The organism is Streptomyces sp. CNT360 (assembly GCF_000424785.1).
Genome location: NZ_AUKO01000001.1, coordinates 344,935 through 400,425, shown reverse-complemented (window position 1 = coordinate 400,425; position 55,491 = coordinate 344,935). Strand labels below are relative to the sequence as shown.

The following is a 55,491-nucleotide window of genomic DNA, read 5'->3' as shown; positions in this document are numbered from 1 at the left end:
GGTTCAACTGTCTTCCGCTCTCTGAGTTGTTCTTTTTCACCTGAATGGTGAATGTGCCGTGACTGGAGAACCGGACGCCCGGCGCTCCCGGACCTACGACAACAGGGGCAGGCCGCCCAGCAGGTTCTGGTCGGTGGTCAGCTCGCCGTTCCGTGCGGTGCCTTTCACGGTGTCCATCAAAGCGTCCACCTGCGGCCCCGCGACGTGCACCGGGGGCTCCGAAAACAGTTCGCCACTGGCGAGCGCGTCGTCGAGGGCACCATTGAGACTGAAATTCGGTCCGGCGGCGGGCTGGCTCGCGAATGCGGGTGTGCCGACGCCCAGGGCCATCACCGAGCCCGCAAGGGCGGCTGCGGTCTTCTTGTACTTCATATGGCGCTTCTTCCTCCGGAAGGTGACAGAGTTTCCAGGCCTCCCTGACAACGACCCACTCCGGGGCCGGAAACGAGACCGCCCCGCTCCCTGCCGGCCGTGCAACGACCACGCAAACGCGGAACGGTCTGGGACCGTTCCGCGTTTGCGCGTTTCCGTTGACGAACGGAGCGAAGGCAAGGACTCGCGCGACTGGCGTCACGCGCATGCCTTCGCCGCGGAGACGGACGTGTCGCGGGTGCCGCTACGGCTTGTCGGCCGAGATCACACCAGCCGGAGCGGTGTCGATCGAGCCGCCGTGGCTGCTGAGAGGCGTCGGCCGGGAGGCCGCGTCAGCCCAGGCGCCGGGTCGCACGGCGGTAGAGCACCGTGCCGCCCAGTACCGCGCCGAGGCCGAGCGCCGCCGCACCCCAGGTGCGCTCCGCACCTGTTTCCGCCAGGGCGGGAGTTGCCGGCTCGGGGGCCTCGGCTGCCTTCTCGGCAACCGGGGCCGACTCGACCCGCGTCGGCGCCTCGGGCTCGGCGGCCGGCTTCTCCACCGGGGCGGCGGGCTTGTGCGGCGTGTGGCCCTGCGGCACCTCGGGCGCCTTGTGCTCCGGAGGCTCCTCCTCGGTCCGCTGCGGAGGCTTGTGCGGCTCCTCCCGCGGCGGGCGGTGCTGCGGAGGGGTGTGGTGGGTGGGCTCGTTGGTGCACCCGTTGCCGAACGTGGGGTTCAGCACGCCGACGACGTCCACCGTGTTGCCGCAGACGTTGGCCGGGATGTGCACCGGAGCCTGCACGGCGTTGCCGGACAGCACGCCGGGGGAGCCGGTGGCGCCACCACCGGCTCCCGCGTCGGCCTGCGCGTACCCGGCCACACCGGCGAGCACCCCTGTCGTGGCGGCCGCGGTCAGGAGGCTCTTGCTCAAGACCTTTCGCATGGTCTCTTCCTGCTCTCAGTCTGTTGCGGAAGGTGGACGGGGCGGACGCGCGAGTCCTCACCCGTCCCCTGTCCGTCCATCAGGAAACCGGACGGCTCCGGCGCGTGGGCTCCTCACCCGACGCACCGGAGCCGGTCCGAAATGGTTCCCGCGCACGAGGCGGGGAGCGTCAGTCGCTGACGCAGGTGTTGCCGAACGCCGGGTTGAGCAGACCGATGACGTCGATCGTGTTGCCGCAGACCTGGACCGGGACGTGCACCGGGACCTGGATGACGTTGCCCGAGATGACACCGGGGGAGTTGGCGGCCCCACCCTGGGCGCCCGAGTCGGCGAGGGCCGGAGCGGCGGCCGTGCCCAGGGCCATCAGCGTGCCTGCGGCGACGGTCGCGACCTTCGTGTACTTCACGTGGGAGTCCTTTCTCAAGCGGGTTTCCCTGGACCACGGATTTCGTATGTCCACGAGTGCTGGCTGATCGCCCGCAATCCGCTGTCGCCATTCGTAACGAGGCCACGATCCGTACGACACGAGTTATGCCGAAATCACCGGTGTCTCCCTCGGATGGCCCAATGTCCGGGTCGTCTTGTTCACTCACGGGAGGGAACCGGGGCCTTTTCGGGAACCATCTGCGAGGTGGTGTATCCGCCAGGCAACGCGCCTGTGCCGCGCGCCGGTTGGTGCCTGTCGGCGCAGCCGGTCCGGACGTGTGCCGGAGAGCCACGGTCTGTCGTGCGAGGAAACGACGAGAGCCCGGGGCACATGTGTGCCCCGGGCCCTGTTCTTCGTTGTCCGCATTACCTGCGGTGTCCGCGGTGTCAGCGGTGTCCGCGTTCCGCTCGGGTCGCGGTGGAAACCCGCCTCAGCGGTTTCCGGCGCCGTTCCCGGAGACGAGGGGAAGGTCGTTCAGAACGTGCGAGAGCGGCTCGTCACCCTTGGCCTGGGTGGAGTTCTCGACACACTGCTGGTTCTGCGGGTTCGACAGGACGTTGACGTCCTGGACGGCGACGTTCACCAGACCCACGAGCGAACCGGCGTTGCCCTTCAGCGGCAGACCGATGCAGGGCTTGTTCAACGAGCCCTGGATCAGTGCGAACTGGGGGCTCCAGTTCCCGTAGGTCGCGGAGTTGCCGTAGCTCTGGGCCGCGCCGTTGCCGTTCACGGTCGTGGTGCCGTGGTCGTCGCTGATGGCCGAGGCCTGGGGGGCCGCCACCCCGACGATGGCGGTCGCGGCGGCGGCGGTGGCCAGCGCGTTCTTGATCATTGATAGTCCTCCTGATGTGGAGCTCGACGCGGAGCGCACTGGACAACTGGGCCGCACGGTGTTGGTTGCGCACGTTCACCCGGACGACGATCGGCGGCCTCGAAACGTCGGTTCATCGTTCCGGGTGCACGCCTTCCCTCGTGCGGGTGAGCGAGGCGGCCTCTTCCCCGCCGGCCCCGCCCGTTCGGGCCATCCGGCCCTGCCGCCCGGCTCGCTGAGCGGTATCCCTGAAGACGGGACGCGGAGCCGGGAGCGCTGCGGCGCGCGGTCCCGGAAGGGAGCACGGCGTGACCGGGACCGTTGTGGTGGGAGTCGACGGCTCTCCGTCGAGCCTTGATGCCGTGGATGTCGCCGCCCGGGAGGCGAGGCTTCGCGGCAGCGCGCTGCACGTCGTCCACGCCTTCGTCTGGCCGACGACGAAGGTGCCGCTCGGCCCGTCGGTCATGGGCCCGCCCGAGGGCGGGCTGCGCAACCTCGCCCATCAGACCGCCGAACAGGCCGCCGCGCGCGCCAGGACCGCCGAGCCGACCGTGGAGGTCACCCACGCGGTGATCACCGGCGACCCGCTCTCCGTCCTCACCACGGAGTCGCACGGCGCCGCCCTGGTCGTGGTCGGCACCCGTGGACTGGGCGGCTTCACCGGGCTGCTCGTCGGCTCGGTCGCCGTCTACCTGGCCGCCCACGCCGAGTGCCCCGTCCTGGTCACCCGGGGACGGAAGAGACCCACCGGCCCGGTGCTGCTGGGCGTGGACGGATCGGAGGTCGGGGATCCGGCCGTCGGCTGGGCCTTCGAAGAGGCGTCGCTGCGCGGTGCCGAACTCGTCGCGATGCACAACTGGAACAACTGGACAGGACCCGTCGCGGCGGGGCCCGGGGCCCCGGTGCCCACCTACTACGACGTCGACGTGTTCCGCTCCGAGGAGGACCGGATCCTCTCGACAGCTCTCGCCGGCTGGCGCGAACAGTATCCCGACGTCAAGGTGACCCCGCGGCTCGTACAGGAGTACACCCGGCAAGCGCTCCTCTCGGCGAGCGAGGACGCCCAGCTCCTGGTCGTCGGCGCCCGCGGCCGGGGCGGCTTCACGGGCCTGCTGCTCGGGTCGGTCAGCCAGGCGGTCCTCCACCACGCGGAGTGCCCCGTGGCTGTCGTACGGGCACACCTCGACCACCGGCACCGGCACGCTCACGGAAGTCGGCAGGAAAGGGACTACGGGAACGCGCACGAAGGGCGTGGTGTGCACCGGCCCGGACGCGGCCACGGGGTCGGACGCGGCCGTGGCCACCGGGACGAGGAGAGTGAGTGAGGAAGAGGTGAATGTTTGCGCCTGACCTTCTCCAGCGGTCCCGCCACCGAGGCCGGAACACTTCCGGCCGCCTGGCGTCGTGCCCCAGCTGGTCCGGGAACGTGCCTGTGGGCGACCATGCCCTCATGGACACCGCGAAACTGGAACTGGCCGTGAAGCGTTACCGCGAGGCGGAAGAGGCCTACAACGCGGCAGGCCTCGACGTCCAGGCGGAAGTGGTCGCCCTGCTCCGCGACGCCGAGGATCCGAGCGCGTGCACCACCATCGCCGACGTCACCGGCTGGACCCCCGGTTACGTCCAGCAGCTCCAGGCCGTGGCGGACGCCGAGGACGACCCGCCCGCGGTGTGACCGCCGGCGACGGACGGCACCGCCCGCAGCGGCACCGACGCGCAGCGCCGCCCGGCCCGTCGGACCGACCGCTTTCTCGCCCTCGGCCGGCCCGGGGCCACCGGCGTACCCGCTCGACAGCGGCCCCGAGACGCACGGCGGTCCCAGCGGGGCAGGCTCAGCGGCGGGAGTGTTCCTCGCCGCGGAATGCCCGCAGGACATCGGCGAGTGCTTGAAGGATGGCCGGTCGGTCCCCTGGCCGGGTGCCGGCCAGGGAGAGAACCGTCATGACGATGAAGGCCACCAGGCCGGTGACCAGAGTGGCGGCGATGGGCCAGAAAGCAAGGGCTGGGTACATCAGTCAGCGCTCCCATACCTCGGCGGCTGAAAACGACCCCCGCACCGACCGAGACAGCCGGCTGGAACTGCAGCTCCCTTGCGTGTGATCAGGGGCCTTTACACGACTATGACGCACAGTGCGTCGCGGACACGGCACCTCCGGGGCGACGGTTTCTGCGCCGCCGGGGGTTTCCTCGTCCGCCGGACCCGCGCCCGCCTCGGCGCGGTACCGCAGGCCAGGCGGCCATGCGGGATGCCGGGCGCGAGGCGGTTTTCCCACTCCCGCGCGCGATGTCCGCAACGAGCGTTCTCCTGCCCGCAGATGACCGTGTGTCCGGCGTCCTGTTCTGCGGGGTGCCGAGAAGACGGGTCCGCTTTCGAACTCTCTGCCCGGTTCCGCACGCCCGTACGGCAGGGCTGCTCCAGTCCCGCCATGCCTGTGACCGGTACTTACTCCGAGAAGGTGAGCGGTGCGCGGGTCGTGAGAGGGGGCCGGGTCCTGCCAACTGTCCTACCGAGGCGAAACGGCGGCGGTCGGGGTGCGGCCTCTAGTACTGTCCCCGCTGGGTCTACCACCCTGCGGCGCCGCCGAGTTGGCCCGATTTCCCGGGTCAGGACGTCGGCATGCGTCAAGCTCTCGGCCCGAAAAGGAATTTGATGTTCCGTACGATGTTACGATCATCGAACTCATCCTCGACACTGACGGGGCGTCAGGCGAGCCCCGAGGGGCCGGGGTGCGAGCCGTCGGCTACGCGGTGGGCGTTGTCCCAGGCCGACGACGCGTCACCCGGGCAAACCGCCTGTCCAGTCGTTTGAAGAGAGTCATATGACCCAATACCTACAGGACCCGGCCGTCTGGGGTCTGATTGCCGGGGCGCCGATCGCGGCGGCCACGATCTACCGCCAGCGCAGAGTGACCGCACGGCTTCGCGGCGAGAACCGCGATCTGAGGACTCACTGTGCCGGCCTGGAGGCCGGTCACACCGCCGCCGTCGCCGAGGCACAGAACAAGGCGGAAGAGGCCACCAAGACCGCGCTGAAGACCGCCATGCGGACCCTGCAGTCCCTGGCCAACGAGCAGCAGGTGGTCGTCTCCCGGCTGCAGGAGAAGTACGGCGACTCCCAGATCCTCCGCGACCTTTTGGAGATCGACCACACCAACACGCAGTTCGGACGGCGTGCCCAGGCGATCGCCGTGCTGTGCGACGGGTGGCTGGGCCGTCAGCGTGCGGACGCCTCGCTCTACGACGTGGTCCGCAGCGCCAAGGGCCGCATCCGGCACTACACCCGGATCGAGATCCGTTCGCAGAGCAACCTCGCGATCGTCAGCCGCGCCGTGGAGCCGGTGGCGCTCGCCGTCGCCGAGCTGCTGGACAACGCGACGAGCTACTCGGCGCCGGAGACCCAGGTCGAGATCAACATCAGGTCCGTGCCCAAGGGTGTCTGCATCCTCGTCGACGACGCCGGTGTCGGCATGTCGGAAGAGGAACGGGATCGGGCTGCCCGGCTGCTGGCGCCACGGCGTCCGACAGGTGTGACCGGCCTCGGCAACCCGCCCCAGTTCGGTTTCGCGGTGATCGGTGTCCTGGCGGCACGGTACGGATTCAGTGTCTCGGTCGACACCGACTCCCCCTACGGAGGGGTGCGCGCAGTGGTCCTTCTGCCCGACGAGATCCTCACGACCGGTGTTCCGGAGAGCGAGCGATCGGTTGCGGAATTCCCCGAGCCCGCCCGGCACCCGCAGGAGCAGTGGTCGGGACACCCGGCGCCGGTGCCCTACCCGCAGGACGCGCCCGCGGCCTTCCCGCAGGACGTGCCCGCGCCGCCCGTCCAGGCCCCGCAGCCGCTTCCGGTGGCGCAGTCCGCCTACGGGCCCGAGCCGCAGCCCGAACCTCGGCCTCAATACCAGCCACAGCCACCACAGCCCCAACCTCAGCCGCAGCCGGCGAGGGGGACGACGGCCAGCGGACTTCCGAAGCGTCGGCGCAACAGCCCCATGTCTGTCGTGCCGTCTGCCGAGCCACCCGTCGCCCCGGCGCGTTCCAGCGAGGAAACGGCCTCCATCCTGGGTGCTTTCCAGCGAGGCACCCGGTCGGGCCGCGCGGCGCAATCGGATCAGGAAGGACACGTGAATCGGGAAGGAGATGGACCGCGGTGAACAATGATCTGTCGTGGATGCTCGACAGTGCCCTTGAGGTGCCCGGTGCGCGTCACGCCATTCTTGTCTCGGCCGACGGCCTGCTCATGGCCCGTTCCAACGAAGTGGAGCGGGACCAGGCGGAAACCGTCGCCGCGGCGATGAGCGGTATGCAGTCGCTGAGCCGCACGGTCTCCGGATTCTGCGACCCGCATCCCGACATGCGGTGGCGTCAGACCCTGATCGAGTTCGACGGCGGATGGGTTTTCCTGATCGCCGCCGGGGAGGGAGCTTATCTGGCGCTGTCGGCCACGGCAGACGTCGATATGGCCGACATCTCCTTCCGTATGCAGCAACTCGTCGGTCAGCTCGGGAAGGTGCTCACCACGCCGCCCCGGGAGAACGCGGACAGCCGCGTATGACCTCCCCCGACGAACATGACCCGGTGAACAACGGATTAGTGCGTCCGTATGTGATCACCAACGGACGTGAGCCTCCCCGGGACGACCGCTTCTCCATGATCACGCTGGTGACGGTCTCCGACGAGGAGCCGCCGCGGCTGCTGGAGCCGGAGATGCGCGCGCTGTGGGACCTGTGCTCGGGCGGATTCCTCTCCGTCGCCGAGGTCGCGGGGCACCTGCAGCTGCCCGTCGGAATCGTGCGGGTCCTCCTCACGGACCTGGCGGAGCAGGGACGGCTCCTCACCCGGGCTGCTCCGGCGCCCGCGGAACTGGTCGACAAGAAAATCCTCGAGGAGGTGTTGTATGGGCTCCAAGCTCGCTTCGGGTAGCAGTACCTACGTATCCGAAGGCGTGCAGAAGGCGGCGAAGATCCTCGTCGTCGGACACTTCGCCGTGGGCAAGACGACGCTTATCGGAACGCTGTCCGAGATCGCCCCGCTGCGCACCGAGGAAACGATGACGCAGGCCGGGTCGCGCATAGACGACCTGAAAGGCGTGCGGGGGAAGACCACGACCACCGTGGCGATGGACTTCGGGCGGCTCACCCTGAGTGAGACGTTGGTCCTCTACCTGTTCGGAACACCGGGGCAGCAGCGCTTCATCCAGGTCTGGGAGGACATGGCGCGAGGGGCGCTCGGGGCGCTGATCCTCATCGACCCCGAGCGTCTCGAAGAGACGTTCCCCGTGATCGACCTCGTCGAGCAGTACGGCCTGGACTACGCCATCGCGGTCAACCAGTTCGACGACCACCAGAAGTATCCGGCAGAGGAATTGAAGGAAGCCCTGGACCTGGTTCCCCATACGCCCGTCGTCGCCTGCGACGCCCGCGACCGGACATCATCTGCGCACGCCCTGATCACCTTGGTCCGCTATCTGTTGAACCGGCACACCTAGGAAATTCCCCATGAACTCCCAGCCAGAGCTCCACGGTCCCTCGTCGGGCTGCCCGGTGTCCCACCAGGGCGGCGGCAACGGCAGAGTGCCGCTGCACGGGGAGGCCTTCGCCGCCGACCCCGGAAGCTTCTACGCGTACCTGCGCCAGTTCGGCCCGGCCGGACCGGTGGAGCTGGCACCAGGCGTGGACGCCAGTCTCGTGACCGAGTACGCCGCGGCCCTCCAGGTGTTGCAGAACCCCGAGCTCTACGCGAAGGACTCGCGCCGCTGGCGCGCCTTCAACGAGGGGCGGGTTCCGCCGGACAGCCCGGCGCTGCCGATGCTCGCCTACCGGCCCAACTGCCTCTTCTCCGACGGCGCGGAGCACATGCGGCTGCGCCAGGCCGTCACCGACAGCCTGGCGCAGTTGGACCTGTACCGGCTGGGCCGGCACGTGGAGCGTGTCGCGGGCTATCTCATCGGCCGGTTCAGCGCCCGGGGCCAGGTGGACCTGCTCAACGAGTACGCCAAGGTGCTGCCCCTGCTGGTGTTCAACGAGCTGTTCGGCTGCCCGAGCGAGATCGGTGACCGGCTGGTCTCCGGCATGTCCGGGATCTTCGACGGCGTGGATGCGGAACGGGCCAACGCCGAACTCACCGGAGCCCTGATCGACCTGATCGCCCTCAAGCGGGCACAGCCCGGCGAGGACATCACCACCTGGCTCATGCAGCACTCGTCCCGGCTGTCCGACGAGGAGCTCGTGCACCAGCTCGTCACCCTCATGGGCGCCGGCACCGAGCCGCAGCAGAACGTCATAGCCGGGGCCCTGCGGCTGCTGCTGGCCGAGGACCAGAACTCCGGAGGCCACGGGGGCGGCATGCTGGTCGAGGACGCCATCGACGACGTGCTGTGGAACGACCCCCCGCTGGCCAACTACGCCGCTCACTACCCCGTACGTGACGTTGATCTCAACGGCGTCCGGCTCCCCGCCGGCGACCCGGTGCTCATCAGCTTCGCCGCGGCGAACACCGACCCCGCGCTCTCCTCGTCCCGGCAGTTGCTGAGCAAACGGGCCCACCTCGCCTGGGGGGCCGGGCCGCACGCCTGTCCCGCCAAGGAGCCGGCCCGGCTCATCGCGGTCATGGCAGTGGAGACGCTGCTGAATCATCTGCCCGACATCGAGCTCTCGGTTCCCGCCGAGAGCCTGCCGTGGCGGCCGGGCCCCTTCCACCGGGCGCTGCAGTCGCTTCCCGCGCAGTTCACTCCGACCCGTCCCGAGCGCCCCGAGGCGGCCTCCCCCTACGGCTCACAGATCCCCGCGCAGGAGGCCGCAGGCTCTCAACAGCCCGCCTCCCGGTCGGAGAAGTCGGGCTGGTGGAGTTCCTTCTTGTCCTGGTGGCGCGCCTGATGTCGGGAATTTCGGCGTCCGCATGCTCATCGAACGTCTGGGGTATGACGTCGGCATAGTCCGTGCGTCTCGCTAAGGAGCGGTTCGTGGAGTCTGCCGTCGCCGACATATCCGTCGACCGCCGGGCCGTGGTTTCTCTGCTCGCCCGGCTCAGGTCTTCCGGTGGGCAAGCGAATCCCCTCCCTTTGTACGCCGAACTCCGTGAGATGGGCGAGGTGGTACCTGCCCCCTGGGGCGGGTACCTGCTCACCAGTTACAGGGTCTGCGAACAGGTCCTGCGCGACAGGACCTGGCCCGTCCCCGACGCGGCATGGCGCAGGAGGCAGGGCGACTCCGCCCGCTGGAACGCGCCCGCCTCATGGGAGATGAGCAAGACGCTGGCCGGGCTCAACCCCCCGGAGCACTCCTGGCAGCGGCATTCGTTGGGCAACGTCTTCGGCCGGAGCACCATCGAGGCGCTCAGGCCCGAGGTGGCCAGGCTCGTCGAGCGGCTCCTCGACCGGCTCGTCGAGGCGCTCCGGGACGGGGAGGCCGACCTCGTGCCGCTCGTCAGCGAGGAGCTGCCGGTCGCCACCCTGGGACACTGGCTCGGTATCCCCTCGCAGGACCACCCGCATCTGCGCGAACTGACACACAGTCAGGTGTTCGCGCAGGAGCTGCTGCCCTCCAAGAGCCAGCTGGAGGCCTCCTGGAGCGGCATGCTCGGACTGCGCGAGTACTTCACCGAGTTCATCCGCCGCCGCCGTCGGCACCCCGGCGACGACCCGGTGTCGGCCTGGATACGGACCTGGGACGAGAGGGAACCGGACCGGGAGACCGCCGACGAGGCCCTCTACAACCTGACGATGTTCCTCACCATCGCCGCCTTGGAGACGGCCTCCACACTGCTGTCCGTCATGGTCGTGCTGCTCGCCCGGAACCCCGATCAGTGGCACTGGCTGAAGGCGCACCCCGAGCACGTGCCGGACGCCGTCGAGGAAGTCCTGCGCTACGACCCCGCGATACATGTCAACACCCGCATCGCGGCGGAGCCCACGGTGCTGGGCGGTGTCCCCCTGGAACAGGACGCCATGGTGCACGTGATGATCGGCGCGGCCAACCACGACCCCCGGCGCCACCCCGACCCCGACGCCTTCGACGTGCGCCGGAAGGCCGGTCACCTGAGCTTCGGGGGCGGCCCGCACTACTGCATGGGCGCCGCACTGGCGCGCCTGGAGGCGACCACGCTGCTCACCGGGCTGCTCCGCCGGCTCCCGTCCCTGGAGATCAGCTCTCCTCCCGTGTTCGCGCCGCGGGTAGCCTTCCGTCGGCTCACGGAGCTGAAACTGACCGCGCGATGACAGGGCGAACGGAGAGCACGTGTTCGGAGAGTTGAAGCATCTCAGGGTCGAGCAGCGGGGACCTGTGCTCTCGGTGGAGTTCGACAGCCCCGAGACGGGGAACGTCGTCACCGAGCCGCTGCTCGACGATCTGCTGAGCGTGCTCACGGCGCTGCCCGATCTCTCCGAGATCCGGGTCGTGGTCCTCTCCGGGGCCGGACCCGACTTCTGCCTCGGCGGCGACCGGCGCGAGTTCGCCGCGATGATCGCGCAGGACCGCACCGGCGCCGGCATCCGCACCTCGGGGGACAAGGCCCGCCGGGTCTGCGAGGCGCTGTCCACCGCGCACGCCGTCACGATCGCCCGGGTGCAGGGCCAAGCCGTCGGAGCCGGGATGGCCCTCGCGCTCCACTGCGACCTGCGCGTCGGCTCCGAGGACTCCCGCTTCCGACTGCCCGAGCTCGCCCTGGGCCTGCCGACCGCATGGGGCGGCGCGCTTCCCCGGCTGCTGAGCGAGGCCGGAGCCGCCCGAATCCGCGAACTCATCCTCACGGGCCGCGCGTTCGGCGCCGAGGAGGCACAGCGGCTCTGCGTCCTGCACCGGGTGGTTCCCGAGACGGAACTGGACACCGCCGTCCAGGAGTGGGCACGCCCCGTCGTCCGCCGCTCCCCGGACGCCCTCCGGGTCACCAAAGCACTGCTCAACTCCTACACCGCGGGCTCCCGCATGGCAGACCCCGCGCTGCTGGACGCCGAACTCATGGCCTACGTGGTCGCCTCCCGCACCTGACGGCCACCCGCCGGCTGCCGGGCCTGCCCATGGAGGGAGCCCGGCAATCGGCCCCTCCTGCTGTGCCGGTGGACACCGCTACGGTGTGCAGGGTCCCTCCGCTTGAGACCCCGCCCCGACCGGGGGAGAAGGGCGGGGCCACCTCGCGAAAGGGGCCACCGGGATCATCGCCCCGCCGCTGGGGCCCCACGGCCTCGCCCCGGCACCCGGCAGCGACCGGCTGCACCACGACAACGACAAACGCCCCGCACCAGCATCCAAGCTGGTCACGAGGCGTTTCAGCACTTCAGTCGAAGTACCCCCGGCAGGATTCGAACCTGCGCACACGGCTCCGGAGGCCGTTGCTCTATCCCCTGAGCTACGGGGGCGTGTCGTTGTTGCGGCGACAGGTAGAACACTACCAGGTCACCGGGGGTGGGGTGGAAACCGGTTCAGTGGGGAGGGCGGGGCGGTGGAAATGGGCAAAAGCCGGACGCGGGGCGTGGGGCGCACCTACGCTTCGGGGTGTGCCAGGTATGTCCGGCCGGGTGCTCGTTGTCGACGACAGCAGTGTCATCCGGCAGTTGATCAGGGTCAACCTCGAGCTGGAGGGCTTCGAGGTGGTGACCGCCGTCGACGGTGCCGAGTGCCTGGATGTGGTGCACGGTGTGCGGCCTGATGTCGTGACGCTCGATGCCGTGATGCCACGTCTGGACGGGGTGCGGACGGCGGAGCGGCTGCGTGCCGATCCGCGGACGCGGCACCTGCCCCTCGCGCTGGTCAGTGCGTGCACCGAGTGGGAGAGCGAGGGCGTGGTCGGCGGTGAGGACGGTGTGGACGCCTTCCTCGCGAAGCCTTTCGAGCCCGCAGACCTGGTGCGGCTGGTGCGCCGTCTGATGCACGGCAGACCGGAGGCCGGAGGGGCGGGGGACGAGGGCGGTACGTTCGGCCCCGTCTCCGAGGTCGTCGAGCCCTGACGGCCGACGCCCCCCGGGCCGTGACGTTCCGTGCGCCCGGCGCGGTTCGTACGCGGGTGAGCGCGCAGCGTGGCGGAGGGGCCGCATGACCTGGTCGGAGCCGTACCCGGCGCGGTGGCCCTGCCGTGCCGCCGCCGTGGTGGTGCGGTCCCGTCCCAGGTGACGAAACCGGCTCGCGCGTACCCACCCCGCCTCCCATACGCTTGCTCTGTGACCCCCGCCCAGCTCTCGCGCACCATCCGGCAGGTGCTCTGCCGTGCGCTCCCCGACGATCACGGCAGCGCCCGGGACGTGCGGGGTCTGCAGGAGGTGCGTGTCGTGGTGGAGTCGCCGCCGCGGCGGGGCGGAGGGGACTACGCGACCGGGGCGGCCTTCCAGGCCGCGGCCCGCAGCGGGCGTACCCCGCGTGAGGTCGCGGAGCTGGTGTGCCGCGAGCTGTCCCGGCCCGCGCTCCCTGTACCGCCCCCGAACCTCGGGCATCCCTCTCATTCCGCCGACTACCTCGGGCACCCCTCCCATGCCGCCGACGCCACAGAGTTCTCCGGCTCCTGCGGCCCCGCTTGCCCCGCGGAGGGTGCTCGCGGTGGTTCCATCGCCGAGGCCCGCGTCGTGGGCGACGGGTTCGTCAATGTGACGCTGACCGGGGCCGGGCGGGCCGCGCTGGTGCGCTCCCTGGTGGCGGGGCGGCCGGGTGGGGTACCCGGCCCGGCCGCGGAGCTCGGCCTCGACGCGGAGCCCACGGACACCCCGGGCCGTGACATCCCGCGGTGGGCGGAGCTCACCGGGGAGAGCCCGGCGTCGCTGGCGGTCCGTACGGAGCGTGCGAGTTCGCTCTTCCGCGTGCAGTACGCGCATGCCCGCTGCTGCGCGTGGCTGCGGAACGGGCGCCGGCTGGGGATCCGGCCGGCCGCTCGGGAGATCGGGGCCGAGCCCCTCGCCCCCGCGGGGAGGACGCTGCTGGCGTTGCTGGCGGACTGTGCCCGTATCACGGCGCCGGGTCCGCTCGCCCGGCACCTCGACGCCGTCGCGGGCGCTTTCGGGGTGTTCGAGAGTGCGTGCGTGCCGCTGCCGCGTGGTGAGGAGAAACCCGGGGCCGCCCACCGCGGCCGGCTGGCCCTCGCCGAGGCCACCGGGGCGGTGCTGGCAGGCGGCCTGTCCCGGCTCGGCGTGACCGCACCCGCACATCTTTGAGACTTGCGACCAAGGGACACAGGGACTCCAGATCATGAGCCGCTCCGCACACCCCGCAGGACCACGACACGGCGACGTCCTCCCCGAGGGCCACTTCACCGCGCCGCCCGCCGATCTCAACGCGCTGGACCCGCGCGTGTGGGCGCAGACGGTCCGACGTGGCGACGAGGGAGCCGTCTCGGTGGGCGGGCTGGACGTCCGCGCCCTCGCGGAGGAGTTCGGTACCCCGGCCTATGTGCTGGACGAGACCGATTTCCGGGCCCGTTGCCGGGCGTGGCGGGACGCCTTCGGGGCCGACGCCGACGTCTTCTACGCCGGGAAGGCCTTTCTCTCCCGCGCGGTGGTGCGCTGGCTGTACGAGGAGGGGCTGAACCTCGACGTGTGCTCGGGGGGCGAGCTGGCGACCGCGCTGGCCGCCGGGATGCCGCCCGAGCGCATCGCGCTGCACGGAAACAACAAGTCGACTGAGGAGATCACCCGGGCCGTGGAGGCCGGGGTGGGGCGGATCGTGCTGGACTCGTTCCAGGAGATCGCCCGCGTCGCGCACATCGCCCGGGAGCTGGGCCGTCGGCAGCCGGTGCAGATCCGGGTGACGGTGGGTGTCGAGGCGCACACCCATGAGTTCATCGCGACCGCTCACGAGGACCAGAAGTTCGGCCTGGCACTGGCTGGGGGCACCTCCCGGCCGGAGGCCGGGGGAGGGCAGGCGGCCGAGGCGGTGCGCCGGGTGCTGATGCTGGAGAGCCTGGAGCTGACCGGTATCCACTCGCACATCGGCTCGCAGATCTTCGACATGGCTGGCTTCGAGGTCTCGGCCCGCCGCGTGGTGGGTCTGCTGGCCGAGGTGCGGGACGAGCACGGTGTCGAGCTGCCGGAGATCGACCTGGGCGGCGGTCTGGGGATCGCGTACACCTCCGACGACGACCCGCGGGAGCCGCACGAGATCGCCAAGTCGCTGGGGGACATCGTCACCCGCGAGTGCGAGGCGGCGGGGCTGGCGGTGCCGCGGCTGTCGGTGGAGCCGGGGCGGGCGATCGTGGGACCGACGGCCTTCACGCTGTACGAGGTCGGCACGCTCAAGGAGTTGGAGGGGCTGCGTACGTACGTGAGCGTGGACGGCGGCATGTCGGACAACATCCGCACCGCGCTGTACGACGCCGAGTACAGCGTGGCGCTGGTCTCCCGCGCCTCCACGGCGGAGCCGATGCTCAGCCGGGTGGTCGGCAAGCACTGCGAGAGCGGCGACATCGTGGTGCGGGATGCCTTCCTCCCCGCCGACCTGGCCCCCGGCGACCTGTTGGCGGTCCCCGCGACCGGCGCGTACTGCCGGTCGATGGCGAGCAACTACAACCATGCGCTGCGCCCGCCGGTGATCGCCGTACGGGACGGGGAGGCGCGCACCATCGTGCGGCGTGAGACGGAGGAAGATCTCCTGCGACTCGATGTCGGCTAGCGAGATATACGTCCCACATACTGGACCCGGCGTGGAATCTCCGTTCCGGTAAGTGAGACTTGAACGGCGAAGCTGGGCCCGGAACAGACGGAAGACAGACGGAAAAAGAGGTCGAATGATGCGTACGCGTCCGCTGAAGGTGGCGCTGCTGGGCTGTGGGGTCGTCGGCTCAGAGGTGGCACGCATCATGACGACGCACGCCGACGATCTCGCCCAGCGCATCGGCGCCCCGCTGGAGCTGGCCGGCGTCGCCGTCCGCCGTCCCGACCGCGTCCGCGCGGGCATCGACCCCGAGCTGGTCACCACCGACGCCGCGGCCCTCGCCGCCCGCGAGGACATCGACGTCGCCGTGGAGGTCATCGGCGGCATCGAACCCGCGCGGACCCTGATCACCACCGCGTTCGAGCACGGCGCCGGCGTCGTGACGGCGAACAAGGCGCTGCTGGCCGAGGACGGCGCCACCCTCCACGAGTCCGCCGAGAAGCACGGCGTCGACCTGTACTACGAGGCGGCCGTGGCCGCCGCCATCCCGCTGGTGCGGCCGCTGCGCGAGTCCCTGGCCGGCGACAAGGTCAACCGCGTCCTCGGCATCGTCAACGGCACCACGAACTTCATCCTCGACCGCATGGAGTCCACCGGCGCCGGGTACAGCGAGGCCCTCGACGAGGCCACCGCGCTCGGCTACGCGGAGGCCGATCCCACCGCAGACGTCGAGGGCTTCGACGCGGCGGCCAAGGCGGCCATCCTCGCGGGCATCGCCTTCCACACCCGCGTACGCCTCGACGACGTGCACCGCGAGGGGCTGTCCGACGTGACGGCCGCCGACATCGCCTCCGCGCAGCGCATGGGCTGCACCGTCAAACTGCTGGCCATCTGCGAGCGCGCCGCGGACGGCCGCTCCGTGACCGCGCGGGTGCACCCCGCGATGATCCCGCTCAGCCACCCGCTGGCCTCGGTACGCGAGGCCTACAACGCGGTCTTCGTGGAGTCCGAGGCGGCCGGGCAGCTGATGTTCTACGGCCCCGGCGCGGGAGGTTCGCCCACCGCCTCGGCCGTCCTCGGCGACCTGGTCGCCGCCTGTCGCAACAGGCTCAGCGGCGGCAAGGGGCCCGGGGAGTCGGCGTACGCGCAGCTGCCGGTTTCCCCCATGGGCGAGGTGGTCACCCGGTATCACATCAGCCTGGACGTGGCGGACAAGTCCGGTGTCCTGGCGCAGGTCGCAACGGTCTTCGCCGAGCACGGCGTCTCCATCGACACCGTGCGTCAGAAGGGCAAGGAAGGCCCGCACGACGGGGCCTGGCTGGTCGTCGTCACCCACCGTGCCCCGGACGCCGCGCTCAGCGCGACGGTCGAGGCGCTCCGCGGCCTCGACACGGTGCGCGGGGTGGCCAGCATCATGCGGGTCGAGGGCGAATGAGCACCCGCGGTACCGCCCAGGCGGTCGTACGCGGCGCGAACGGCCCGGCGCGGTGGGCAGCGGGCCCCGGCGCCGGACAATGGTCGACAAGGGAGCCAAGGAACAGTGACCGTCATGGAGCCTGAGATGTCTCGGATCCCCCAGGAGGCGCCCGCGTCCGCGCCGGCAGCCCGCGGTGGCGCGGGGCGGCCGCAGTGGCGCGGCATCATCGAGGAGTACCGGGAGCGCCTCCCGGTCGCCCCCGACACCACTCCTGTCACCCTCCGTGAGGGTGGCACGCCGCTGGTGCCCGCCCGCGTGCTCTCCGACCTGACCGGCTGCGACGTGCACCTGAAGGTGGAGGGCGCCAACCCCACCGGCTCCTTCAAGGACCGCGGGATGACGATGGCCATCACCCGCGCCAAGGAAGAGGGCTCCCAGGCCGTCATCTGCGCCTCCACCGGCAACACCTCCGCCTCGGCCGCCGCCTACGCCGTACGGGCCGGCATGGTCTGCGCCGTCCTCGTGCCGCAGGGCAAGATCGCTCTGGGCAAGATGGGGCAGGCACTGGTGCACGGCGCGAAGATCCTCCAGGTGGACGGCAACTTCGACGACTGCCTGGAACTGGCCCGCGGCCTGTCGGACAAGTACCCGGTGTCACTGGTCAATTCCGTCAACCCGGTACGGATCGAGGGGCAGAAGACCGCGGCGTTCGAGGTCGTCGACATGCTCGGTGACGCCCCCGACATCCACGTGCTCCCGGTGGGCAACGCGGGCAACATCACCGCCTACTGGAAGGGCTACCGGGAGTACCGCGAGGACGGGCCCGCCACCCGGGCGCCCCGCATGTGGGGCTACCAGGCCTCCGGGGCGGCCCCCCTGGTGCGGGGCGAGGCCGTCAAGGAGCCCAGCACCATCGCCACCGCCATCCGGATCGGCAACCCGGCGTCCTGGACGCTCGCCGAGCAGGCCCGCGACGAGTCGGACGGCTTCATCGACATGGTGACCGACCGTCAGATCCTCCGTGCCTACCGGCTGTTGGCCGCGCAGGAGGGCGTCTTCGTGGAGCCCGCCTCCGCGGCGTCGGTCGCCGGACTGATCCAGGCCACCGAGCAGGGCAAGGTCGAGGCGGGGCAGCGCATCGTCTGCACCGTCACCGGCAACGGCCTCAAGGACCCGGACTGGGCGGTGGCCGGCGCGCCCCAGCCCCTCGTGGTACCCGTCGACGCGGACGCCGCCGCCGAGCGGCTCGGACTCACCTGAGCCCGCGCTCCACGCCACCCCCTCGCGGGGCGGCGTGGAGTCCGAGGCGTGTTCCGTCTCCGCCCGGGTGGCTTTCCGTCCCGGGGCCGCCTCCCACCCGACCTGGTACGGGCGACACCCGTCCGGCCTCGCTCGGGCTGTCGTCCGACGCGGGACGGTCCGGTACGTGTCCGTCCTCCTCGGGGCCCCGCTCCCGGCCCCTCGTCCGGGGAGCGGTGTCCGGCCACGGCGCAGTGGCACGGACGGCTTCGGTCACCGCCCCAGGGCGGGCTCCGGGCACCGCGCCGGGGCGGCCGGGGCCCGGTCCGGCGTCGGGTCGGGGGCGAAGGCCCCAGGCCCTGGGGGCAGGCCCGCGCACGTGGGCCGGGAGGACCCGTCGGCCCCTCCCGGGCCGTGGGGCGTGCACACAGGCCTCGCGCTCCCCGCGGGCGTACCGCGCAGAAGCACGGGCAGGCTCACGACACGCATCGTGCGCCTCCCGTGCGCCCTATGTCGTCAGTGAACCCACCTTCGATAGGCTGAGATTCACCCCGCCCCCCGTAACGTCCTCGCCGAGGGTTCGTGCGCAGTGGTGGCCGGTCCGGCACGGCCGCGGCCAGGGGTGCTCCGCAAACCGAACCAAGGAGTGTCATCGGAAGATGGCCGGTCCCGCGTTCCGCGCCGCCGCCGTCCGGGTGCGCGTCCCCGCCACCAGCGCCAACCTCGGCCCGGGTTTCGACGCCCTGGGCCTCGCCCTGGGACTCTACGACGACGTGGTCGTCCGTGTCGCCGACTCCGGCCTGCACATCGACATCGCCGGTGAGGGCGCCGAAGGCCTGCCCCGCGACGAGAGCCACCTCCTCGTGAGCTCGCTGCGCACCGCCTTCGACCTGCTGGGCGGGCAGCCGCGCGGGCTGGAGATCGTGTGCGCCAACCGCATCCCGCACGGCCGCGGCCTGGGCTCCTCCTCCGCCGCCATCTGCGCGGGCGTGATGGCCGCCCGCGCGGTCACCACCGGCGGCGAGACCCGGCTGGACGACACGGCACTGCTGGAGCTGGCCACCGAGATCGAGGGCCATCCCGACAACGTGGCCGCCTGTCTGCTCGGCGGTTTCACGCTGGCCTGGACGGACGGCGGGTCGGCCCGCGCGGTGCGGATGGAGCCCGCCGCATCCCTCGTCCCGGTGGTCTTCGTCCCCGCGAAACCCCTGCTCACCCACACTGCCCGGGGCCTGCTGCCGCGCTCGGTGCCGCATGTGGACGCGGCCTTCAACGCCGGACGCGCCGCGCTGCTCGTCGAGGCGATGACGCGCCGTCCCGAGCTGCTGCTGGCGGCCACCGAGGACCGGCTGCACCAGGAGTACCGCGCCCCGGCGATGACCGAGAGTGCCGATCTGGTCGGTCGGCTGCGCTCCCAGGGCGTACCCGCCGTCATCTCGGGCGCCGGACCGACGGTGCTCGCGCTGGCGGCCGACGACGGGGAGGCCGACAAGGTCTCCAGGCTCGCGGGAGAGGGCTGGACGGCGAACCGGCTGGCCCTGGACACGGCGGGCGCCGCGGTGCTGCCGCTGACCGCAGGCACCGGGGAACCCGGCATGCCGGGCGCGGGCAGCGGTCCCCTCACCGGGGGCGGTGACGCGGCCCGGACCTTCGGGGGCGTGCCGGGAGGCGCGGGCAGCGAGCCCCGGTGACAGCGGGTTGTGGATCTTCGAGAGGGGGAATGTTTGTTGGATCCGGTAGTGTTAACCTCAAGTCTGCACTCGCAGTCTCGTGGACCTCGCACAGGAAAGTGTGATGGTTCCAAGAGTGCGGTGCTTGCGTGTTCCCCTGGCAGTTCCAGCAGGGGCCACCTCTTCTCCCAGGAGCCCCCCACACCGCTCGGACTGCCGCCGAGCAGGGGCGAACACGCTCCGGAGCCGACGTGAAGGACATCCATGTCGAGGCTTCACGCCGAACCCACGTACTGATCTCCCCGCCGTACATCCAGGCGGGGCCACCGCCCCGGCCGCGTCCCCCAGCACAGGACACCAGCCGGACAGCACAACCGGTCGCCGAGCCAGACTGGCCGACGTCCGCTCCAGGGAAGGACCCTTCGTGAGCGACACCACCGATCTGATGGGCGTGAACGCCGATACCGCAGCCGACGGTGCCGCGGCGCCCGCTGCTACGGACGCTTCCGCCGCGCCTGCGGCCTCCGGTGCCGCACCCAGGCGTCGGCGCTCCGGCACGGGGCTCGAGGGCATGGTGCTGGCCGAACTCCAGCAGGTCGCCTCCAGCCTCGGCATCAGGGGCACCGCCCGGATGCGCAAGAGCCAGTTGATCGAGGTCATCAAGGAGCGCCAGGCAGGCGGCAGTTCACCGGCCGCCTCCGCCGACAACAAGGAGAGCAAGGGCGCCAAGGCCGCCGACGGCAAGGACACCAGGTCCGCCAAGGCCGACGGGGACGCCGGCGCCGCCAAGGAGACCAAGTCCGCCGACGGCGCCGAGGGTGCCGCGGCGAAGCCGAAGCGCCGCGCCACTTCGCGGGCCCGTACGGGTGAGTCGGAGGCCGCGCAGCAGGAGTCGCAGGGCTCCCAGCAGCAGATCGACATCCCCGGGCAGACCGAGGGCGACGCCAAGGCGGCCCAGGAGGGCGGCCGGGTGCGCCGCACCAAGGCCGAGTCCGCCGCCGACACGGCGGAGGGCGGCCGCACCGAGGGCCGTTCGGACGCCAGGTCCGGCGGTGAGGGCGGCAAGCAGGACGGCAAGGGCGAGCGGTCCGACAAGGACGGCAGGGACGCCAGGAGCGACCGGTCCGACAAGGACGGCAAGGGCGGCCCCTCCGGTGAGGGCAAGCAGCAGCAGGACCGTCCCTCCAAGCGGGAGCGCCAGCGTGACCGCGACCGGGACCGCAACCGCGGCAAGAACGACGGCGGTGGCCAGCAGAACCAGCAGGGTGGCGGCGGCCGTCGGGACGACGGCTTCGACGACGACGGCGGCGGTCGCCGCGGTCGCCGGGGCCGGTACCGCGACCGGCGGGGCCGGCGCGGCGGCCGCGAGGACTTCGAGCCGCAGATCGCCGAGGACGACGTCCTGATCCCCGTTGCCGGCATCCTCGACATCCTCGACAACTACGCGTTCGTGCGCACCTCCGGCTACCTGCCGGGCCCCAACGACGTGTACGTCTCGCTCGCGCAGGTCCGCAAGAACGGCCTGCGCAAGGGCGACCATGTCACCGGTGCGGTGCGTCAGCCGCGGGAGGGGGAGCGGCGCGAGAAGTTCAACGCGCTGGTCCGCCTCGACTCCGTCAACGGGATGTCGCCGGAGGACGGCAAGGGCCGCTCGGAGTTCAACAAGCTCACTCCGCTCTACCCGCAGGAGCGGCTGCGTCTGGAGACGGAGCCGAACCAGCTCACCCCGCGGATCATCGACCTGGTCTCCCCGGTCGGCAAGGGGCAGCGTGGTCTGATCGTGGCCCCGCCGAAGGCGGGCAAGACCATGGTGCTCCAGTCGATCGCGAACTCGATCACGCGGAACAACCCCGAGTGCCACCTGATGGTCGTCCTCGTGGACGAGCGTCCCGAAGAGGTCACCGACATGCAGCGGTCGGTCAAGGGCGAGGTCATCTCCTCCACCTTCGACCGTCCGGCCGAGGACCACACCACCATCGCCGAGCTCGCCATCGAGCGGGCGAAGCGGCTGGTGGAGCTGGGGCACGACGTGGTGATCCTGCTGGACAACATCACCCGCCTCGCCCGCGCCTACAACCTCGCCGCGCCCGCTTCGGGCCGCATCCTCTCCGGTGGTGTGGACTCCACGGCGCTGTACCCGCCGAAGAAGTTCTTCGGCGCGGCACGCAACATCGAGGACGGCGGCTCCCTGACGATCCTCGCCGCGGCGCTGGTGGAGACCGGCTCCCGGATGGAGGAGGTCATCTTCGAGGAGTTCAAGGGCACCGGCAACCTGGAGCTCAAGCTCGACCGGAAGCTCGCCGAGAAGCGGATCTTCCCCGCGGTGGACGTGGACCAGTCCAGCACCCGCAAGGAAGAGATCCTCATGGCGAACGACGAGCTCCAGATCGTCTGGAAGCTGCGGCGCGTGCTGCACGCCCTGGACCAGCAGCAGGCCATCGAGCTGCTGCTGGACAAGATGAAGCAGACGAAGTCCAACGCCGAGTTCCTGCTCCAGATCCAGAAGACGACCCCGACCCCCAACGGCCAGGACTGACGCCCTGCCGGAGGCCGCCCGCCCAGGGACTCGCGGCGGGCGTCGCCCGAACGGATCACGGCGAGGGCCGTTCCACCACGCTCGGTGGGACGGCCCTCGCCGTCTGTTTTCGCTGCTGAGCGCCCGCCCCGGGTGCGCTGAGAGGCTGCTCACAACCGCACCCGGCCCACAGGCCACCCCGGCTCGCCGGGCGGGGGCACGTCGTCGCAGGTAAAACGGGACCAGTGCCGAGGTGCGACCCCGCTCGTGCGTCGTTGTCCCGCCGCGTGCGTCCGACGCGCGTGGTGACGCATTGTGCAACCCTTCCGGCGAGACCCGGCGTCCACACAGGACAACACGCCACGAGCAGGACTGAGGGAAGTGACAATGGCGGGCGACAGCTACCAGGGCGACGAGGCGGCAGCAGGCCGCCCCCGGGGCATACGTGCCACCGGCCGTCGCCGCAGGCCGCGCAGCGGGCGCAGGCGCGCCCTGCGGGCCACCGCGTGGACGGTGGCGGGCGCGGTCGTGCTCGGCGGCGCCGGCCTCGGCTTCGTCTATTTCAAGCTGGACGGCAACATCTCCGGCGTCGACATCAATGCCGCGCTGGGCACCGACCGGCCGCAGGACGTGCCTAACGGCTCGATGGACATCCTCGTCCTCGGTTCGGACACGCGTGCGGGCGACAATGCGAAGTACGGCCAGGACCAGGGCGGAGCCCGCTCGGACACGGCGATGGTGCTGCACATCAACGAGCAGCACGACAAGGCCTCCGTCGTCTCGATACCCCGTGACACGCTGGTGCAGCGTCCGGCGTGCAAGGGCGACGCCTCGGAGGGCAACAAGGACGTCCCGGCGCAGCGTGCCATGTTCAACAGCGCCTACGAGGTCGGCGGCCCCGCATGCGCGGTCAAGACCGTCGAGTCCCTCTCCGGTGTGCGCATGGACCACTACATGGAGGTCGACTTCGCGGGCTTCAAGAAGCTCATCGACACCCTGGGTGGGGTCAAGATGACCACCAGCAAGCCGATCAACGACAAGGACAGCCACCTGAACCTGGCGGCCGGCACCCATCAGCTCAGCGGCGAGCAGTCGCTCGGCCTGGTGCGTACCCGGCACGGCGTCGGGGACGGCAGCGATCTGGGCCGCATCCAGCTCCAGCAGGCGTTCGTGAAGGCCCTCATCGACCAGGTCAACAGCATCGGGGTCTTCAGCAGCCCCAAGAAGCTCTACGACCTGGCCGACACGGCCACCTCCTCCATCACCGCCGACTCCGAGCTCGACTCGGTGGGCAGGTTGTCCGGCATGGGCAAGATGCTCAAGGGCGTCAAGTCCGACGACATCCAGATGACGACGCTGCCGGTCACCTACGACCCGAACGACCCCAACAGGGTGGTCCAGATCGACTCCAAGACGGACCAGGTGTGGCAGGCCCTCAGGCAGGACAAGCCGATCCCGAAGTCCGCCACCAAGGGCTCCGCCGGCGACCGGACCGACATAGGCGGTGTGGTCGGCGGCAAGAAGGCGGCCGAGGCCGCCGGGCAGAAGCCGGCCGGGCGGTGAGCAGCCGCCGCGGGCACCGCCGGCGGGGCGGCCGTGGCTGCCGGGGTGTCGCGGGTCCGGGGAACAAACGGCTTGGCCCCCCGGTTTTGGGGGGTGCGGTCCCCAGTGGCAAACTGGACCGTCGGCCCCGGTTCACGGGGGACAACCCGTCCTTCGACCCGGCGCCCTCCCGAACCTAGGAGTGACCTTGAAGCGCGACATCCACCCCGAGTACAACGAGACCCAGGTGAGCTGCACCTGCGGCAACTCGTTCACCACGCGTAGCACCGTGTCGGAGCGCGTCATCCGCGCCGACATCTGCTCGGCGTGCCACCCGTTCTACACCGGCAAGCAGAAGATCCTCGACACCGGTGGCCGCGTGGCCCGCTTCGAGGCCCGCTTCGGCAAGAACGCCGGCGCCGCCAAGAAGTAGCGACACCGCAGCGCCGGTCCGTGCCGCCCTCGCCGGGCAGCGCGGCCCGGCGCTCTTTTGGTGCTTCCGGCGGGGCGCTGCGCACAGCCCGCGCGCTCCGTACCGGCCCTGCCGGTGCCCGGTCCGCCGTCGCAGGCGGTCCGCCGCTGCCGGGGCGGCACCGGTCCGTTCAGCCGAGCGGTCCGTTCAGCAAGCGGTCTGTCAGTCAGCGGTCTGTCAGTAAGGATGGCCACGATGTTCGAGGCGGTCGAGGAACTCGTCGGCGAGCACGCCGACCTGGAGCGGCGGCTCGCCGATCCGGCGATCCACGCCGACCAGGCGGGCGCGCGCCGCCTCAACAAGCGCTACGCCGAACTCACCCCGATCGTCGCCGCCTACGGCGAGTGGAAGCGCACCGGGGACGACATCGGCACCGCACGGGAACTGGCGGCCGAGGACTCGGAGTTCGCCGCCGAGGTCAAGGAACTGGAGCGCCGCCGCGAGGAGCTGACCGAGAGGCTGCGGCTGCTGCTCGTCCCGCGCGACCCCAGCGACGACAAGGACGTCATCCTGGAGATCAAGGCAGGTGAGGGCGGCGACGAGTCCGCGCTGTTCGCCGGGGACCTGCTGCGGATGTATCTGCGGTACGCCGAGCGCCACGGCTGGAAGACCGAACTGATCGACTCCACGGCCTCCGACCTGGGCGGCTACAAGGACGTACGGGTCGCGGTGAAGGCCAGGAGCTCCGCCGAACCCGGGCAGGGCGTCTGGGCGCGGCTGAAGTACGAGGGCGGGGTGCACCGCGTGCAGCGGGTGCCCGCCACCGAGTCCCAGGGCCGTATCCACACCTCCGCCGCCGGCGTTCTCGTACTGCCGGAAGCCGAGGAGGTCGATGTGGAGATCAACCCGAACGACCTGCGGATCGACGTCTACCGCTCGTCCGGGCCCGGCGGGCAGTCGGTCAACACCACCGACTCCGCCGTGCGCATCACCCACGAGCCCACCGGCATCGTCGTCTCCTGCCAGAACGAGAAGAGCCAGTTGCAGAACAAGGAGCAGGCGCTGCGCATCCTGCGCGCCCGGCTGCTGGCCGCGGCCCAGGAGGAGGCGGAGAAGGAGGCCTCGGACGCCCGCCGCAGCCAGGTGCGCACCGTGGACCGCTCCGAGCGGGTCCGCACCTACAACTTCCCCGAGAACCGCATCTCCGACCACCGGGTCGGCTTCAAGTCCTACAACCTCGACCAGGTGCTCGACGGGGAGCTCGACGCCGTCATCCAGGCCTGCGTGGACGCGGACTCGGCAGCCAAGCTGGCCGCCGCACAGTGACGCCGCCCGGTGACGGCCGAGGACACCCCGTGACACGCAAGACGCCGACAACGACGCTGGGCCCGGGAGGGGGAACGGAGTGAACGTGCTGCTCGCCGAGGTGGCGCAGGCCACCCAGCGGCTGGCCGACGCGGGCGTGGACTCCCCACGCTTCGACGCCGAGGAGCTCGCGGCCTTCGTGCACGGCGTGGGCCGCGGTGAGCTGCACCGCGTCGCCGACGCCGACTTCGACGCACGCTACTGGGAGGCCATCGCCCGTCGCGAGGCCAGGGAACCGCTCCAGCACATCACCGGGCGGGCCTTCTTCCGCTACCTGGAGCTGCATGTCGGTGCGGGGGTCTTCGTGCCGCGTCCCGAGACGGAGTCGGTCGTCGGCTGGGCGATAGACGCCGTGCGCGCCATGGACGTCGTCGAGCCGCTGATCGTCGATCTGTGCAGCGGCTCCGGCGCCATCGCGCTGGCCCTCGCCCAGGAGGTGCCCCGCTCCCGCGTGCACGCCGTCGAGCTCGACGAGGGCGCACTGGAGTGGGCCCGCAAGAACGTCGAGGGCTCCCGGGTGGAGCTCCACCACGGGGACGCCCGCACCGCGCTGCCCGAACTGGACGGCCAGGTGGACCTCGTCATCTCCAATCCGCCCTACATCCCGCTCACCGAGTGGGAGTACGTGGCACCGGAGGCCCGCGACCACGACCCGCAGCTCGCCCTCTTCTCCGGGGAGGACGGGCTGGACGTCATCCGCGGACTGGAGCGCGCCGCGCACCGGCTGCTGCGCCCCGGCGGCGTCGTGGTCGTCGAGCACGCCGACACCCAGGGCGGCCAGGTGCCCTGGATCTTCACCGAGGACCGCGGCTGGGCGGACGCCGCGGACCACCCCGACCTCAACAACCGGCCTCGTTTTGCCACTGCACGCAGGGAGGTGCCGTGATGGCACGGCGTTACGACTGCTCCGACGCGACCGACCGCGCGACCGGACTGCGCGAGGCGGCCTCGGCCGTACGGCGCGGAGAACTCGTGGTGCTGCCCACGGACACCGTCTACGGCATCGGCGCGGACGCCTTCAGCGCCGACGCCGTCGGTGATCTGCTGGAGGCCAAGGGCCGCGGCCGCGGGATGCCCTCACCGGTGCTGGTGGGCTCCCCGAACACGCTGCACGGCCTGGTCACCGACTTCTCCGAACAGGCCTGGGAGCTGGTGGACGCCTACTGGCCGGGTGCGTTGACCCTGGTGGCCAAGCACCAGCCGTCGCTGACCTGGGACCTGGGGGAGACCCACGGCACCGTCGCGGTACGGATGCCGCTGCACCCGGTGGCCATCGAGCTGCTGAGCGACTTCGGCCCGATGGCCGTCTCCTCGGCGAACCTGACGGGCCACGCGGCACCCGCCACCTGCGACGCAGCTCAGGAGATGCTCGGCGAGTCCGTCGCCGTCTACCTCGACGGCGGGCCCACCCAGGACAACGTGCCCTCCTCCATCGTCGACGTCTCCGGCCCCGTGCCCCTCCTGCTGCGCGCCGGCGCCCTCGACGCCGACGAGCTGCGCAAGGTCGTACCTGACCTGGAGGTGGCCGGGTAGTGACGGCCCCACCCGGGCGTGGTGCGGTCGAGACCGGCGGCATAAACGGCTCCGCCTCCGCCGGCGCGTTCCGCATCCTCCACGTCTCCACAGGCAACGTGTGCCGCTCGCCGATCACCGAGCGGCTCACCCGGCACGCCTTGGCCGAGCGGCTCGGTGCGAGCCGCACCGGCGGGCTCGTGGTCGAGAGTGCCGGTACCTGGGGGCACGAGGGCGCGCCCATGGAGGAGAACGCCGTGGCCGTGCTGCTGGAGCACGGGGCGGACGCCGAGGGGTTCACCGGCCGCGAACTCCTGGACGAGCACGTGATCCGCGCCGACCTGGTGCTGACCGCCACCCGTGACCACCGCGCCCAGGTCGTCTCGATGGGCCACTCGGCCGGGCTGCGCACCTTCACGCTCAAGGAGTTCACCCGTCTGGTGCGGGCCATAGACCCCGCGACCCTGCCGGCCGCCCGCAGCAGCCAGGAGGTCGTCGAGCGCGCGCACGCACTGGTGCAGGCGGCCGCCGCGCTGCGCGGCTGGCTGCTGGCGCCCAGCCCCGAGGCGGACGAGATCCACGACCCCTACGGTGCGCCGATCCCGTACTTCCGCAGTGTCGGCGACGAGATCAGCCAGGCACTGGACCCGGTCGTCACGGCGTTGACGGGGGTGCCCGCTGCGGCCGGGGCCGCCGGGCGGGGCCCCGGCGGCCCACTGTGCCGGTGACAGGGGCAGGAACCGGCCGTGCGCAACGGCGGCCGCGGTGACGGCTGCGGACTGTTCGAGCCCGTCACCATGTGTCATAGGCTGTGGGTCTGAGCAGTTCAGCTCGGCGACGGTGGCCTATGGTGTGGGCCCGAACAACCCGCGAGAACTCTGGGGAGTCCGTGCGTGAGTACCTGCTGACGCTGTGCGTCACGGCTGCGGTCACCTACCTGCTGACCGGTCCGGTGCGGAAGTTCGCCATCGCGGCGGGCGCGATGCCACCGGTGCGCGCCCGTGACGTGCACCGGGAGCCGACGCCGCGGCTCGGCGGCATCGCCATGTTCGGCGGACTGTGCGCGGGCCTGCTCGTCGCCTCGCAACTGACCAACATCGGTGCGCTGTTCACCCTCTCCGACGAACCCAGGGCGCTGCTGTCGGGCGCCGGGCTGATCTGGCTGATCGGCGTGCTGGACGACAAGTGGGGCGTCGACGCGCTGGTCAAGCTCGGCGGACAGATGATCGCTGCCGGCGTGATGGTGCTCCAGGGGCTGACGATCCTGTGGCTGCCGGTCCCCGGCGTCGGCAACGTGGCCCTCACCCCGCTGCAGGGGACGCTGCTGACGGTCGCCCTGGTCGTCATCACCATCAACGCGGTCAACTTCGTCGACGGCCTCGACGGCCTCGCCTCGGGCATGGTCTGCATCGCCTCGCTGGCGTTCTTCATGTACGCGTACCGCATCTGGTACGGCTACGGCATCGAGGCGGCCGCCCCCGCGACGCTCTTCGCAGCGGTCCTGATGGGCATGTGCCTGGGCTTCCTGCCGCACAACATGCACCCGGCGCGGATCTTCATGGGGGACTCCGGCTCGATGCTGATCGGGCTCGTCCTGGCGGCCGGTGCCGTCTCGATCACCGGTCAGGTCGACCCGGACCTGATGGTCGAGCACACCGGGTCGGTGAAGAACGCGGTGCACACGATGGTGCCGCTGTACATGCCGCTGCTGCTGCCGTTGAGCATCATCGCCATCCCCGTCGCCGACCTGGTGATGGCCATCGTGCGGCGCACCTGGAACGGGCGCTCGCCGTTCGCCGCCGACCGCGGGCACCTGCACCACCGCCTGCTGGAGATCGGGCACTCGCACAGCCGCGCCGTCCTGATCATGTACTTCTGGGCCGCGCTGATCGCCTTCGGCGCCGTGGCCTTCTCGGTGCGCTCCTCCAGCCTGGCGATCGTGCTGGCCATCGTGCTGCTCAGCGCGGTCGGCCTGAGCGTGCTGCTGCTGCCGCGCTACACCCCCAGGGTGCCCGGCTGGGCCCAGCGGGTGCTGCCGCCGCGCTACCGGCGGTTCGACGTCGCGGAGCCGGGCGTCGGCGAGGTGGATCCCACACCGCCGGGCCCGGGGGAGGTCCCCGAGCCGCCGGAGGAGGAGACCGAGGAGGGGCAGCGGACACCCGCGCTGGCCGGCCTGGACGGGGCCACGGCCATCGGGGAGCGCCGGCAGTTCACCCGGCCGAAGAAGATCAACACTCGGGACTGAACCGCTCTGTTGGCCCGTCCCGAACCGCTCAAGCGGCCAATACCAGACATAGCGCGCGGCGTCAGTGTGCTGCCTCTCACGTCACCCCCGCGTGTGACCGGCAGCACACGAAGTAGGTAAAGACCTCATCAAATAGTTTGTGATACCGTTCACGAAACCCGGTGGCAGCCGAAGTGCCCCGCTGACGCGGGCCACTTCTGCGGGAGGTCCGACCTCCGTACCGGGCTACTCTCGTCACCTTGACGATTCACGTTCCCCCGAGTTTCCCCCGGAGCACACCACATGCAGTCGAACGACGCACGCATGCTGCTGCATTGCGCCGTACCGACCGCCGTGGCCGGTGTCGTGGCCGCAGCGGTCAGCGGCGTGTTCGCAGGAGGTAAGGGAGCCGTCGGCGGCGCATCCGGAGCACTCGTCGTGATCCTCTTCATGGGTCTCGGCCTTTACGTCCTCCAGCGGACAGCGCGCTCTCTCCCGCACCTTTTTCAGGCGATGGGCCTCCTGCTGTATACGACGCAGATTCTGCTGCTGTTCGTGGTGCTGGTGGTCTTCCGGGATACGACCCTTTTCGACACCAAGGCCTTCGCGTTCACTCTGCTCGGTGCCACCGTCGTCTGGGTGGCCGCCCAGGGCAGGGCGCACATGAAGGCGAAGATCCTGTATGTCGAGCCCTCCTCCGGCGGTGGCGAGAAGGCCAGTGCCACATAGGGGCGGGATAAGTGCTCGTTCGAGCAACTGCTATCGTCCGTTGCCAACTGCGGCGCAGCAGACGGGGGCGGCAGAGCTCCGCTCCGTTTCGGCCCCAAGGCGACGAAACGGACACTCTCCCGCCCTGATCAGCCGCCGCCCCCGATTCGTAGGACCAAGACCAGTGCCGTTCCGTGGCAGCACGCCGCGCCGACACAACGAGGTAGCCGTTTTCATGCGCCATGCAGAAGGAGCCCACGGTGAGTGCTGACCAGATGCTCGCCTTCGATACCGACTGCCACCTTTTCAGTGGCTGCGGCTTCGAGGCTCCCGGGCTCCACTCGTTCGCCTTCGAGCCGATGTTCAGCATCGGCGGATTCGACTTCACCAAGCCGATCCTGCTCGCCCTGGTGGGCACGCTCGCCATCGTGTGGTTCTTCTGGGCCGCCTTCAACAAGCCCAAGCTGGTGCCGGGCAAGCTCCAGATGGCCGGAGAGGCCGGGTACGACTTCATCCGCCGCGGCGTGGTCTACGAGACCATCGGCAAGAAGGAAGGCGAGAAGTACGTCCCCCTGGTGGTGGCGCTGTTCTTCTTCGTGTGGGTGATGAACCTCTGGTCCGTCATCCCGCTCGCCCAGTTCCCCGTCACGTCGATCTTCTCGATCCCGCTCGGGCTGGCACTGCTGGTCTACGTCCTGTGGGTCGGCCTCACCTTCAAGCGGCAGGGCTGGACCGGCGCCTGGAAGAACTTCACCGGCTACGACAAGTCGCTCGGCCCGGTGCTGCCGCTGGTCATGGTCATCGAGTTCTTCTCGAACCTGCTGGTGCGCCCCTTCACGCACGCGGTCCGGCTCTTCGCCAACATGTTCGCCGGTCACATGCTGGTGGCGCTCTTCACCATCGCGACCTGGTACATGCTCAACGGCATCGGCATCGCCTACTCGGTCGTCTCCTTCGTCATGACGGTCGTCATGATCGCCTTCGAGCTGTTCATCCAGGTGATCCAGGCGTACGTGTTCGTCCTGCTGACCTGCTCCTACATCCAGGGCGCGCTCGTCAAGGAACACTGAGCCGGCCCGCTCCCCGCACAACCCCAAGCTGTCCGGCGGCCAACCCCCGCCGGTCCGTACAGAGAAGGAAGTAACGGCATGTCCGCTGCTCTCGAAATGGTCAACCTCGCCGCCGAGAAGGGCCTCTCCGGCAACCTCGGTTCCGTCGGCTACGGCCTTGCCGCCATCGGCCCCGGCATCGGCGTCGGCATCGTCTTCGGCAACGGCACCCAGGCCCTGGCCCGTCAGCCCGAGGCCGCCGGTCTGATCCGTCAGAACCAGATCCTCGGCTTCGCCTTCTGTGAGGCGCTGGCCCTCATCGGCATCGTCATGGGCTTCATCTTCCGCTCCTGACGGCCGAGCGAACGACCTTTTATTCCGACGGAAGGCACTGACGTGAACGCCCTGGTACACGTGGCGGAGACCGAGGTTCCGCAGAACCCGCTCGTTCCGCCGATTCCAGAGTTCGTCATCGGCCTGATCGCATTCGCCATCGTCTTCTTCTTCCTGTGGAAGAAGCTCCTTCCGAGCATCAACAAGGTGCTGGAAGAGCGTCGTGAAGCCATTGAGGGCGGCATCGAGAAGGCCGAGGCGGCTCAGACGGAGGCTGCCGAGGTACTCCAGCAGTACAAGGACCAGCTCTCCGAGGCCCGCCACGAAGCCGCCCGCCTGCGTGCCGAGGCACAGGAGCAGGGTGCGACGCTCATCGCCGAGATGCGCGCCGAGGGCCAGCGGCAGCGTGAGGAGATCATCGCTGCCGGTCACTCCCAGATCGAGGCCGACCGCAAGCAGGCCGCGGCCACGCTCCGCCAGGACGTGGGCAAGCTCGCCACCGACCTGGCCGGCAAGCTCGTCGGTGAGTCCCTGGAGGACCACGCCCGGCAGAGCCGCGTCATCGACCGCTTCCTCGACGGGCTCGAAGAGACCGCCGAGGCCGAGGCGAATGCCAACGGAGCCGCCCGATGAACGCCGGAACGGCGACGAGTCGAGTGAGCGCCGGCGAGCGAGCTGAGGAGCGTGACCGATGAACGGAGCGAGCCGTGAGGCGCTTGCCGCCGCACGCGAGAGCCTGACCGCGCTGACCGACTCCACGTCGGTCGACGCCGCGGCCCTCGCCGACGAGCTCGCCGCCGTCACCGCGCTGCTGGAGCGCGAGGTCTCGCTGCGCCGGGTCCTGACCGACCCGGCGCAGGCCGGGGAGGCCAAGGCCGCCCTGGTCCAGCGCGTCCTCGGCGGTCAGGTCGGCGGCCCGGCCACCGACCTGGTCTCCGGCATGGTCCGCTCCCGCTGGTCCGGCTCGCGCGACCTGGTCGACGCGGTCGAGGAGCTGGCCGACCTGGCCGACCTGGTGGCGGCCGAGCGGGACGGTTCGCTGGACGACGTCGAGGACGAGCTGTTCCGGTTCGCCCGGACCACCGCCTCCTCGACCGACCTGCGCTCCGCGCTGACCAGCCGCACGGCTGCCCCGGCGGCGAAGAGCGCACTCGTGCAGCAGCTGCTGAGGGGCCGGGCGCGGCCCGTCACCGAGCGGCTGGTGACCCGCCTGGTGATCCAGCCGCGGGGACGTAGCCTGGAAGCAGGGCTGGAAGCCCTGTCCAAGCTGGCAGCCGAGCGCCGTAACCGGTCGGTCGCTGTCGTGACGTCCGCGGTACCGCTCAGCGACGAGCAGAAGCGGCGCCTGGGAGCGTCGCTGGCCAAGCTGTACGGCCGCCAGGTGCACCTGAACCTGGACGTGGACCCCGAGATCCTCGGCGGCATCCGGGTGCAGGTGGGCGACGAGGTGATCAACGGTTCGGTCGCCGACCGGCTGGAGCGGGCGCAGCGGCGGATGGCGGGCTGAGCGGGGCCGAAGAGCCCGAGAACGAAGCAGGACCCGGCGCACGGGCGCCAACCAACTCAACAAGCACGAAAGCGGCCCGAGTTGGGCCGTACATGGGACCCGGGGGACGCCCCCCGGACCCCGAAGCAACTTACGGGCCCAACAAGGAGAGCAGGGAACCCAGATGGCGGAGCTCACGATCCGGCCGGATGAGATCCGGGACGCGCTGGAGAACTTTGTCCAGTCGTACACGCCGGACGCGGCCTCGCGCGAAGAGGTCGGTACGGTCAGCGCTGCCAGCGATGGCATCGCGAAGGTCGAGGGGCTGCCCTCGGCCATGGCGAACGAGCTGCTGAAGTTCGAGGACGGCACCCTCGGCCTCGCCCTCAACCTCGAGGAGCGCGAGATCGGTGCCGTCGTCCTCGGTGAGTTCAGCGGCATCGAGGAGGGCCAGCCGGTGCAGCGCACCGGTGAGGTCCTGTCGGTCCCGGTCGGTGACGGCTACCTGGGCCGTGTCGTCGACCCGCTGGGTGCTCCGATCGACGGCCTCGGCGAGATCGAGCCGGAGGGCCGCCGCGCCCTGGAGCTCCAGGCTCCCACGGTCATGCAGCGCAAGTCCGTGCACGAGCCGATGGAGACCGGCTACAAGGCCGTCGACACCATGACCCCGATCGGCCGCGGCCAGCGCCAGCTCGTGATCGGCGACCGTCAGACGGGCAAGACCGCGCTGTGCGTCGACACGATCATCAACCAGCGCGACAACTGGCGCTCCGGTGACCCGGACAAGCAGGTCCGCTGCATCTACGTCGCCGTCGGCCAGAAGGGCTCCACCATCGCGTCCGTGCGCGGCGCGCTGGAGGAGGCCGGTGCCCTGGAGTACACGACGATCGTCGCCGCCCCGGCGTCCGACCCGGCCGGCTTCAAGTACATCGCCCCCTACACCGGCTCGGCCCTCGGCCAGCACTGGATGTACCAGGGCAAGCACGTGCTGGTCGTCTTCGACGACCTGTCCAAGCAGGCCGACGCCTACCGCGCCGTCTCCCTGCTGCTGCGCCGCCCGCCGGGCCGTGAGGCCTACCCGGGTGACGTCTTCTACCTGCACTCCCGGTTGCTGGAGCGCTGCGCGAAGCTCTCCGACGACATGGGCAAGGGCTCGATGACGGGTCTGCCGATCGTCGAGACCAAGGCCAACGACGTCTCGGCGTTCATCCCGACCAACGTCATCTCCATCACCGACGGCCAGTGCTTCTTGGAGTCCGACCTGTTCAACGCGGGCCAGCGGCCGGCGCTGAACGTCGGTATCTCCGTCTCCCGCGTCGGCGGCTCCGCGCAGCACAAGGCGATCCGCCAGATCACCGGTTCGCTCCGGGTGGACCTGGCCCAGTACCGCGAGCTGGAGGCCTTCGCCGCCTTCGGCTCCGACCTGGACGACGCCTCCAAGGCGGCGCTGGAGCGCGGTAAGCGGATGGTCGAGCTGCTCAAGCAGTCGCAGTACGCGCCGTTCGCCACCGAGGACCAGGTCGTCTCCGTGTGGTCCGGCACCAACGGCAAGATGGACGACGTACCCGTCGAGGACATCCGCCGCTTCGAGCGCGAGCTGCTGGACTACATGCACCGCGAGGAGGCCGGTCTGCTGACCAGCATCCGCGAGGGCGCCAAGATGTCGAACGACACGATCCAGGCGCTCGGCGACGCGGTCGACAAGTTCAAGACCCAGTTCGAGACCTCGGACGGCAAGCTGCTGGGCGAGGGCTGAGCATGGGTGCCCAGCTCAGGGTCTACAAGCGGCGGATCAAGTCCGTCACTGCGACCAAGAAGATCACCCGGGCGATGGAGATGATCGCCGCCTCGCGCATCATCAAGGCGCAGCGCCGGGTGGCGGCGTCCGAGCCGTACGCGAGCGAGCTGACCCGCGCGGTCACCGCCGTGGCGGCCGGCTCCGACACGCGGCACCCGCTGCTGACGGAGGCGGAGCAGCCCAAGCGCGCGGCGGTCCTGCTCATCACGAGCGACCGGGGGCTGGCGGGCGGCTACAACTCCAACGCCATCAAGGCGGCCGAGCAGCTCAACGCGAAGCTGGCCGCCGAGGGCAAGGAGATCGTCAGCTACATCGTCGGCTCCAAGGGCGTGGCCTACTACGGGTTCCGCGACCGGCCGGTCGCGGAGTCCTTCACGGGCTTCACGGACAACCCGACGTACGCGGACGCGAAGGCGGTGTCCGCGCCGCTGATCGAGGCGGTGCAGCAGGAGACCGCCGAGGGTGGCGTGGACGAGCTGCACATCGTCTACACCGAGTTCGTCTCGATGATGACGCAGACACCGGTGCAGAACCGGATGCTGCCGCTCACCTTCGACGGCGACCAGGCCACGGAGGCGGCCGGCGGCAAGGGAGTCCTGCCGCTGTACGACTTCGAGCCCTCGGCCGAGGACGTGCTGGACGCGCTGCTGCCGCGGTACGTCGAGTCCCGTGTCTACAACGCTCTGCTGCAGGCGGCGGCCTCCAAGCACGCCGCCACCCGCCGGGCGATGAAGTCCGCGACCGACAATGCCGAGGAACTCATCAAGTCGCTGACGCGGCTCGCCAACGCGGCCCGCCAGGCCGACATCACCCAGGAAATCAGCGAGATCGTCGGTGGGGCGAGCGCGCTGGCTGACGCTAACGCGGGGAGTGACCGCTAACCATGACCACCACAGTTGAGACGGCCACCGCCACGGGCCGTGTTGCCCGGGTCATCGGCCCGGTCGTCGACGTGGAGTTCCCCGTCGACGCCATGCCGGACATCTACAACGCGCTGACCGTCGAGGTGCTCGACCCGGCCGAGGACGGCAAGCGGAAGACCCTCACCCTGGAGGTCTCCCAGCACCTCGGTGAGGGGATGGTCCGCGCCATCTCCATGGAGCCGACCGACGGCCTGGTCCGCCAGGCCCCGGTGACCGACACCGGTGCGGGCATCACCGTGCCCGTCGGCGACGTCACCAAGGGCCGGGTCTTCAACACCCTCGGCAAGATCCTCAACGAGCCGGAGGCCGAGTCCGAGGTGACCGAGCGGTGGTCCATCCACCGCAAGGCCCCGGCGTTCGACCAGCTCGAGTCGAAGACCGAGATGTTCGAGACCGGCCTGAAGGTCGTCGACCTGCTGACCCCGTACGTCAAGGGCGGCAAGATCGGCCTGTTCGGCGGTGCGGGCGTCGGCAAGACGGTCCTCATCCAGGAAATGATCATGCGTGTGGCCAAGCTGCACGAGGGCGTTTCCGTGTTCGCCGGTGTCGGCGAGCGCACCCGTGAGGGCAACGACCTGATCGAGGAGATGGACGAGTCCGGCGTGCTGCCGCAGACCGCGCTGGTCTTCGGTCAGATGGACGAGCCGCCGGGGACCCGGCTGCGGGTCGCGCTGGCCGGTCTGACCATGGCGGAGTACTTCCGCGATGTGCAGAAGCAGGACGTGCTGTTCTTCATCGACAACATCTTCCGCTTCACGCAGGCCGGTTCCGAGGTCTCCACCCTGCTGGGCCGCATGCCCTCCGCGGTGGGCTACCAGCCGAACCTGGCGGACGAGATGGGTGTGCTCCAGGAGCGCATCACCTCGACCCGTGGCCACTCCATCACCTCGATGCAGGCGATCTACGTGCCTGCGGACGACCTGACGGACCCGGCCCCGGCGACGACGTTCGCGCACCTGGACGCCACCACGGTGCTGTCGCGTCCGATCTCGGAGAAGGGCATCTACCCGGCGGTGGACCCGCTGGACTCCACCTCCCGGATCCTGGACCCGCGCTTCGTCTCCCAGGAGCACTACAACTGCGCCGAGCGCGTCAAGGGGATCCTGCAGAAGTACAAGGACCTGCAGGACATCATCTCCATCCTCGGCATCGACGAGCTGTCCGAGGAGGACAAGCTCACGGTGTCCCGCGCCCGCCGTATCGAGCGCTTCCTGTCGCAGAACACGCACGCGGCGAAGCAGTTCACCGGCCTGGACGGTTCGGACGTGCCGCTGGACGAGTCGATCGCGGCGTTCAACGCGATCGCCGACGGCGAGTACGACCACTTCCCGGAGCAGGCGTTCTTCATGTGCGGTGGCCTGGACGACCTCAAGGCCAAGGCCAAGGAGCTCGGCGTCTCCTGACGCCCTCCGCCGCTCGGGCCCTGCGGGGTCCGGGTGGCGGCGGTCGCGGCGCCTCCACGTGCTTCCGCGCGCGGTCCGGCGCACGTGTGCGCCGGTTGTGCTCCGCGGCGGGGGCGGGTGCGCGTACCCGCCCCCGCACCGCACCCTTTATCCTTTCCCCATCCCAAGCTGAGGAGCCACAGTGGCTGAGCTGCACGTCGAGTTGGTCGCCGCCGACCGCAAGGTCTGGGCCGGCGAGGCCAGCCTGGTCGTCGCGCGCACCTCCTCGGGTGATATCGGTGTCATGCCCGGCCACCAGCCGCTGCTCGGCGTGCTGGAGTCGGGTCCGGTCACCATCCGCACGACGGGTGAGAGCGGCAACGGCACCGTCGTCGCCGCGGTGCACGGCGGGTTCATCTCCTTCGCCGAGAACCAGCTCTCCCTGCTCGCCGAGGTCGCGGAGCTGACCGACGAGATCGATGTCGAGCGGGCGGAGCGCGCGTTGGAGGACGCCAGGACCAAGGCCGACGAGGGCGCCGAGCGGCGTGCCGACGTCCGGCTGCGAGCGGTGACCGCCGCTCGCTGAGGCAGGCCGCCCCGCAGCGGCGCACGGAGTAGGACGACACTCAGCCGCGGGCGGTCCCGGAATTCTCCGGGGCCGTCCGCGGCTGAAGCCATAGAGAAGCGTTTGAGAGACTTGCCGGCGGCAGGTCCCGGAGACAGCGAGGAGGTCGGTGAAGATGGTCCTCGCTCTGCTGCTGTGCGGCGTGGTCGTTCTGCTGGTGATCGCGGGGCTCTTCGCCTTCGGGGTACGCAGGCGGCTCATCCAGCGGTCCGGCGGAACATTCGACTGCAACCTGCGCTGGGCGGTACCCGAGGAGGAGGCCGCCGCACCGAAGGGAAAAGGCTGGGCCTACGGAATCGCCCGCTACAACGGCGACCGCATCGAGTGGTTCCGCGTCTTCTCCTATGCCCCCAGGCCCCGCCGCCATCTGGTGCGCGGGGCCATCGACGTTCTGGAGCGCCGCGATCCGCTGGGAGAGGAGGAGCAGGCGCTGCTGTCCGACTCCGTCGTCCTCGCCTGCGCGGTCGGGCCCGACCGGGTGCGGGTCGAGCTCGCACTGAGCGACGACGCGCTGACGGGCTTCCTCGCCTGGCTGGAGGCCGCCCCTCCCGGCCAGCGCGTCAACGTCGCCTGACACCTGTGCAGCAGCCCTCGGCGGGCGCTCAGCCCAGCAGGGCCACCACCGCGAAGAGCACGGGGACGGCCAGCACGGTCGAGACCAGGATCGCCTCGCGGGCCAGCCGGGTGGCGACCCCGTACCGGCTCGCGTAGGCGAACAGGTTCTGCGCCGCGGGCAGGGCGGACGTCACGACCACGGCGAACAGGACGCGCCCCGCCAGCCCGAAGACGAACGCCCCGAGGGCCCAGGCGGCCAGGGGCTGGCCCACGGCCTTGAGGGCGACAGCCAGCACCAGCGGTCCCCGCTCGCCGTTGCGCCCCGGCATGGTGCTGCCGTACAGGGAGATGCCGAAGGCCAGCAGCACGGCGGGCACGGACATCGCCCCGACGAGGTGGAACGGCTCCATCACCGGCCGGGGCACCCGCCACCCGGCAGCGGCGACCGCGACCCCGGCGAGGGAACCGAGGACGATGGGGTTGCGCAGGGGACCGGTGAGGCGCTGCAGTGCGCTGCCGCCCCGGCCCGAGGTGCTCAGGTCGAGGACGGTCAGCCCGACGGGTGTCATCACCAGCAGTTGGAACAGCAGCACGGGGGCGACCAGTGAGGCGTCTCCCAGCACGTACGCGGCGACGGGGATGCCGAGGTTGCCCGCGTTGACGTAGCCGGCGCACAGGGCGCCCACGGCCGTCGGTGCGACCGGCCATCGCCGTACCGCGCCGACGAGGGCGTAGCCGCCCGCCATGGCGAGGGCGGAGAGGGCGGTGACGGCCAGCGGGGCGGAGGCGAGGAGCGCGAGGTCGGCGCGGGAGAGGGTCTCGAACATCAGCGCCGGGCTGGCGACGTGGAAGGCCAGCTTCGTGAGGATCTCCCCGCCACCGTCCCCCAGCACCGCGTAGCGGGCCAGGAGATACCCGGTGCCGATGACGGCGGCGATGACGGCGAAGCCGGTGAGCACGCCGGACACGGCTGACCTCCCCTGCACGCGGAGCCACCCTTGGACCGGCGGCTCCGCACGGATCGAAGACTCGCTCAATTGTCGTTACGTGTGTGCGGGGTCCCGTCGGCGGGTCCTGTCAGGGGGCGGAGATGCCCAACTCCTGTGCGAGCACGGCGGCCTGGGTGCGGCTGCGCAGCTGCAGTTTGGCCAGCAGCCGGCTGACGTGCGTCTTGACGGTGGCCTCCGCCATGGCCAGCCGGTGGGCGATCTGTGCGTTCGACAGCCCTTCGCCGAGGCAGCCGAGGACCTCCCGCTCCCGGCGGGTGAGCTCCCCGAGGCCGGGCGGCTCCTCGGCGGTGCGCGCACCCGTGGCCGATGCGCCGGCGAACTCGGCGATCAGCCGCCGGGTCACCGCGGGCGCGATCATGCCCTCACCGCGGGCCACGGTGCGGACCGCCTCGACGACCGCGGCGGCCTCGCTGTCCTTGAGCAGGAAGCCGGCCGCACCCGCGCGCAGCGCGCCGAAGACGTACTCGTCGAGGTCGAACGTGGTCAGCACCAGCACGTCGGCGAGGCCCGCGCCGGTGATGCGGCGGGTCGCGGTCACCCCGTCGAGCCGCGGCATCTGGAGGTCCATCAGCACGACGTCGGGCGCCAGTTCGGCCGCGAGCCGCACCGCTTCCTCGCCGTCCCCCGCCTCGCCGACGACGTCGATGCCCCGTGCGTGGCGGAGGATGAGGACGAGCCCGGCACGCACCGCCTGCTGGTCCTCGGCCACCAGGACGCGGATGTCCGTGCCCGCACCCGGTTCGGCGTCGTTCGCGCGGGCCGCTCCGGTCTGCCGGCCGCTGCCGCTCACGCGTCCGTCTCCTTCCACTCGGCGCTCGGGTGTGCGCGCTCCTGCGCCGGTCCGTGCTGGTGCTCGCGCTCCGGCCCGTCCGTGCGCTGCTGTCCGTTCCCCTGACCGTTCCTGTGCTCGCGCCCGTGTGCCCGCTCGCGTGTGTGCGGTGGCGTGGCGGCGGTGCGGGCGTCGGTCGGCGCGGGGGCGGCAGGGTCCGCCACGGGCAGCGTGGCCCGTACCTGCCAGACGCGCCGCCCCTGGGCCGCGGCCGGGCCCGCGGACAGCGTGCCGTGCAGCAGCGCGACGCGTTCCCGCATGCCGACCAGTCCGGCGCCCGCACCGGGAGCGCGGGGAGCGTCACCGTGCACCCCCTCCCCGGCCAGCGGGCTGGTGACCCGCAGACACAGGTCGCCGCCCTTGGCCCCGGCACCGTCACCGTCGTACTGGTGCAGTTCGACGGCGACGGTGCCGGGGGCGGCGTGCTTGAGCGCGTTGGTGACCGCTTCCTGGACCACCCGGTAGGCGGCCAGCTCCACGGGTGCGGGCAGCTCGGCCGCGCCCGTGGGACGGCGGTCGACAAGGGTGAAGGCGCGGCCGTCGCCCGCCATGGCGCGGGCCCGCTCCAGCAGGGCATCCACCCCGTCGAGGGAGGGAGTGGCGGCGGGTTCGCCGGCGTCGGCCGCGTTGCGCAGCAGACCGATGAGGCGGCGCATCTCGGCCAGGCCCTGCACGCTGTTCTCCCGGATGACGCCCAGCGCGTCGCGGGTGGCGCTGCGCGTGTCCGCCCCGCGGTCGCCCTCGTCCTGTTCGTCGTCCCGCTCGTCGGCCAGGGACAGCGCGGCGGTCGAGTGGATCGCGATGGCCGACAGGTGGTTGGCGACGACGTCGTGCAGCTCGCGGGCCATGCGAGCCCGTTCGGCGTTGATCGCCTGTGTGCGGTCCAGCTCGGCCAGCAGCGCCGTCTGGCGGGCCCGCAGCCGCTCGGCCGCGGCCTTGTCGCGGTGGTTGCGGATCATCTCGCCCGACGTGGTGGGCACCAGCAGCACGCCTGCGCAGGCCGCGATCAGCAGCAGGGTCTCGGCCCGGTGGAAGAGCACCAGCAGCAGCCCCGAGAAGAGCACCGTCGCCACGACGGAGCCGCGCAGGACGGCCCGCGAGAAGCGTGCCGATCCGTAGAGCACGCCGGCGTAGAGCAGGTCCGTGAAGAGCACCATGGTCGCCAGCAGCGAGCCCACCAGCAGGTCGGCGACCTGGGCGGGCAGGGTCACGAGCAGGGCATAGGGCTGGGCGGTACGGCGCACCAGCGCGGCCAGGCACATCACGGCCAGTGGCAGCAGCGCCGTCCAGTGCGGAAGGTGTTCCACGATCGGGTCGCTGCCCAGGTCGAAGACCCACAGCAGCAGGCCGCCGACGGCACCGCAGAGGGAGACGAGCACATCGTCACGGTGCGGGCGCAGGGCGCGCGGCACGCGGCACGGCGCCGTGGCTGCGGTGGTCATGGCCCCATTGTCCCGTGAGCGTCCCGCACGGGTGCTCCTCCACCGGGGCGAAGCCCGCCGGGCGGCACTGCATCTTTCGATGCAGCCGTGCCCGGCCGGAATCCTCACGCCCGACGACGCTTCACGGGCCCTGCCCGGGCCACGCTGGGGCAGGCCGGCCCGTGGACGACGCCGACCGGCGGACCGGCCCGCGAACGACCGGGCGGTGGCGACGGGCTTACCGGGGCGGGAGGGGCGGGCCCGGACACCGCCCGACCGGAGACGACTCGGAGGGCTTGAACATGATCGTGACGCTGGTCGTCGCATGCGAGATCGGCTTCTGGGTGCTGCTGGCCGCCGGTCTTGCACTGCGCTACCTGGCCAGGATGCCCCGTACCGGGGCCGCCGTGCTGCTGTGCGAGCCGCTGCTGGAGGTCGTGCTGCTGATCGTCACCGCGGTCGATCTGCGGGGCGGTGCCCAGCCCGACTGGAAGCACGGCCTGGCCGCTGTCTACATCGGCTTCACCGCGACCCACGGCCACTACATGGTCAGGTGGGCGGACGGTCACGCCGCGCACCTGCTGGGGCGCGGGCCGCGCCCGGTGGGACCGCCGCGGTACGGCATGCCGCGGGCCGTCCACGAGTGGAAGATGGCCGCGCGGGGCATCGGCGGCGCGGCCCTGGCCGCCGGGCTCCTCCAGGCGGCCGTCTGGTACGTCGGCGACGGTCCGCAGAGCGAGCCGCTGCACGCCTGGCAGGGCCGCATGGGGGTGGTGGCGGTGATCTGCCTGATCATCGCGGTCAGCTACACGGTGTGGCCCAAGCGCCCGCCCCGCGGTGCCCGGGACACCGAGGCGGCCGGCGCCGGCTCCCTGGAGGGCACCGGCGAGCGGAGGTGACCGGGGGGCGAAGGACGTCCCCGGGTCAGGCGCCCGGGTCGCGGCCGGGCGCCTCCTTGCTGTCGGCCTTCTTCAGGGCCGACAGCGTGGCGCGGGTGTCGGACTTCATCCAGGCGGTCACCCGCGGGGCGGACGGCGGCTCGTAGTCCTCGTCGATGCCTCCGCCGAACCAGCTCCAGCTCATCTCGTACGTCATCCACCCGGCGCGCACCTCCAGCTTGAGGCTGCCCAGACTGTCCGCGCGCTGCTCCTTGACCAGGTAGGCCTCGTCGCCGAAGCCCTTCACGGGAGAGACCTTGTACTGGTAGGTCTCGGACTTCTGGCTCAGCCAGGTCCGCTGCCGGGAGGCGAACTCCCCGGCGGGGTCGGACTTCTTGTGCCACTCCACGTGTGTGCTCACGTAGGTCGTCGGCGGGGTCCGCGACGTCTCGCCGTGCTCGATCATGGTGCGGCTGCAGTTGCTCACGTCGAGCCCCTTCTGCCGCGAGGAGTAGCCGTCGGGGTCGCGGCTGGCCGACTTCTCGACCTTGTACTTCCTGCTGAACGCCGGCAACTTCGCCGTCGCGCACATGTCGTGGTGGAAGCGGTAGCCCCGGAAGTCGGCCGTCGCACCGTCCGCGCCCTGGTCCAGTGCCCCGGTGGCCATCAGCGTCGCGGCCCAGGTGGCCGACGCGATCACCACGCCGCCCAGCGCCCACAGCCAGCGCGGCCCGCCGGCGCGTGCGGGCGGGCCCGACGGCGGCCCGGGCGGGACCGTGGGTGCGGGGTGCGGCTGCGCGTACGGGTTGAACTGGCCCACGGGAAGTGCCGTGGAGGTGGGCTGTTGCGCGTACGCCTGTCCGGCAGGGGGCTGCTGTCCGTACGGCGGCGGAGAGTAGGGCTGCTGGGCGTGCGGCTGCTGTGGCTGGTGCGGCTGTGCCCCCGGTATGGCCATGCGGGCACGGTACTCGCCCCTCCCGGACCGGTGTGCGGCGCCCCGAGATCAGGAGTCGCCGGCCTCGGGCAGGCCGGCGGCGAACGTGTCGAGGACGGACAGTGTGGAGGCCGCGTCGGTGTGCACGTGTCCCTGCATGCCCAGCGCGCGGGCGGCCTCCACGTTGGCCGGTACGTCGTCGACGAACAGCGCCTCGGAGGCGGTGGCGCCCAGCAGTTGAAGAGTGTGGGTGTAGATGCGCCGGTCCGGCTTGGCACAGCCCACCTCGCAGGAGAGCACGGCGACGTCGGCGGCGGGGAGCACGGCGCCGAGGTGGGGGCGGGCGTCCGGCCAGGCGTTGCTGACGAACGCGGTGGCCGCCCTGCCCCGCAGCGCCCGTACCGCGTCGAGCAGCGCCTGGTCCCACACCGGGTCCGCCGCCAGGTCCGCCCGCAGCTCGGGCACCTCCTGCGCCGTCAGGCCGAGCCGCTCGCGGACCACGGACCACCACCGGGGTCCGCTCATCCGTCCGACGAGGACCTCCGTGTCGTTGCCCGCGTAGACGGCCGTGACGAAGGCGTCGGGAGTGATGTCCAGCCGTGCCGCCCATTTGGCCGACGCGGCCGGCAGCTTGTCCTCGACCACCACGCCGCCCAGGTCCATCAGCAGGGCGGGCCGTCCGCCCGGTGGAGCGCTCACCGTTCGCCGCCCGGCACCCACAGCACGTCGCCGACCGCCTTGTTGGCCGTGCGGGCGAGAATGAACAGCAGGTCGGAGAGGCGGTTGAGGTAGGTCGCGGTCAGCGGGTTCATCGTCTCGCCGTGTTCCTCCATGGCGGCCCAGGTGGAGCGTTCGGCGCGGCGGACGACGGTGCACGCCTGGTGGAGCAGCGCCGCGCCCGCTGTGCCGCCCGGAAGGATGAACGACCGCAGCTTCTCCAGGTCTTCCAGGAAGCGGTCGCAGTCGGTCTCCAGCTTGTCGATGTAGGCCTGTTCCACGCGCAGCGGCGGGAACTGCGGGTTCTCCACGACGGGAGTGGACAGGTCGGCGCCCACGTCGAACAGGTCGTTCTGGACCCGCAGCAGGACGGTGCGGACCTCCTCGGCCAGGTCACCCGTGGCCAGGGCGACACCGATCGCGGCGTTGGCCTCGTTGGCGTCCGCGTACGCCGCGATGCGGGAGTCGGTCTTGGCGGTGCGGCTCATGTCACCGAGCGCGGTGCTGCCCTTGTCGCCGGTACGGGTGTAGATCCGCGTGAGGTTAACCATGCCGCGAGCGTAGCCCGCACGGCCGGGACCGGACCGCTGCGGCCCGGCCCGTGCCGTCAGGCGCCGACCTTCCGGAACACCTGGGTGCCCAGCCCCAGCGAGACGGCCGCCAGTGCCAGGGCCACCGCGCCGCCCAGGGCGAGGGAGCCGCCCGTGTAGTGCCCGAGGAAGGCCTCGCGCACGGCGTCGACGACGTACCGGAAGGGCACGAAGTGGGAGACGGCGTCCAGCCAGCCGGGGGCCAGCGTCATCGGCAGCAGGATGCCCGAGAGCAGCATCGCGGGCAGGTTGAGCGAGTTGATCACCGGTGCGAACTCCTGCGGGGAGTTCACGCGCATCGCCAGCGCGTAGGACAGCGAGGCGAGCGAGGCGGCCAGCACGGCGACCAGGACGAACCCCACGGCCACCCCCAGCAGGGGTGCCCGCAGTCCGAAGGCAACACCCACCAGGACCAGCAGCAGCGACTGCGCCAGGAGTTGGAGGATGTCGCGCACCAGCCGCCCCAGCAGCAGGGCCAGTCGGCTGACGGGGGTGACGCGCATCCGCTCCACCACCCCGTGCTGTTTCTCGATCAGGACGGTGAAGCCGACGAAGGCGGAGGAGAACAGGCCGAGCTGGACGAGCAGGCCCGGCACGAGCGTCTGCCACGAGTCGCCGCCTCGATCCAGGTCGAGGTCCTCCAGGAGGGGGCCGAAGAAGATCAGGAAGAGCAGCGGCTGGAGCAGCCCGAACAGCAGGTTGAGGCGCGAGGAGAGGGTCTGGCGGACGTAGCGCCTGGCGATGATGCCGGTGTCGGTGAGCAGGGCGGGCATGGGCTTCCGTTTCGTCGTCGGGACGGGATCAGACGGCAAGCGGCGCCGAGTCCGCGGGTGCGCGCCTGGTATCGCGCCCGGTCAACGCGATGAAGGCGTCCTGGAGGCTGGCGTCGGCGGATCCGGCGTGGGCCTGCTTGAGCTGGGCGGAGGTGCCCTCGGCGACGATGCGCCCGCCGTCCACGATCACCAGGCGGTCGGCGAGCGCGTCGGCCTCGTCCAGGTAGTGGGTCGTCAAGAAGACCGTCATGCCGCGCTCCTGGCGCAGGGTGCGCACCAGTGTCCACAGGTCGGCGCGGCTGCCCGGGTCGAGCCCGGTGGTCGGCTCGTCCAGGAAGAGCAGGGCGGGACGGTGGGTGAGCGCCATGGCGATGTCGAGCCGCCGCCGCTGCCCGCCGGACAGGGCCCGGCAGGGTCGCTCCAGTAGCCCGGTCAGCTCCAGTTCGACCGCCAGCTCCGACGTGCGCTGCTCGGCCTCCTCCTTGGTCAGACGGTAGAGCCTGCCCTGGGTGGTGAGCTCCTCGCGGACGCTGACGGAGGGGTCGACGCCGCCGGACTGGGCGACGTACCCGATGCGGTGCCGCACGCCGCGCGGGTCGGTTACCAGGTCGCGGCCGGCCACCGTGGCGCTGCCCGCGGTGGGCGGCAGCAGCGTGGTGAGCATCCGCAGCGTGGTCGTCTTGCCTGCTCCGTTGGGGCCGAGGAAGCCGAGGATCTCGCCCTCCTGGACGGTCAGGTCGATACCGCGGACGGCCTCGACGGTGCCGTTCCTGGTGTGGAAGGTCCGGGTCAGCCCGGTGGCGTGGATGGCTGCTGGCATGCCGACAGAAAAACAGAGTCGCCCAAATATTGCAACCTACCCAAGTTTTGACCGTCACCAGCGACGCGTACGATGAGGCCATGGCCAGCACCGCCCCGACAGAGGGCCGCAGGGAACGGAAGAAACGCCTGACACGGCAGCGGATCTCCGACATCGCCACCGGTCTGTTCATGGCGCGCGGTTTCGACGCGGTCACCATCGCCGAGATCGCCGACGCCGCGGACGTCTCGGTCAACACGGTCTACAACTACTTCCCGGCCAAGGAGGACCTCTTCTTCGACCGGGAGGAGGAGATGGTCGAGCGCGCCGCCTCCCTGGTGCGCGAGCGCGAGCCCGGCCGGTCCGCCGCCGCGGCGGTGCTGGGCAGGCTGCGCCAGGACATCGCCGACCGGAACATCTACGGCGGTGTCCGGGAGGGCTTCGACGACTTCATGCGTGTGGTGCGGGAGTCCCCCGCCCTCGTCGCACGCCTGATGGTGCTGCACCACCGCACCGCCGCCCGGCTGCGGGAGACCCTGGTGGCGGAGACCGGTGCGGCCGACGGCGACCCCCTGCCCGGGCTGGTCGCCTACGAGCTGGTGAACGTGACGGAGCTGGTGACCAGGCACGCCACGCTCGCGATCGCCGACGGCACCTCACCCGAACAGGCGGCCCGCGACGCACTCGCCGAACTGGACGCCTACGAATCCTTGGTCACCGACGAGCTCCTCAACTACGCGACCAGGCCCCACCCCTGATCCGCCCTCACCTACGGCCACCCGGCGGTGTGACGTCCGCCATGTGAGACGTGATACGTGTCTCTTCCCGGCCCATGCCGCGCCGATAAGCGCTAATGTCCGCCGGGCGGACGGTCAATCACAGGCGCGCGGGTGACGCCGCACCAGCGGGCGGACCACCCGGCGGGACGCGAAGTGAGGGGAAGAACGTGGCGAAGAAGCTCGCCGTCATCGGAGCCGGCCTCATGGGCTCCGGAATCGCGCAGGTCTCCGCCGTGGCGGGCTGGGATGTGACGCTCCGCGATGTGACGGACGAGGCGCTCGCCCGGGGCACCGACGGGATCAAGGCGTCCGTGGACAAGTTCGTCGCCAAGGGCAAGCTGACGGCCGCGGACGCCGAGTCGGCGCTGGCGCGCATCTCCACCACCACGGACCTGGACGCGGCGGCCGACGCCGACGTCGTCGTGGAGGCGGTCTTCGAGCGGATCGAGGTCAAGCGGGAGATCTTCGCGGCCCTCGACGAGCTCGTCGGCGAGCACACCGTCCTGGCCTCGAACACCTCCGCCATCCCGATCACCAAGATCGCGGCAGCCACCGCCAGGCCGGAGCGGGTCGTGGGCACCCACTTCTTCTCGCCGGTGCCGATGATGGCACTGTGCGAGCTGGTACGCGGCCACAAGACCAGCGACGAGACCCTCACGGCCGCCCGGGAGTTCGCCGAGTCCGTCGGCAAGACCTGCGTCGTCGTCAACCGCGACGTCGCCGGCTTCGTCACCACCCGCCTCATCTCGGCCCTCGTGGTCGAGGCGGCCAGGCTCTACGAGTCGGGCGTCGCCTCGGCCGAGGACATCGACACCGCCTGCAGGCTCGGCTTCGGGCACGCCATGGGCCCGCTGGCCACCGCCGACCTGACAGGCGTCGACATCCTGCTGCACGCCACCGAGAACATCCACACCGAGTCCCAGGACGGCAAGTTCGCCCCTCCGGAGCTGATGCGGCGGATGGTCGACGCCGGGGATCTCGGACGCAAGAGCGGGCAGGGCTTCTACACCCACTGAGGCCCCGCCTCCGGCCCTTTCGGCTGCACGGCCGCTCGCCCGCAAGGGTGAAAGTCCGTATCGGTCAGGACACGGACGACAACTCGGCCCCACCGGAATCCGTCTTCACTGGGAGGGCCCCGAGGGCGCCCCTCCCCACCCGCGGAGGGCGGCCTTCCCGCAGCGCATCGGACTCCGCGACCGTCACGGGGAGTCACCGCAGCATCCCGGTCCGGAACATCTGCCAGGGGGCCGGGCAGCACACCGAAGGACGCACGCCACGGACACCACTCCGGGAGCACATATGGACATCAGGGGCGACCACGCCGAGCTGGTCGTCGGAGGTCGTCTCGACGTCCGCAGCGCCGCGGACGCCCGTACGGTCCTGCACGCCGCTGTCGACTCGGGCGACGGCGACCTCGTGCTCGACCTCGCCGCGCTCGACTCGTGGGATGCCACGGGGCTCGGCGTGATCATGGGCGCGCACCGCCGGGCGGGGCGCTGCGGCAGAAGGCTCGTCCTCCGCAAGGTGCCGCCGCAGATGCAGCGCGTTCTGGTGGCCACCCGGCTGCACCGGATCCTGGCGATCGAGCCGGTCGGATCCGCGGCCGCGGGCGGCCGGTCCACGGGGTCCGCCGGGCACGGACGGTCCGGGGTCCTGGCGAACCCATGACAATCCCGCCGGTGCCGCCCCCGCACCGCTCCGCTTCCTGGACAATGGAGGGCGCGCACCGGACCGGCCCCACCCGGGCGGCCGGAGGCGCCATCAGTTCTTGGGAGACATGACGATGGATCGGCACGGCAGCGACAGCTTCCCGCACGGTGACCCGCACGAGCCCACCGGCGACGCACGGCCCGGCCCCGCACCCGCCGACGGCGCGCGGTCCGGCGGCGCCCAGGCCGGTGGCGCACGCTCCGGCGCGCAAGCTGCCGGCGGCACGGCGGACGGCACCGAGCGGCCCGCCGGCGACCCGGCCAGGGCCGTCCGGCTCGTCGCCGAGGAGTACCTCGTCACCGTCAACCCCGTCGACGGCAGCGAGGTCGAGCCCCGCCCGCCCGGCGACCGGCAGCAGGCCCCCCGCAAGCTCGCCCCGCAGGAGCGGCCCGCGGTCCCCGGGCCCACGGCTGCGGCCCAGCTTCCGCCCGGCAGCCTCGTCGAGCGGGACGAGGAGCGCGAACGCCTCACGCGGCTGCTCTCCCGCGGCCGCTCCGTACGGCTCACCGGGCCGCCCGGATCGGGACGCAGCACCCTGATCGACGCCGTCGCCGAGGACGTCGCCCACCTCGCCCCCGACGGCGTCGTGCGGCTCAGCGGCCACCGCCGCACCCCCAGCGACCTGATGTACGACCTGTTCGCCGCCGTGCACCACGCCCCCCTCCACCGACCCGGCAAGATCGAACTGGTGCGCGCACTGGCCGGCGTCGGCGCCGTCGTCCTCGTCGACGACCTGGAGTTCGGCGGCACCGCCCTCGACGAGCTGCTCCGCGCCACCCCCGAGTGCGCCTTCCTGTTCACCACCACGCCGCAGGTGCCCGCGCCCGCCGCCGACTCCTGCGTCGACGAGGTCTTCCTCGCCGGGCTCAGCCGCACCGGCTGCGTGGAACTGCTGGAGCGCGCCGTCCACCGCCAGCTCACCGACGACGAAGCCGACTGGGCGTCCGGCCTGTGGTTCGACTCCGAGGGTCTGGCGCTGCGCTTCGTGCAGGCCGGCGCACTGCTGCGGCTGCAGGGCAGCGGCGGAGTCGTCCCCGGCCTCAGCGGCGACGCCGCACTGACGCCCCTGCTGGCCGCGGCCCTGACCGAGGCGGGCCGCGACGCGCTGCTGACCGCCCTCGCCCTCGACGGCGTCCTCCCGCACCCCACCCAGCTCCCCGCCCTCACCGGCGACCCGCACGCCGAGGACTGCGTCACCGAACTCCTCTCCTTCGGCCTGATCAGCCCGGCCGGCGACCACTTCCGGCTGGCCGCAGGTGTCGCCGAACAGCTCACCGGGGCCGGCTTCGGCGAGGGCCGCGACACCCGCGCCCTCGCCGCCGCGCAGCACTACGCCTGGTGGGCGGGGCACCCCTCCCTCGGCGCCGCCCGCCTCACCCAGGAAGCCGACGCGCTGCTGGCCGCCGCCCGCGGCGCCCACCAGGGCGGCAACTCCAACGCCGCCGTGCTGCTGGCCCGTACCGCCGCCCCCGCCCTGGCGGCAGGCATGCGCTGGAGCGCCTGGGAACGGATGCTGCGCTGCGGACAGGAAGCAGCCAGGGCCTCCGGCGAACTCGCCGAGGAGGCCTACTTCCACCACGAACTGGGCATCCTCGCCCTCGCCGCGGGCAACCCCGAACGGGCCCGCACCGAGCTGGAGGCGGCGCTCGCCCTGCGCGGCACTCTCGCGGAACAGCGCGGCATGGTCGCCGGGCGCCGGGCGCTGGCACTGGTCACCGACCGGCTCGCCATGGCGGGCGGCACCGGCGCCGCCGGGTCGGCCTTCGCCGCGGCACCCCCCTACGGGACCGCCACCCCGCCGGACGGCAGCACGGCCGTGTCGCCCCCGCCCGGACCGGGGGCACCGCACGGACCCACCGAGGGGCCGACCGCCGTGCTCGCCCCGGCCGCCGCCGCGCAGGAGGCACCGGGCGAGACGCTCGTCTCCGCCTCGGCCCCGGCCGGTCCCGGCGACGAGCCCTTCCCGAGCGCGGCCGCCGGCAAGGGTGCGCGGCACGGTGCCCCCCGCGGCTGGCGGGCCCTCACCAGCAGCAAGCGGAACATGGCCGCCGCGGGCGCCGGCGCCCTGCTCGCCGCCGTCCTCGGCACCGTCGTGACGCTGGGCACCGTCTCCGACGAGAACGGCACGCCCGACACCGTACGACCCGACTCCACCACCTCCCAGGAGGACGACGAGAAGAACGCCGGCGACGAGCCCTCCGGGGACGACGACACCGGCACCCCCGCCCACCGGCAGCCCGCAGCGGGCTCGCCGTCGCCCGACACGGACGCGCCCTCCTCCACCGACAAGAGCAGCGCACCGGCCGACGACACGCCCAGCTCGACCAAGGGCACCTCCAGCTCCCCCGGGGACCACAGCAGCGACCCGGGCCACGACGACCCGCCGTCCTCGCCCGAGGACCCGCCCTCCTCGCCGGACGATCCCCCCTCCTCGCCGGACGACCCGCCCACCTCCGAGGACCCCGACCCCACACCCACCGACGACCCGACGACCGAGGACCCGTCCTCCGAACCCTCCGGCGGCGGCTCCGCCTCCGGCACGGCGACCGGCCGGGCCCCCGGCAGCGGGCACACCGCCCCCGGCGACGGGGGCAGCGGCAGCGGCAGCCCGTCGTCCGGGTCACCCTCGCAGGGCTGACCGCACCCGGGGCGTGGTCCTGGCATCAACTGATCGGCTGATGGCAGGACGAGAGCGATGGCCGATGTGCGCACGGGCACCGCTGCGCCACGCTCCTGGCATGCCAATTGTCGAAGTCAGCGGGCTGCGCAAGGAGTACGGCGGGCGCCCGGTCGTGGACGGTGTCGGCTTCACCGTCGAGGAAGGCGAGATCTTCGGGATCCTCGGCCCCAACGGTGCGGGCAAGACCACCACCGTCGAGTGCGTGGAGGGGCTGCGCACCCCCGACGCCGGGCGGATCAGCGTCGCCGGGTTCGATCCCGTCACCGAGCACGACGAGGTCACCCGGATCCTCGGCGCCCAGCTCCAGGCAAGTCAGCTCCAGCCCAAGCTCACCGTGGGCGAGGCCCTGCGGCTCTACGCCTCCTTCCACCCCCGGCCCGCCGACTGGCGCGACCTCGCGGCCCGGCTGGGGCTCCGAGACCGCCTCGACGTGCGGTTCGGCACACTCTCCGGCGGCCAGAAGCAGCGCCTCTTCATCGCCCTGGCCCTCCTCGGTAACCCGCGTGCCGTCGTCCTGGACGAGCTGACCACGGGTCTCGACCCGCGGGCCCGCCGCGCGGTGTGGGAACTGGTGGAGGAGATCCGCGCCCGCGGGGTGACCGTGCTGCTGGTCACCCACCTCATGGAAGAGGCACAGCGGCTGTGCGACCGCGTCGCCGTCATCGACCGGGGCCGCCTCGCTGCCCTGGGCACCCCCGCCGAACTGATCAGCCGGAAGGCCGACCCCACGGTCGTCGCCTTCACCCCCTCCCGGCCCCTCGCCGAAACAGAACTCCAGGCACTGCCCGGGGCCCGCTCGGTACGGACGCACGGGCCCCGCATCACCCTGCACGGCACGGACGAGACCGTCGAGGTGCTCCTGTCCACCCTCGCCAGGCGCCGCATCACCGCAGGGCAGCTCCGGGTCCAGGACGCCACGCTGGACGACGCGTTCCTCGACCTGACCGACACCGAGAAGCCCTCGGCCGCTCCCGCGTCACCCGGCGGATCACGGCCCCGCACGCGGCAGGAGAACCCCGCATGACGACGGCACACCCACCCGCCACCCCCACGGCCAGCGCGGCACGCGGCGGCTGGCGCACACGCAGGGCCGCCGCCTCCCTCGCGGTGCTGCGCGCCGAGTTCCGGCTGTTCCTGCGCGAGCCGGCCGCGCTCTTCTGGACCGTCGCCTTCCCCTCCGTGCTGCTCACGGTCCTCGGCCTCATCCCCTCCTTCCGGCAGGCCTCCGCCGACCTGGACGGGCGGCGGACAGTCGACCTGTACGTACCCGTGGCCGTGCTGCTGAGCGTCATCGTCTCGGCGGTCCAGTCGATGCCCGCCGTCCTGACGGGCTACCGGGAACGCGGCATCCTCCGCAGACTCCGCGCCACGCCCGCGCGCCCCCGCCACCTGCTCACCGCGCAGATCGTGCTGCACGGCTGCACCGGCGCGGCGTCGGTGCTGCTCGTCCTCGGCATCGGACGCCTCGCCTTCGGCGTGGCACTGCCCCGGCAGCTCGCCGGATACGTGCTGGCCGTCCTGCTGACCGAGGCCGCCGCCCTCGCCCTCGGCGCCCTCATCAGCTCCCTGGTCCGCACCGGGAAGACCGCACAGGCGACCGGCACGGTGATCCTCTTCCCGGTGATGTTCACCGCGGGCGTCTGGGCACCGGTGCAGACGATGCCGGCGGCGCTGCGGCACATCGTCGAGTCCACCCCGTTCGGCGCCGCCTCCCAGGCGCTGAACCAGGCCGCCACGGGAAGCTGGCCCGAGCTGACGCACCTGGGGGTGACAGCGCTGTGGGCAGCGGTCCTCACCCGGTCGGCGACGCGTTGGTTCCGCTGGGAGTGACCGGCCGCGCCCGGCTTCTGCCCCCACAGTCCCGGCACACTGGATGCATGACGCACGACGGGGCGGCCGCCTCCCTCCCGCAGCAGCGGGAAGCGGATCCGGCCACGGCCCTCACCGGATGGGAACGCTTCTTCCGCTGGGGACCGTACGCGCTCCTCGCCCTGGCCACCCTGCTGACCGTGGCCACCGCCCGGCAGCTGATGACCACGGCGCAGGAGATGGCCGCCGCCGTGCTGCTGACGGCGGCGCTCCTCCTGCAGATCTGGTGGGGCAGGACCGTCCGCACAGCCTCCCGGCCGGTCCGGCGCGGCGTCGTCTACTACGTGCTCCGCTCGGCGATCGCCGCCGTGCTGACCTGGCTCAACCCCTTCTGCGGGCTCTTCGCCGTCCTCGGCTACTTCGATGTCGCCCGCCGGCTGCCGGCCCGCTGGGTACGGCTCGGGCTCCTCGTCAACGCCGTGACCGTGGCCGGATCCCAGTCCGGCGGACTGCCTCCCGCCACCTTCGACGGCTGGCTGGTCCTCTTCGTGCTGTTCGCGATGAACGCCTTCCTGGTCCTCTACTTCGTCCACCTCAACGACCAGGAGGCCGAGGCGGCCCGCGTCCGCGAAGCCACCATCGCCGAGCTCGCCCGCACCAACGCCCGGCTGGAACAGGCCCTGGAGGAGAACGCGGGCCTGCACGCCCAACTGCTCCTCCAGGCACGCGAAGCCGGCGTCAACGACGAACGGCGCAGGCTGGCCGCCGAGATCCACGACACCCTCGCCCAGGGCCTCACCGGCATCATCACCCAGCTCGGCGCCGCCGCCGACAGCGAGACCGGGAACGCGGCGCGGCCCCACCTGGACCTGGCCTCCGACCTGGCCCGGCGCAGCCTCGCGCAGGCACGGCGGTCGGTGCAGAACCTCGCCCCGCGGGAGCTCGAACACGACGCGCTGCCTGCGGCTCTGCACAAGGCCACCGAGGACTGGGCCCGCTCCAGCGGCGCCCGCGCGGAATGCACCGTCACCGGCGACCCCGAGCCCCTCCACGCCGAGGTGGAGGCGACCCTGCTCCGGATCGCCCAGGAAGCCCTCGCCAACGTCGACCGGCACGCCTGCGCCACCCGCGTGGGGGTCACCCTCTCCTACATGGACGACGAGGTCAGCCTCGACGTCCGCGACGACGGGCGCGGCTTCGACCTGCGTACGGTCCGCGAACCCAGCAGCGACGGCGGCGGGTTCGGGCTGTCCGGCATGCGCTCCCGTGCCGAACGCCTCGCCGGCACCGTCGAGGTGGAGACGGAGCCGGGAGGGGGGACGGCGGTCTCGGCTCGCGTACCGTTGGTCCGCCATGACGACTGAACACCCGCCACCCGGGCCGTGCCCCGTCTCCCTCCTCCTCGTCGACGACCACCCCGTCGTGCGGGACGGGTTGCGGGCCATCTTCGAGTCGGCGCCCGGCTTCCGTGTGCTGGGCGAGGCGGCGGGCGGCGTCCAGGGGGTGGAGCTGGCCGCCCGGCTGGCGCCCGACGTGGTGCTGATGGACCTGCGGATGCCGCGGGGCGGGGGAGTCGAGGCCATCGCGCAGATCGTCCGGCGCCGCCTGCCCACCAAGGTCCTCGTCCTCACCACCTACGACACCGACGCGGACACCCTCCCGGCGATCGAGGCGGGCGCCAGCGGCTACCTGCTCAAGGACGCGCCGCCCGAGGAACTGTTCGCCGCCGTACGGGACGTGGCAGCCGGCCGCACCGTGCTCTCGCCCGCTGTCGCCTCCCGCCTCGTCGACCGCGTGCGGGACCCGCGCCCGGCGGAGAAACGGCACGCTCTCAGCGCCCGGGAGCGCGAAGTCCTGGAACTGGTCGCCAAGGGCACCCCCAACCGCGAGATCGCGCGCGCCCTGTTCATCAGCGAGGCCACCGTCAAGACCCACCTCACCCACCTGTACGCCAAGCTCGGAGTCAACGACCGGGCGGCGGCCGTGGCCACCGCGTACGGCCGCGGAATCCTCGGCTGACCCGGCGCACCCGGGTGCCCCGGAGGGGTTCAGAACAGGCGGAGCTTGTCGTCCTCGATGCCGCGCAGGGCGTCGTAGTCGAGAGTGACGCAGTCGATTCCGCGGTCGGTGGCCAGCACCCTGGCCTGCGGCTTGATCTCCTGCGCCGCGAACACGCCCTTCACCGGAGACAGATGCGGATCGCGGTTGAGGAGCTCCAGGTAGCGGGTGAGCTGCTCGACGCCGTCGATCTCGCCGCGCCGCTTGATCTCGATGGCGACGGTCGCCCCGTCGCCGTCCCGGCACAGGATGTCCACCGGGCCGATCGCGGTGGGGAACTCGCGCCGGATGAGCGACCATCCGTCGCCGAGCGTCTCCATCCGGTCCGCGAGAAGCTCCTGAAGGTGTGCTTCCACGCCATCCTTGATCAGCCCCGGATCGGAACCCAGCTCGTGCGAGGAGTCGTGCAGGATCTCCTCCATCGTGATGATGAGTTTCTCGCCGGCCTTGTTCTCCACCGTCCACCGCTGGTCGTCCCCCTCCTTGAGGGTGCAGGGCGGCGACATCCAGTTGAGAGGCTTGTACGCACGGTCGTCGGCGTGCACGGAGACCGAACCGTCCGCCTTGATCAGGATGAGCCGGGGAGCGGAGGGAAGGTGCGCGGTGAGCCTGCCGGCGTAGTCGACAGAACAGCGGGCGATGACGAGACGCATGGT

General features: G+C 71.4%; 56 protein-coding genes and 1 tRNA gene. 42 read left to right on the top strand and 15 right to left on the bottom strand.

Annotated elements, in window-relative coordinates; translation table 11 throughout:
* Positions 1–93 precede the first annotated feature (93 nt).
* From H297_RS33905 to H297_RS0101690, 4 genes are all read right to left on the bottom strand, one after another.
* Positions 94–372 carry a hypothetical protein gene (locus tag H297_RS33905; RefSeq protein WP_037792481.1) on the bottom strand — a complete coding sequence of 93 codons (279 nt, stop codon included), beginning with the start codon at positions 370–372 and terminating at the stop codon, positions 94–96.
* Between the two features lie 332 nt (positions 373–704).
* Entirely contained in the window at positions 705–1,292 is a 588-nt protein-coding gene (locus H297_RS0101700) for a chaplin family protein (protein WP_027735638.1), read from the bottom strand.
* A 169-nt stretch (positions 1,293–1,461) separates the two neighbouring features.
* Positions 1,462–1,698 (bottom strand): chaplin, encoded by a 237-nt coding sequence (locus tag H297_RS0101695; RefSeq protein WP_027735637.1) that lies wholly within the window; start codon positions 1,696–1,698, stop codon positions 1,462–1,464.
* Between the two features lie 451 nt (positions 1,699–2,149).
* Positions 2,150–2,551 (bottom strand): rodlin, encoded by a 402-nt coding sequence (locus H297_RS0101690; protein ID WP_027735636.1) that lies wholly within the window; start codon positions 2,549–2,551, stop codon positions 2,150–2,152.
* A gap of 287 nt (positions 2,552–2,838) precedes the next feature.
* Between H297_RS0101690 and H297_RS33900 the strand changes: the two genes are divergently transcribed.
* Entirely contained in the window at positions 2,839–3,855 is a 1,017-nt protein-coding gene (locus H297_RS33900; RefSeq protein WP_078513659.1) for a universal stress protein, read from the top strand.
* Positions 3,856–3,980: 125 nt separating this feature from the next.
* Positions 3,981–4,205 carry a hypothetical protein gene (locus tag H297_RS0101680; protein WP_027735635.1) on the top strand — a complete coding sequence of 75 codons (225 nt, stop codon included), beginning with the start codon at positions 3,981–3,983 and terminating at the stop codon, positions 4,203–4,205.
* A gap of 157 nt (positions 4,206–4,362) precedes the next feature.
* Here H297_RS0101680 and H297_RS0101675 read toward each other — a convergent pair whose 3' ends face one another.
* Positions 4,363–4,542, bottom strand: coding sequence for a hypothetical protein (locus tag H297_RS0101675; RefSeq protein ID WP_027735634.1), 180 nt, complete (start codon positions 4,540–4,542; stop codon positions 4,363–4,365).
* A gap of 807 nt (positions 4,543–5,349) precedes the next feature.
* Here H297_RS0101675 and H297_RS0101670 point away from each other — a divergent pair.
* The 7 genes from H297_RS0101670 to H297_RS0101640 all read left to right on the top strand — a co-directional run bounded on the left by H297_RS0101670 (position 5,350) and on the right by H297_RS0101640 (position 11,511).
* Positions 5,350–6,681 (top strand): ATP-binding protein, encoded by a 1,332-nt coding sequence (locus H297_RS0101670; protein WP_027735633.1) that lies wholly within the window; start codon positions 5,350–5,352, stop codon positions 6,679–6,681.
* A complete protein-coding gene (locus H297_RS0101665) occupies positions 6,678–7,082 on the top strand; it encodes a roadblock/LC7 domain-containing protein (RefSeq protein ID WP_027735632.1) in 405 nt (134 codons plus the stop codon). The genes H297_RS0101670 and H297_RS0101665 overlap by 4 nt, the downstream gene beginning before the upstream one ends.
* Entirely contained in the window at positions 7,079–7,450 is a 372-nt protein-coding gene (locus tag H297_RS0101660; RefSeq protein WP_027735631.1) for a DUF742 domain-containing protein, read from the top strand. Before H297_RS0101665 ends, H297_RS0101660 begins: the two co-directional genes overlap by 4 nt.
* On the top strand, positions 7,425–8,015 hold the full coding sequence (locus H297_RS0101655; protein WP_027735630.1) for an ATP/GTP-binding protein: 591 nt from the start codon (positions 7,425–7,427) through the stop codon (positions 8,013–8,015). Before H297_RS0101660 ends, H297_RS0101655 begins: the two co-directional genes overlap by 26 nt.
* A gap of 10 nt (positions 8,016–8,025) precedes the next feature.
* Complete coding sequence (locus H297_RS0101650) at positions 8,026–9,402, top strand: cytochrome P450 (protein WP_027735629.1); 1,377 nt, start codon at positions 8,026–8,028, stop codon at positions 9,400–9,402.
* Between the two features lie 206 nt (positions 9,403–9,608).
* Complete coding sequence (locus H297_RS0101645; RefSeq protein WP_027735628.1) at positions 9,609–10,742, top strand: cytochrome P450; 1,134 nt, start codon at positions 9,609–9,611, stop codon at positions 10,740–10,742.
* A gap of 19 nt (positions 10,743–10,761) precedes the next feature.
* Complete coding sequence (locus H297_RS0101640) at positions 10,762–11,511, top strand: enoyl-CoA hydratase/isomerase family protein (RefSeq protein WP_027735627.1); 750 nt, start codon at positions 10,762–10,764, stop codon at positions 11,509–11,511.
* Between the two features lie 296 nt (positions 11,512–11,807).
* Here the strand turns inward: H297_RS0101640 and H297_RS0101635 are convergent.
* Positions 11,808–11,879: transfer RNA gene (locus H297_RS0101635), tRNA-Arg, on the bottom strand.
* A gap of 147 nt (positions 11,880–12,026) precedes the next feature.
* Between H297_RS0101635 and H297_RS0101630 the strand changes: the two genes are divergently transcribed.
* The 24 genes from H297_RS0101630 to H297_RS0101515 all read left to right on the top strand — a co-directional run bounded on the left by H297_RS0101630 (position 12,027) and on the right by H297_RS0101515 (position 37,867).
* Positions 12,027–12,467, top strand: coding sequence for a response regulator (locus tag H297_RS0101630; protein WP_027735626.1), 441 nt, complete (start codon positions 12,027–12,029; stop codon positions 12,465–12,467).
* A gap of 210 nt (positions 12,468–12,677) precedes the next feature.
* Positions 12,678–13,658, top strand: a complete 981-nt coding sequence (locus H297_RS0101625) for a DALR anticodon-binding domain-containing protein (RefSeq protein ID WP_027735625.1) — start codon at positions 12,678–12,680, stop codon at positions 13,656–13,658.
* Between the two features lie 34 nt (positions 13,659–13,692).
* Positions 13,693–15,111, top strand: coding sequence for a diaminopimelate decarboxylase (gene lysA, locus H297_RS0101620; RefSeq protein WP_027735624.1), 1,419 nt, complete (start codon positions 13,693–13,695; stop codon positions 15,109–15,111).
* A gap of 118 nt (positions 15,112–15,229) precedes the next feature.
* Positions 15,230–16,528 (top strand): homoserine dehydrogenase, encoded by a 1,299-nt coding sequence (locus H297_RS0101615; protein WP_027735623.1) that lies wholly within the window; start codon positions 15,230–15,232, stop codon positions 16,526–16,528.
* Between the two features lie 126 nt (positions 16,529–16,654).
* Positions 16,655–17,770: a threonine synthase gene (gene thrC / locus H297_RS0101610; protein ID WP_486589365.1), complete on the top strand. Its 1,116-nt coding sequence runs from the start codon at positions 16,655–16,657 to the stop codon at positions 17,768–17,770.
* A gap of 638 nt (positions 17,771–18,408) precedes the next feature.
* A complete protein-coding gene (gene thrB, locus H297_RS33895) occupies positions 18,409–19,440 on the top strand; it encodes a homoserine kinase (protein ID WP_051351404.1) in 1,032 nt (343 codons plus the stop codon).
* A 403-nt stretch (positions 19,441–19,843) separates the two neighbouring features.
* A complete protein-coding gene (gene rho / locus H297_RS0101600) occupies positions 19,844–21,955 on the top strand; it encodes a transcription termination factor Rho (protein WP_027735621.1) in 2,112 nt (703 codons plus the stop codon).
* Positions 21,956–22,321: 366 nt separating this feature from the next.
* A complete protein-coding gene (locus H297_RS0101595; protein ID WP_106959526.1) occupies positions 22,322–23,497 on the top strand; it encodes an LCP family protein in 1,176 nt (391 codons plus the stop codon).
* 187 nt (positions 23,498–23,684) lie between these two features.
* Entirely contained in the window at positions 23,685–23,909 is a 225-nt protein-coding gene (rpmE, locus tag H297_RS0101590; protein ID WP_027735619.1) for a 50S ribosomal protein L31, read from the top strand.
* 234 nt (positions 23,910–24,143) lie between these two features.
* Entirely contained in the window at positions 24,144–25,214 is a 1,071-nt protein-coding gene (gene prfA, locus H297_RS0101585; RefSeq protein ID WP_027735618.1) for a peptide chain release factor 1, read from the top strand.
* Positions 25,215–25,293: 79 nt separating this feature from the next.
* The gene (prmC, locus tag H297_RS0101580; RefSeq protein ID WP_027735617.1) at positions 25,294–26,139 is read left to right on the top strand and encodes a peptide chain release factor N(5)-glutamine methyltransferase; all 846 of its coding nucleotides are present in this window, start codon (positions 25,294–25,296) and stop codon (positions 26,137–26,139) included.
* Complete coding sequence (locus H297_RS0101575; protein ID WP_027735616.1) at positions 26,139–26,786, top strand: L-threonylcarbamoyladenylate synthase; 648 nt, start codon at positions 26,139–26,141, stop codon at positions 26,784–26,786. The genes prmC and H297_RS0101575 overlap by 1 nt, the downstream gene beginning before the upstream one ends.
* The gene (locus tag H297_RS33890; RefSeq protein ID WP_199787122.1) at positions 26,786–27,493 is read left to right on the top strand and encodes an arsenate reductase/protein-tyrosine-phosphatase family protein; all 708 of its coding nucleotides are present in this window, start codon (positions 26,786–26,788) and stop codon (positions 27,491–27,493) included. The genes H297_RS0101575 and H297_RS33890 overlap by 1 nt, the downstream gene beginning before the upstream one ends.
* Positions 27,494–27,654: 161 nt before the next feature.
* Positions 27,655–29,010, top strand: coding sequence for an MraY family glycosyltransferase (locus H297_RS0101565; RefSeq protein WP_027735615.1), 1,356 nt, complete (start codon positions 27,655–27,657; stop codon positions 29,008–29,010).
* 282 nt (positions 29,011–29,292) lie between these two features.
* Positions 29,293–29,718: a Cg1360 family ATP-synthase-associated protein gene (locus tag H297_RS0101560; RefSeq protein WP_027735614.1), complete on the top strand. Its 426-nt coding sequence runs from the start codon at positions 29,293–29,295 to the stop codon at positions 29,716–29,718.
* Between the two features lie 221 nt (positions 29,719–29,939).
* Positions 29,940–30,767 (top strand): F0F1 ATP synthase subunit A, encoded by an 828-nt coding sequence (atpB, locus tag H297_RS0101555; RefSeq protein ID WP_037792479.1) that lies wholly within the window; start codon positions 29,940–29,942, stop codon positions 30,765–30,767.
* 78 nt (positions 30,768–30,845) lie between these two features.
* Positions 30,846–31,100, top strand: coding sequence for an ATP synthase F0 subunit C (gene atpE / locus H297_RS0101550; protein WP_027735612.1), 255 nt, complete (start codon positions 30,846–30,848; stop codon positions 31,098–31,100).
* Positions 31,101–31,142: 42 nt separating this feature from the next.
* Positions 31,143–31,712, top strand: coding sequence for a F0F1 ATP synthase subunit B (locus H297_RS0101545; protein ID WP_027735611.1), 570 nt, complete (start codon positions 31,143–31,145; stop codon positions 31,710–31,712).
* Between the two features lie 58 nt (positions 31,713–31,770).
* Positions 31,771–32,586 carry a F0F1 ATP synthase subunit delta gene (locus tag H297_RS0101540; protein ID WP_027735610.1) on the top strand — a complete coding sequence of 272 codons (816 nt, stop codon included), beginning with the start codon at positions 31,771–31,773 and terminating at the stop codon, positions 32,584–32,586.
* Between the two features lie 163 nt (positions 32,587–32,749).
* Complete coding sequence (atpA, locus tag H297_RS0101535; protein ID WP_027735609.1) at positions 32,750–34,321, top strand: F0F1 ATP synthase subunit alpha; 1,572 nt, start codon at positions 32,750–32,752, stop codon at positions 34,319–34,321.
* Positions 34,322–34,323: 2 nt separating this feature from the next.
* Positions 34,324–35,244 carry a F0F1 ATP synthase subunit gamma gene (locus H297_RS0101530; protein ID WP_027735608.1) on the top strand — a complete coding sequence of 307 codons (921 nt, stop codon included), beginning with the start codon at positions 34,324–34,326 and terminating at the stop codon, positions 35,242–35,244.
* A gap of 2 nt (positions 35,245–35,246) precedes the next feature.
* Positions 35,247–36,689: a F0F1 ATP synthase subunit beta gene (gene atpD, locus H297_RS0101525; protein WP_027735607.1), complete on the top strand. Its 1,443-nt coding sequence runs from the start codon at positions 35,247–35,249 to the stop codon at positions 36,687–36,689.
* Between the two features lie 181 nt (positions 36,690–36,870).
* Positions 36,871–37,254: a F0F1 ATP synthase subunit epsilon gene (locus H297_RS0101520; protein WP_027735606.1), complete on the top strand. Its 384-nt coding sequence runs from the start codon at positions 36,871–36,873 to the stop codon at positions 37,252–37,254.
* 154 nt (positions 37,255–37,408) lie between these two features.
* Positions 37,409–37,867, top strand: coding sequence for a DUF2550 domain-containing protein (locus H297_RS0101515; RefSeq protein WP_027735605.1), 459 nt, complete (start codon positions 37,409–37,411; stop codon positions 37,865–37,867).
* Positions 37,868–37,895: 28 nt separating this feature from the next.
* Here the strand turns inward: H297_RS0101515 and H297_RS0101510 are convergent, their stop codons facing one another.
* The 3 genes from H297_RS0101510 to H297_RS33885 form a co-directional block, all read right to left on the bottom strand.
* The gene (locus tag H297_RS0101510) at positions 37,896–38,816 is read right to left on the bottom strand and encodes an AEC family transporter (protein WP_027735604.1); all 921 of its coding nucleotides are present in this window, start codon (positions 38,814–38,816) and stop codon (positions 37,896–37,898) included.
* A gap of 109 nt (positions 38,817–38,925) precedes the next feature.
* Positions 38,926–39,579: a response regulator transcription factor gene (locus H297_RS0101505; RefSeq protein WP_027735603.1), complete on the bottom strand. Its 654-nt coding sequence runs from the start codon at positions 39,577–39,579 to the stop codon at positions 38,926–38,928.
* 65 nt (positions 39,580–39,644) lie between these two features.
* Positions 39,645–41,129: a histidine kinase gene (locus H297_RS33885; RefSeq protein WP_064744768.1), complete on the bottom strand. Its 1,485-nt coding sequence runs from the start codon at positions 41,127–41,129 to the stop codon at positions 39,645–39,647.
* A 281-nt stretch (positions 41,130–41,410) separates the two neighbouring features.
* Between H297_RS33885 and H297_RS0101495 the strand changes: the two genes are divergently transcribed.
* Entirely contained in the window at positions 41,411–42,007 is a 597-nt protein-coding gene (locus tag H297_RS0101495) for a hypothetical protein (protein WP_027735602.1), read from the top strand.
* A gap of 25 nt (positions 42,008–42,032) precedes the next feature.
* On the opposite strand, the gene H297_RS0101490 is transcribed toward H297_RS0101495, so the two are convergent.
* From H297_RS0101490 to H297_RS0101470, 5 genes are read right to left on the bottom strand one after another with little or no spacing between them, the layout of a single operon-like run.
* Positions 42,033–42,941: a hypothetical protein gene (locus H297_RS0101490; protein ID WP_486589364.1), complete on the bottom strand. Its 909-nt coding sequence runs from the start codon at positions 42,939–42,941 to the stop codon at positions 42,033–42,035.
* Positions 42,942–42,989: 48 nt separating this feature from the next.
* Positions 42,990–43,619, bottom strand: coding sequence for an HAD-IA family hydrolase (locus tag H297_RS0101485; RefSeq protein ID WP_027735600.1), 630 nt, complete (start codon positions 43,617–43,619; stop codon positions 42,990–42,992).
* Entirely contained in the window at positions 43,616–44,188 is a 573-nt protein-coding gene (locus H297_RS0101480) for a cob(I)yrinic acid a,c-diamide adenosyltransferase (RefSeq protein WP_027735599.1), read from the bottom strand. Before H297_RS0101480 ends, H297_RS0101485 begins: the two co-directional genes overlap by 4 nt.
* Positions 44,189–44,244: 56 nt before the next feature.
* Positions 44,245–45,000: an ABC transporter permease gene (locus H297_RS0101475; RefSeq protein WP_027735598.1), complete on the bottom strand. Its 756-nt coding sequence runs from the start codon at positions 44,998–45,000 to the stop codon at positions 44,245–44,247.
* Between the two features lie 28 nt (positions 45,001–45,028).
* Positions 45,029–45,820 (bottom strand): ATP-binding cassette domain-containing protein, encoded by a 792-nt coding sequence (locus tag H297_RS0101470; RefSeq protein ID WP_027735597.1) that lies wholly within the window; start codon positions 45,818–45,820, stop codon positions 45,029–45,031.
* Positions 45,821–45,900: 80 nt separating this feature from the next.
* On the opposite strand from H297_RS0101470, the gene H297_RS0101465 reads away from it, so the two are divergent.
* From H297_RS0101465 to H297_RS0101430, 8 genes are all read left to right on the top strand, one after another.
* The gene (locus tag H297_RS0101465; protein WP_027735596.1) at positions 45,901–46,557 is read left to right on the top strand and encodes a TetR/AcrR family transcriptional regulator; all 657 of its coding nucleotides are present in this window, start codon (positions 45,901–45,903) and stop codon (positions 46,555–46,557) included.
* Between the two features lie 188 nt (positions 46,558–46,745).
* On the top strand, positions 46,746–47,594 hold the full coding sequence (locus H297_RS0101460; protein WP_027735595.1) for a 3-hydroxyacyl-CoA dehydrogenase family protein: 849 nt from the start codon (positions 46,746–46,748) through the stop codon (positions 47,592–47,594).
* Between the two features lie 283 nt (positions 47,595–47,877).
* Complete coding sequence (locus tag H297_RS0101455; protein WP_027735594.1) at positions 47,878–48,246, top strand: STAS domain-containing protein; 369 nt, start codon at positions 47,878–47,880, stop codon at positions 48,244–48,246.
* 109 nt (positions 48,247–48,355) lie between these two features.
* Positions 48,356–50,926 carry an ATP-binding protein gene (locus H297_RS33880; RefSeq protein WP_199787121.1) on the top strand — a complete coding sequence of 857 codons (2,571 nt, stop codon included), beginning with the start codon at positions 48,356–48,358 and terminating at the stop codon, positions 50,924–50,926.
* Positions 50,927–51,026: 100 nt separating this feature from the next.
* Positions 51,027–51,992 carry an ABC transporter ATP-binding protein gene (locus H297_RS33875; RefSeq protein ID WP_051351403.1) on the top strand — a complete coding sequence of 322 codons (966 nt, stop codon included), beginning with the start codon at positions 51,027–51,029 and terminating at the stop codon, positions 51,990–51,992.
* Positions 51,989–52,798: an ABC transporter permease gene (locus H297_RS0101440; RefSeq protein ID WP_027735593.1), complete on the top strand. Its 810-nt coding sequence runs from the start codon at positions 51,989–51,991 to the stop codon at positions 52,796–52,798. The genes H297_RS33875 and H297_RS0101440 overlap by 4 nt, the downstream gene beginning before the upstream one ends.
* Positions 52,799–52,845: 47 nt before the next feature.
* Positions 52,846–54,141, top strand: a complete 1,296-nt coding sequence (locus H297_RS33870; RefSeq protein WP_051351402.1) for a sensor histidine kinase — start codon at positions 52,846–52,848, stop codon at positions 54,139–54,141.
* A complete protein-coding gene (locus H297_RS0101430; protein ID WP_027735592.1) occupies positions 54,131–54,796 on the top strand; it encodes a response regulator transcription factor in 666 nt (221 codons plus the stop codon). The genes H297_RS33870 and H297_RS0101430 overlap by 11 nt, the downstream gene beginning before the upstream one ends.
* A gap of 29 nt (positions 54,797–54,825) precedes the next feature.
* Here the strand turns inward: H297_RS0101430 and nucS are convergent, their stop codons facing one another.
* The gene (gene nucS, locus H297_RS0101425; RefSeq protein ID WP_027735591.1) at positions 54,826–55,488 is read right to left on the bottom strand and encodes an endonuclease NucS; all 663 of its coding nucleotides are present in this window, start codon (positions 55,486–55,488) and stop codon (positions 54,826–54,828) included.
* Positions 55,489–55,491: the final 3 nt, after the last annotated feature.

What these genes read in the sequence shown, in the direction of transcription:
- H297_RS33905 (WP_037792481.1), bottom strand. Translation starts at nt 372, where the DNA reads ATGAAGTACAAGAAGACCGCAGCCGCCCTTGCGGGCTCGGTGATGGCC.
- H297_RS0101700 (WP_027735638.1), bottom strand. Translation starts at nt 1,292, where the DNA reads ATGCGAAAGGTCTTGAGCAAGAGCCTCCTGACCGCGGCCGCCACGACA.
- H297_RS0101690 (WP_027735636.1), bottom strand. Translation starts at nt 2,551, where the DNA reads ATGATCAAGAACGCGCTGGCCACCGCCGCCGCCGCGACCGCCATCGTC.
- H297_RS0101680 (WP_027735635.1), top strand. Translation starts at nt 3,981, where the DNA reads ATGGACACCGCGAAACTGGAACTGGCCGTGAAGCGTTACCGCGAGGCG.
- H297_RS0101675 (WP_027735634.1), bottom strand. Translation starts at nt 4,542, where the DNA reads ATGTACCCAGCCCTTGCTTTCTGGCCCATCGCCGCCACTCTGGTCACC.
- H297_RS0101670 (WP_027735633.1), top strand. Translation starts at nt 5,350, where the DNA reads ATGACCCAATACCTACAGGACCCGGCCGTCTGGGGTCTGATTGCCGGG.
- H297_RS0101660 (WP_027735631.1), top strand. Translation starts at nt 7,079, where the DNA reads ATGACCTCCCCCGACGAACATGACCCGGTGAACAACGGATTAGTGCGT.
- H297_RS0101655 (WP_027735630.1), top strand. Translation starts at nt 7,425, where the DNA reads ATGGGCTCCAAGCTCGCTTCGGGTAGCAGTACCTACGTATCCGAAGGC.
- H297_RS0101650 (WP_027735629.1), top strand. Translation starts at nt 8,026, where the DNA reads ATGAACTCCCAGCCAGAGCTCCACGGTCCCTCGTCGGGCTGCCCGGTG.
- H297_RS0101645 (WP_027735628.1), top strand. Translation starts at nt 9,609, where the DNA reads ATGGGCGAGGTGGTACCTGCCCCCTGGGGCGGGTACCTGCTCACCAGT.
- H297_RS0101630 (WP_027735626.1), top strand. Translation starts at nt 12,027, where the DNA reads ATGTCCGGCCGGGTGCTCGTTGTCGACGACAGCAGTGTCATCCGGCAG.
- lysA (WP_027735624.1), top strand. Translation starts at nt 13,693, where the DNA reads ATGAGCCGCTCCGCACACCCCGCAGGACCACGACACGGCGACGTCCTC.
- H297_RS0101615 (WP_027735623.1), top strand. Translation starts at nt 15,230, where the DNA reads ATGCGTACGCGTCCGCTGAAGGTGGCGCTGCTGGGCTGTGGGGTCGTC.
- thrC (WP_486589365.1), top strand. Translation starts at nt 16,655, where the DNA reads ATGTCTCGGATCCCCCAGGAGGCGCCCGCGTCCGCGCCGGCAGCCCGC.
- thrB (WP_051351404.1), top strand. Translation starts at nt 18,409, where the DNA reads ATGGCCGGTCCCGCGTTCCGCGCCGCCGCCGTCCGGGTGCGCGTCCCC.
- H297_RS0101595 (WP_106959526.1), top strand. Translation starts at nt 22,322, where the DNA reads ATGGCGGGCGACAGCTACCAGGGCGACGAGGCGGCAGCAGGCCGCCCC.
- prfA (WP_027735618.1), top strand. Translation starts at nt 24,144, where the DNA reads ATGTTCGAGGCGGTCGAGGAACTCGTCGGCGAGCACGCCGACCTGGAG.
- H297_RS0101575 (WP_027735616.1), top strand. Translation starts at nt 26,139, where the DNA reads ATGGCACGGCGTTACGACTGCTCCGACGCGACCGACCGCGCGACCGGA.
- H297_RS0101560 (WP_027735614.1), top strand. Translation starts at nt 29,293, where the DNA reads ATGCAGTCGAACGACGCACGCATGCTGCTGCATTGCGCCGTACCGACC.
- atpB (WP_037792479.1), top strand. Translation starts at nt 29,940, where the DNA reads ATGCAGAAGGAGCCCACGGTGAGTGCTGACCAGATGCTCGCCTTCGAT.
- atpE (WP_027735612.1), top strand. Translation starts at nt 30,846, where the DNA reads ATGTCCGCTGCTCTCGAAATGGTCAACCTCGCCGCCGAGAAGGGCCTC.
- H297_RS0101540 (WP_027735610.1), top strand. Translation starts at nt 31,771, where the DNA reads ATGAACGGAGCGAGCCGTGAGGCGCTTGCCGCCGCACGCGAGAGCCTG.
- atpA (WP_027735609.1), top strand. Translation starts at nt 32,750, where the DNA reads ATGGCGGAGCTCACGATCCGGCCGGATGAGATCCGGGACGCGCTGGAG.
- H297_RS0101530 (WP_027735608.1), top strand. Translation starts at nt 34,324, where the DNA reads ATGGGTGCCCAGCTCAGGGTCTACAAGCGGCGGATCAAGTCCGTCACT.
- atpD (WP_027735607.1), top strand. Translation starts at nt 35,247, where the DNA reads ATGACCACCACAGTTGAGACGGCCACCGCCACGGGCCGTGTTGCCCGG.
- H297_RS0101515 (WP_027735605.1), top strand. Translation starts at nt 37,409, where the DNA reads ATGGTCCTCGCTCTGCTGCTGTGCGGCGTGGTCGTTCTGCTGGTGATC.
- H297_RS33885 (WP_064744768.1), bottom strand. Translation starts at nt 41,129, where the DNA reads ATGACCACCGCAGCCACGGCGCCGTGCCGCGTGCCGCGCGCCCTGCGC.
- H297_RS0101495 (WP_027735602.1), top strand. Translation starts at nt 41,411, where the DNA reads ATGATCGTGACGCTGGTCGTCGCATGCGAGATCGGCTTCTGGGTGCTG.
- H297_RS0101490 (WP_486589364.1), bottom strand. Translation starts at nt 42,941, where the DNA reads ATGGCCATACCGGGGGCACAGCCGCACCAGCCACAGCAGCCGCACGCC.
- H297_RS0101480 (WP_027735599.1), bottom strand. Translation starts at nt 44,188, where the DNA reads ATGGTTAACCTCACGCGGATCTACACCCGTACCGGCGACAAGGGCAGC.
- H297_RS0101475 (WP_027735598.1), bottom strand. Translation starts at nt 45,000, where the DNA reads ATGCCCGCCCTGCTCACCGACACCGGCATCATCGCCAGGCGCTACGTC.
- H297_RS0101470 (WP_027735597.1), bottom strand. Translation starts at nt 45,820, where the DNA reads ATGCCAGCAGCCATCCACGCCACCGGGCTGACCCGGACCTTCCACACC.
- H297_RS0101465 (WP_027735596.1), top strand. Translation starts at nt 45,901, where the DNA reads ATGGCCAGCACCGCCCCGACAGAGGGCCGCAGGGAACGGAAGAAACGC.
- H297_RS0101455 (WP_027735594.1), top strand. Translation starts at nt 47,878, where the DNA reads ATGGACATCAGGGGCGACCACGCCGAGCTGGTCGTCGGAGGTCGTCTC.
- H297_RS33880 (WP_199787121.1), top strand. Translation starts at nt 48,356, where the DNA reads ATGACGATGGATCGGCACGGCAGCGACAGCTTCCCGCACGGTGACCCG.
- H297_RS33875 (WP_051351403.1), top strand. Translation starts at nt 51,027, where the DNA reads ATGCCAATTGTCGAAGTCAGCGGGCTGCGCAAGGAGTACGGCGGGCGC.
- H297_RS0101440 (WP_027735593.1), top strand. Translation starts at nt 51,989, where the DNA reads ATGACGACGGCACACCCACCCGCCACCCCCACGGCCAGCGCGGCACGC.
- H297_RS33870 (WP_051351402.1), top strand. Translation starts at nt 52,846, where the DNA reads ATGACGCACGACGGGGCGGCCGCCTCCCTCCCGCAGCAGCGGGAAGCG.
- H297_RS0101430 (WP_027735592.1), top strand. Translation starts at nt 54,131, where the DNA reads ATGACGACTGAACACCCGCCACCCGGGCCGTGCCCCGTCTCCCTCCTC.
- nucS (WP_027735591.1), bottom strand. Translation starts at nt 55,488, where the DNA reads ATGCGTCTCGTCATCGCCCGCTGTTCTGTCGACTACGCCGGCAGGCTC.